The organism is Hymenobacter glacialis (assembly GCF_001816165.1).
GTDB lineage: Bacteria > Bacteroidota > Bacteroidia > Cytophagales > Hymenobacteraceae > Hymenobacter > Hymenobacter glacialis.
Window position 1 is genome coordinate 1 of sequence record NZ_MDZC01000023.1, and the last position, 56,843, is coordinate 56,843.

The window sequence follows — 56,843 nt, forward strand, 5'->3', positions numbered from 1 at the left end:
TGCCGCGCCACCGGCTAGCCGGTGCGCCGTTGGGTGCTGGCCGGCCTGGCGCTGCTGGGCTGGCAGCCCCTCACGTCCTGCGCTCCCAAGCCGCCGCAGCAGCTGCCGGCCCAGGCCCAGGCGCAGGCCACCGCCGCCGACTCTGCCGCCGCCCAGCCGCAGCAGCTCATCATTCGCGGCCAGGTGTTCGATGGCGCGAGCAAAACCGCCGCGCAAGTCAATATTTTCATCAATGGCACCCCGTACGGCACCGTGACGGACGAGCAGGGCCGGTTTGAGCTGCGCATGGCGCCCGACTGGGCGCCCCTGGCCGGGGGCACGCTGGAGCTGCGCTTTGTGGGCAACCCCTTTGATTTTAAAGAGCAAACGCTGAGCTTGAACACGCGCACCACGCCGCCGCCGGTCCCCCTGGTGGTGCGCATGAAGTCAGTGCCCCGGCGCGGACAGGTTGTGGGCAAAGTCCAGATGACTGCCCCCCCGGTGATGCCGCCGCGGAAGTAAGCAGTCCGCCGCAAGCTTGGGGCTGCTTGTTCTTCTCCGCGCAGGGCTGGCGCCAAACTCCTCCTTGTGCCAAACTTTTAGCCCCGAAAAAGCCTTTTGGGAGGGTATGAAAGTTTTGCGTTTTGCCCTGCTGCTCGTGCTGGCTTCGGCCTGCTCCATTCTCAAGCCCACTACCAAAAACGACGTCTTCCCCGGTCAGGCCCAGCTGCCGCAGGAAGAAGCGCCGCACGTGAACAACTCCCTGGAATGGTGGTATTTCACGGGGCACTTGAAGGACGTGACCACGGGCGAGGAGTTTGGTGTGGAATACGTCTTTTTCCACTTCAGCCCCGATGGCAAGAAGGATTACCAGATGGTAAACTTTGCCCTGACCGACCCGCAAACGCAGCAGTTCAAGTACGACTACAAGCTGGATAAGCTGGCTGCGCCACTCACGGCCGCGCTGCCCATCACCCTGAGCGAAACAAAGGACGCCCAGAACTGGACTCTTACCGGGCAGGAAGGCCGCTACCAGCTGCAGGCCCGCATGGCCGCCCACGCCGGGCAGGCCATCAACCTGAGCACTACGCCCACCAAGGCGGTGCTGCTGCACGGTGGCACGGGCTACGAGCAGTACGGGGCGGTGGCGCAGGCGGGCTACTACAGCTACCCGCGCCTAGCCACTACCGGCACCATTGAAGTAGGCGGCAAAACCCACCAAGTAGCCGGCGAGCTCTGGTACGACCGGCAGTGGAACTGCGGCAGCGTGAACAAGCGCAACGTGGCCTGGGACTGGCTCAGCATCCAGCTCAACGAGCCCCGGGAGGAAGTAATGGTGTACGCCGTGCACGACACCAAAACCGGCCAGAGCATCGGAGGCGGCTCGCACTACGGCGCGCAGGGCGAAAACCTGCACCTGGCCGAAAAGGACTTCAAGCTGGAGCCCGTCACGTACTGGACCAGCCCTACTTCCAAAAAGAAGTACCCCGCCACCTGGCACCTCACCGTGCCCGGCAAAGGCTACGACCTGACCATTACGCCCCTGGTGCCCAATCAGGAATTGAATCTACTCCTTTTCAAAGTCCTGAAATTGAACTACTGGGAGGGCATGTGCCGCGTGACCGGTACCCACAACGGCCAGCCCGTGACCGGCAACGCCTACGTGGAGATTACGAATCGGTAGGGTATTGCTCCCCAAAAAGGCCTGTCATCCTGAGCGGAGCGAAGGACCTTAGCACACCAGACCAAATTGCAGTAATCAATGCATTTACTGCGCAACGTTCTGCGGTGCTAAGGTCCTTCGCTCCGCTCAGGATGACAGGCTTTTAAATTAGCTAAAAAACAGCCTTACTGGTTGAGCACGATGCGGAACGTGGTGCCGCGGCCTATTTCGCTCCATTTTACAAAGAGGCGGCCTTCGTGGTAGTTCTCGATGATGCGCTTGGCCAGGGCCAGACCCAGGCCCCAGCCGCGCTTTTTGGTGGTGAAGCCGGGCATGAACACACTTTCCAGCTTGTGGCTGGGGATGCCCTTGCCGGTGTCGGTGATGTCGACGGCTACCTGGCGGGGCGGGGCGCTGCGGCGGTACCAGCTGCGGCGGGTGCGCACGCGGCGCAGGTGCAGCGTGATGGAGCCGCGCCCGTCCATGGCGTCCACGGCGTTTTTGCAGATGTTTTCAATCACCCAGTCGAACAGCGGCACGTTGATGCGGGCGGGCGTATCGAGCGGCAGGTCGGATTCTATCTTGAAAATCACCTTTTTGGAAACCCGGCTGGAGAGGTACTCAATGGCGTTGCGGGTGGTATGGAACAGGTTTTCGTCCTTGAGCACCGGCACCGAGCCGATGTTGGAGAACCGCTCGGTGATGATTTCCAGGCGCCGGATGTCCTTTCCCAGCTCCTCCACAATGGGCTCATCTTTGAACCGGTCGGAGTCGCGGAGGTAGTTCTGCCAGCCCACCAGGCTGCTGAGTGGGGTGCCCAGCTGGTGGGCGGTTTCCTTGGCCAGGCCCACCCACACGCGGTTTTGCTCGGCCCGGCGCGAAGAGCTAAACGCGAAGTAGGCAATGATGCCCAGGCAGCCGATAACCACCAACTGCACCAGCGGGTAGGTGCGCAGCTGCTGCAGCAGCTGCGAGTCGCGGTAGTAGATGTAGTTCACCTGCCCGGCCCCAAACTTCACCACAATGGGCGGGTGTTGCTGCTTCATGAGCAGCAGCTCGCTCTGCAGCAGCCGCACCGAATCGGCCTCCGACACGCGGGCCGGCATCACAATGTTCTTGGCCGCAATGGTGTTCACGCCATCGCTGAGAATCACCGGGATGGTGGCGTTGGCGTTTACTATCTCGCTGAAAACGAATAGGGTATTGGAGTCCTGCTCGGAATTGATGATGAATTCCTGGGCCTTGGCATAGAGCCGGATTTGCTGCTGTTCGCGTGCCGATACCCGTTGCACCAGCAAATTGGTGTAGACCACCGTAGCCGCCCCAATGAGCAAGGCGATGACGGCAACCAGAATTTTGAGGCGGGACTTTTGGTCGTAAATCGGAATCATCGACAGGGAGTACGGGGCTGGCAGAGGAACGGCAACAAATCGGCTGTCATCCTGAGCGCAGCGAAGACCTTATTACCGAAGAACAGTTTGCAGCAAATAATTTGTTAACTGCGAATCGTTTAGCGGTGACAAGGTCCTTCGCTGCGCTCAGGATGACAGGGAGAACTACCCCACCAGCACTGCTTCGCTGGCCGCAATTTCCTGCAGGATGCCGTACACCACGTCGGGCGTTTCGGCATTTACCAGGCTGGTGCGCCAGGACTTGGCACCTTCCAGGCCGCGGAAGTAGTGCGCGTAGTGGCGGCGCATCTCAAAGATGCCCACTTTCGGGCCTTTCCACTCCACGCTTTTGTCGAAGTGCATCTGGCACATGGCCACCCGCTCTTCCAGCGTGGGCGGGGCCAGCAGCTCGCCGGTGGCCACGTAGTGCTTGATTTCGCGGAAAATCCAGGGGTAGCCAATGCTAGCGCGGCCCACCATCACGCCGTCCACGCCGTAGCGGTTTTTGTATTCGAGGGCTTTCTCGGGCGAGGTAATGTCGCCGTTGCCGAAGATGGGGATGTGGATGCGGGGATTGTCCTTGATTTTGGCAATGAGGCGCCAGTCGGCGTCGCCCTTGTAGAGCTGGGCGCGGGTGCGGCCGTGCACGGTGAGGGCCGCAATGCCAATGTCCTGCAGGCGCTCGGCTACTTCTTCCACGTTTTTGGTGCCCTCGTCCCAGCCCAGGCGGGTTTTCACGGTCACGGGCAAGTGGGTGTTGCGGATGACGGCGGCCGTCATCTCCACCATCTTCGGAATGTCCTGGAGCAGGGCCGCGCCGGCGCCGCGGCAGGCCACCTGCTTCACCGGGCAGCCGTAGTTGATGTCAATCAAATCGGGCCCCACTTCGGTGCTGATGGCCGCGCACTCGCCCATGGTCTCCACATCGGACCCAAACAGCTGAATGCCAATAGGCCGTTCGTAGTCGAAGATATCGAGCTTTTTCCGGCTCTTGGCCGCCGCCCGAATCAGGCCTTCCGACGAAATAAACTCGGTGTACATCAAGTCGGCCCCGTTGGCCTTGCACACCGCGCGGAAGGGCGGGTCGCTCACGTCCTCCATGGGCGCGAGCAGGAGCGGGAAGTCGGGAAGGGTGATGTTGGGGCCTATGTTAACCACGTTTATGTAAATGCTAAATGAACGTCATCCTGAGCTTAGCGAAGCATCTCTACTGCATCGTTGCAACGATTGGGTTACTATTGCATGCGAGATGCTTCGGCTGCGCTCAGCATGACGTTCCATGTAGTGAGCTATGCAAGCCTAAGTTAAAAACTGCGGTAAATTTACGCCCTTCCCAACCAGTCGCCCTCTATGAAAGGTTTCCTGCCGCGCACATTGCACCCCGGCCTCCAGATATTGATGCTTTTGGTGCTGATGGTGGCCGGCGCTTGCCTGGGCTACGCCATTATCTTCGGAGTGGCGCTTAAAGGCTACGGCCTTTCCGTGATGGAAGTGCAACAGGTGATGACCGCTCCCGCCACCCACCCGCAAGGCTGGAGCCTGCTGATGATGGCGCAAGGCGTGCTGCTGTTTTCGGCTTTTGCGGGCGGCTCGCTGCTGCTGGCTTCGGCCATGGGCTACAGCTGGGCCGAGTATTTCAATCCGCGCCGGCTGGGCGCGGCGTGGTGGTTGCTGGCGGTGGGTGTGCTCATCGTGGTTATTCTGCCCTTTATGTCCAGCCTGGTGGCGTGGAACGCCGATGCGCGTTTTCCGGCTTTTCTGCGCGATTTTGAGGTATGGGCGCGGGCCAGCGAGGACCGGGCCCAGGGCCTCACCAAGTTCCTCACCCGCTTCAATACCACTACCCGGTTTCTGGTGGGCGTGGTAGTGGTGGCCGTGGTGCCGGCCGTTGCCGAGGAGCTGGCGTTTCGGGGCGTGGTGCAGAAAAACCTGGTGCGCTGGTTTTCGCCGCACGTGGGCGTGTGGTTGGGAGCGGCCATTTTTTCGGCCATTCACATGCAGTTCTTTGGGTTCGTGCCGCGGTTTGTGCTGGGGCTGGTGCTGGGCTACCTCTACCTCTGGAGCGGCAATATCTGGGTTTCCATAGCCGCCCACTTTACTCAGAACGCCTTTCAGCTTCTTATTGTGTACCTCACGCAGCGCGGCCAGTTCGGCTGGGGCTTCGACCCCGACTCCACCGAAGCACTGCCCTGGTGGCTGGTGGTTCCGTCGGCGCTGCTCTCGGCTGGCCTGCTGTACTTCCTATACCAGCGCATGACGGCCCCGGCCCCGCCCACCCAAATGCTCACCCTCAGCCACGACGGCGTGGCGGTGCGCGAGCTAGATGCCTAATGGTATTTCGTAGTTGAACGGCAAACTGAACCGACCCCAACCACGCAACTTCAACTCTATCCCCAACGACGAGACGCTAGCAAGCGCCTCTACACTCCTTCCGATTTGCCCGACGCTACGCCTCCGATTACCCCCACCTCACCCGAAGCTCCCGGCAAAAAGGCTGCTCCCAGCGACCTGCGCCAGCGTGTGATTTACGCCTCCATTGGGGCGGTTCTGCTGCTGGGCAGCGTGTGGTACAGCGCCTGGAGCTTTGCGCTATTTTTCGCGGCGGTGCAGGTGAAAATGCTGCTGGAATTCTACCGGATGATGCGGGCGGGTGGCTACGCGCCGGCGAAGTGGATAGGCGTGGGGGCAAGCTTGGCTACCATTGCAGGTCTGGTTTTTATGGTGGCGGCCAACGAAGAGGGTACGCTGGGCCACGCTCCAGTGGTGGCCATTGCCTTGTTTCTATGCTTGCCCGTTGTGCTCCTGTTGCGAGCGATAGTTCTGTGGCCCAAACACAGTAAGCCGTTCTCCGATGTAGCTGTTACCCTCGCCGGCCTGTTCTACGTGGGCTTCCCGATGACTTTGTTGGGCGTCATCGCAAATTTTCACACCACCTACGACTACCGCCGCATTTTCGGCCTGCTCTTCCTCGTTTGGGCCTCCGATATCGGCGCTTATGCCGCTGGCAAAACCTTTGGCAAGCACAAGCTGGCCCCCAGCATCTCGCCCGGCAAAACCTGGGAAGGCTGGGCCGGCGGCTTCCTGCTCACCCTGGCCGTGGGCTGGGCCCTCACGTTCATGCTGCCCGACGTGCCCCTGGCGCACCTGCTTGTGGCGGCCGGCGTGGTGGCCGTGTTCGGCCCCCTCGGCGACCTAGCCGAGTCCATGCTCAAGCGTAGTGTGGGCGTGAAGGATTCGGGCACGTTTATGCCCGGCCACGGTGGCCTGCTCGACCGCTTCGACGCCTTCCTGCTGGTGCTGCCGGTGCTGGCGTTGCTGCAGTTGCTTGCTAATTAACCAGTAGCTTTTGGCTGATAGCTGTTGGCTTTTTTTTGGTATAAGTACTAACAGCTAATGGCTGAAAGCTAGCAGCTAATCAACGTACCTTTGCGGCCCTAAACCCCAGGCTCACTCCCACCCAACACTTTTCCATACAAATCAGAATGGCAGCTCACCACACCGTGTACAAAGAACCAGCCCCGTTGCTGGACCGTGAAAACCCGCTGGAATCCATGATGTCGCGCTTTAACATCGCGGCCGACATTCTGGGGCTCGACGAGGCCACGTACAACGTTCTCAAGGCCCCCGACAAGCAGGTTATCGTGAACATTCCCGTGACGATGGACGATGGCCAGATTCACGTGTTTGAGGGCTACCGCGTTATCCACAACACCATTCTGGGCCCGAGCAAAGGCGGCATTCGCTACGATAAAAACGTGCACCTCGACGAGGTGAAGGCCCTGGCGGCCTGGATGACCTGGAAGTGCGCCGTGGTAGACATTCCCTACGGCGGTGCCAAGGGCGGCATCATCTGCGACCCTACCACCATGAGCGCCGGCGAGATTGAGCGCATGACCCGCGGCTACACCCTGGCCCTAAAAGACGTGTTCGGCCCCGACCGCGACATCCCGGCCCCCGACATGGGCACCGGCCCCCGCGAAATGGCGTGGCTGATGGACGAATTCTCCAAAACCAACGGCATGACCTCGCCCGCCGTGGTCACCGGCAAGCCTCTGGTAATGGGCGGCTCGCTGGGCCGCACCGAGGCCACCGGCCGCGGCGTGATGGTGTCGGCCCTGGCCGCTCTCAAAAAGCTCAACATGAACCCCAACGAAGTTTCTGCCGCCATTCAGGGTTTTGGCAACGTGGGCTCGTGGGCTGCCATCCTGCTGCACGCCGAAGGGGTTAAAATCAAGGGCGTATCCGACATCTCGGGTGCTTATTGGAACGAAAACGGCATCAACATCGACGAAGCCGTGGCGTACAAAAACGCGCACAAAGGCCGCTTGGAAGGCTTTACCGGCGCCACGCCGATGGACCCCAACGACCTGCTGATTTCCGACGTGGACATGATTGTGCCCGCTGCCGTGGAGGACGTGATTACCGAGCACAACGCGCACAAAATCAAAGCCAAGCTCATTGTGGAGGGTGCCAACGGCCCCACTTCGCTCGGCCGACTCCATTATCAACGAGAAGGGCATTATGGTGGTGCCAGATATCCTGGCCAACTCCGGTGGTGTCACGGTGTCGTACTTCGAGTGGGTGCAGAACAAGCAGGGCTTTAAGTGGAGCCTCGACATGGTGACCGAGCGCGCCGACCGCATCATGAACGACGCGTTTGAGAAAGTGTACAGCACCAGCCAGAAATACAACGTTCCGATGCGCATCGCCGCCTACGTGGTGGCCATCGACAAAGTAGCCCAGACCTACAAGTTCCGCGGCGGTTTCTAAGCCCCGGCGCAATCCATAAACGCTGGCCCTGGCGTTTATGGGTACGAAAGCAGCGCTCAACTAACGTTTTGCGCGCTAAGAGAACATCCGGCCCACTTTACCCGTTGCGGTAAGGTGGGCCGTTGTTTAAGCAGAGGGCTTTAACTTGCACCCCAGGCGGCCTGTTTCGCTATTCGCATGAAGATTCACAAAGAAGGAAGACGCATTCTGTTCGTCACGCTGCTGGTTTTGCTGGCGCTCAACTTACTGGTATTTAATTTCAACAAGGGCGCTGACTTGGTCAACCGGCTGTTTGCCGGGGCTACGGTTATCGTTTTTCTGTTGATTTTACAGTTCTTCCGGAGCCCGTTCCGGCACCTGTTTACCCACGAAGACTTGCTGCTGGCCCCCGCCGACGGTAAGGTGGTGGTGATTGAGAATGTGTTCGAGCCCGAATACTTCAACGACGAGCGCAAGCAAATCAGCATTTTCATGTCGCCCATTAACGTGCACGTCACGCGCAACCCTATTTCGGGCATGGTGAAGTACTTCAAATACCACCCCGGCAACTACCTGGTGGCCTGGCACCCCAAAAGCAGCACCCAGAACGAGCGCACCACCGTGGTGGTGGAGAGCGACGCCGGCCCGCTGGTGCTGTTCCGGCAGATTGCCGGCGCCATGGCCCGCCGCATTGTGTGGTACGTGAACGAGGGCGACGAAGTAACTCAGGGCGAAGAGTTCGGCTTCATCAAGTTCGGCTCCCGCGTCGACGTTTTCGTGCCCATGGACACCGAAATCAAAGTAGAATTGGGCCAGAAAGTGAAGGGCGGCGCCACGGTTATTTGCCAGTTGAAGGTAAAGTAGCGCACTTGCGATTATTGTATAAAAAGGCCCGGCTGCAGCGATGCGGCCGGGCCTTTTTGCTGTTTGACGTGCTTGGGCTGCCAGCTTACATGCTGCACAAATAATCAGGAGCTCGTGTTTTCAGCCAATACGTGCGGTACAAACTCCGATAGATTGGTAATGAGCCCGGCTTCGCGTCGAAAGCCAATGGCGCAGGCTTCGCCGGCCCAGAACACCCCGGCCTGGTAAAGCCGGCCCTGGGTGTCGGTGGGCAGCTCGGCCCAGCGCTGGTAGAGCTGGGGCTGCTGGGCAAAGTCGCCGGGCACTTCGGTGCCGGTGCGGCCATCGGGCCGGATTTCGGCCACGTTCTGGCCCTCGCGGCCGAAGAGCGGCTTGCGCACGTGGTGGCCGGGCAGGGGCGCCAGGCTGGCTTCGAGCAGCAGCGGGTGGTGCGGGAATACCTCCCACAGGTGGGCCAGCAGGGCTTTGCTCTGGAATAGCAGGGTGTAGGCGGGGTTAGCAGTCACCACGTCGCGGGTGAGCTGCAGCTGGGTGAGGTCGGCGGTGAGTTCGGGTTCTTCCTCCGCCAGTATTTCCCAGGGCACGAGCTTGAAGAGGAAATCGAATTTCTGCCATTGTCCGGGCACGGTTTCGGCCCACACGCCACGGTCTTCGCCCTGCACCGACACGCGCATGTCGTCGGCAGGGCAGATGTGGAGGTCGGCAAAGCCGGCGGTGCGGGCGGCTTCGGCCAGTACGGTGCAGTTGGCCTCGTCCTCGGCGCTGCCGGGCAGGTACACGAGCAGCAGGGTAGCCTGCTTGTCGATGTTGAGCGTGCGCCAGTGGCGGAACTGGTCTTCGAGGCACTCAAACAGCCCGTTGGCCTGGCTGGCTTCGTCGGCTTGGCCGGCCGCCACGAGGCTGGCCCATTGCACGACCACGGTTTCGGGCAGGCTGGTAGCGGTGTCGGCGTTGAATTCCAGCAACTTGGGGCCGTCGGGCGTCATGGCCAGGTCAAAGCGGCCGTAGAGGTGCCAGTGCCGCTCGTCGTTCCAGGAGTGCCGCACGGCCTCCCACAGGTTGGCCGGAATGGCCAGCCGCTGCAGAAACTCGTCGGGAATGGGGTCGGGTATGGCCTCTACCAGCATTTCGTAGAGCGTGTCGGCGGCCTGCAGTAGCGTTTCGGCTTCGGTTTCGGGCAGCTGCACGGCTTCGCGGGCCACGTAGTTCTGGCAGGCTTCCTCAATGGCCCATTCCCAGCCCAGCGTGCGCACGGCGGGGGATACATCGCCGGGTAGCGGCAGGAGGTTAATCATAAGTCGGAAAATGAGTTATCAGGAAACTCGGAGTGAAACAGAACGTGGTGCTGAGCCGAAAAGAACGTCATGCGGGGGCACAGCAAAACGTCATGCTGAGCGCAGTCGAAGCATCTCTGCCGCTTCGCCTAACGGGGGACCTCACCCCTGCCGGGCACGGCCCCGGCCCCTCTCCAAAAGAGAGGGGAGCCTAACGAAGCGGTAGAGATGCTTGACTGCGCTCAGCATGACGTTCTCTTTGTAAAGTGCTTCAGCATTCAGGCGCAACTAGCCGCCAAACCCGCGGAAGCCGCCGCGATTGCCGAAACCACTGCTGCGGCCGGCCGGCGCACTGCTCCGGGTGCTGGGCCGGGGCGCGGTGCGCACGGTAGAGCGGCTTTCCGAGATGCCGGCGTTGGCAGAGGTGCCGGCGCCGGCAAAGCCCCGGCCGAAAAAGCCCCGGCCGGCCTGGCGCTCGCTGGCCACGTTGGCGCGCCAGCCCTGGTTGCGTTGCAGAATGCCGGAGTTGCGGTAGGCGCCCGTGTTAGGCGTGAGGAAGCGGCCCGCCATGTAGCCGATGCTGCTCCACATTAGGATGTCCATCATGCCGGTGCCGGCCATGCGGTTTTCGGGGTTGGCGCGGCTGTACTCCTGCATTTTGTTTTGCAGGGCCTGGCCTTGTAGGGTATCCACTTTGCCGTCGAAATGGCGCAGTATGGCAGCCACTTCTTCTTTGCCAGCTGGCTGTTCGGCCGTGATTTTCCACTCACCGGGCTTTACTTCGGTCATTTCTGTGATGACGCCCTGGCTGTAGGTTTCGCCGCCCCAGCCGGCTTCGGCGCCGTTGGTTTGGCTCTCGCCATTGTCGCTGGAGCAGGCGGGCAGCAGCAGGCCAAAGCTGCTGGCTGCGGTGAGGAGCAGCACGTTGCGGCGCCAATCGCCGAGGGGATGAAAATGCTTCTTCATAATAAATAACAGGAAAGGAAGGGAGTGCCTAAAGTACTACCGAAGCGTTAGAACCACTGGGCGGCCAGCTGCATGAGCTGCTCGAGGGCGGCCTGGTCGTCGTGGTCGAAGTCGTTGAGCTGGTCGCTGTCCACGTCCAGCACGGCCACTACCTGGCCGTTTTTAATAATGGGCACCACTATTTCTGACTTCGAGTCCGAGCTGCACGCAATGTGGCCGGGAAACTCTTCCACATCGGGCACCAGCAGCGTTTGGGCCTGGGCCCAGCTGGCGCCGCACACGCCTTTGCCGTGCCGAATGCGCGTGCAGGCAATGGGCCCCTGAAACGGACCCAGCACCAGCTCATCGGCTTTCACCAGATAAAAACCCACCCAAAAAAAACCGAAGGCCTGCCGAAGCGCGGCCGCCGTGTTGGCAAGGTTGGCGGTGAGGTCTGATTCGCCGGTGGTCAGGGCTGCTATCTGGGGCAGTAGCTGCTGGTATTGCTCGGCTTTGGTGAGCGTGGTATCGAGGGTGAGGTTTTCGGCCATGGAGTATAAAAGCGCAGCGGATTGGGCGCGCAGTGGAAATATCAAGTGGTTATTCGCTGAGCTGCAACGGGCATTACGGCAATCGAGCGTTAATGCGCGGGGTGTTTGCGGTCGTTCACGTACCAGAACAATTCATCGGGCCCAACGTTCCGGCGCTCGCGCAAACCGCTTAGCCCAAGGCGGGGGGCGGCAATGCCCTGGCCCAGCTTCAGGGGCGACCGGAACACCCGGATTTCGTCCCAGAGCCCAGCGTTAAGCAGCGCGTTGAGCACGGTGGGGCCGCCTTCTACCAACACGGATTGCACCTGGCGCTCATACAAATCGGCGAGGACCTGGGGGAGCAGGTCGTTGGCTTCCGACAGGGTGACGAGGGTGAGGTTGGTGGCGGGTCGGGGCTGCCGGTAGGTGTAGATGAGGGTAGCCTGGGAGCCATCGAGCAGGTGGTGGGTAGGCGGCAAGCTCAGGTTTTTGTCAATGACGAGGCGCGTGGGCTGGGGGCCGGGCCAGTTGCGCACGCTCAGGCGGGGGTTGTCGTGCAGGGCCGTACGCGTGCCCACCAGGATGGCCTGCTCCTCGGCCCGCCACTGGTGGGTGAGCAAGCTGGCCTGCGGCCCGCTGATTTGCACCTGCTGGAAGTAGCGCCCCGCCAGGAACCCATCGGCGGTTTCGGCCCATTTAAGCACCAGATAAGGCCGTTTTTTTTCGTGGTAATGAAAAAACCGCCGGTTCAGCCACCGCCCTTCTTCGGCCAGCAGACCGGTTTCTACGGCGATGCCGGCGGCACGCAGCTTGGCAATGCCCCGCCCGGCCACCAGCGGAAACGGGTCGTCGTTGCAGATAACAACATCGCGCACGCCTTGGGCAATGAGCAGGTCGGCGCAGGGGGGCGTTTTGCCGTGGTGGGCGCAGGGCTCCAGGGTCACGTACACGCGGCTTTCCGGCAGCAAAGCCGGGTCGGCCACGGCCGCCAGTGCGTTCACTTCGGCGTGGGGGCCACCGTACCGCTCGTGCCAGCCCTCGCCAATGATGCGGCCCTGGTGCACCACCACGCACCCCACCAACGGATTGGGCCGGGCGTAGCCGGTGCCCAGGTGCGCCAAATCCAGGGCGCGGCGCATGAAAATTGCATCATCAGGTTTCATGGGGGCGAAGGTAGGCAGGGCCCCGTGGCTGCGCCTTGCGCCTACATTTGCCCCACAATGACAACCCGCGACTTCACTACCTCCCTTTCGGCCTCCCTTCACCCCCTATACCCGGAGCGCGAAGCCCAGGCCATTGCCGCGCTGGTAGTAGAGCACCTGCTGGGCCTGAACGCCCTGCAGCGCATGATGGCCGCGCAGGACCACGTGCCGCCTGCCACCGAAGCAGCGCTGACACCACTGCTGGCCCGACTGCAGGCCCACGAGCCCGTGCAGTACGTGCTGGGCACGGCGCACTTTGCCGGCCTGGAGCTGGAAGTAACGCCCGCCACCCTCATCCCGCGTCCCGAAACCGAAGAGCTGGTGCAGGTGATAGCGCAGGAGCAGCGCGGTCGCACCGGCTTGCGGGTGCTCGACGTGGGCACCGGCTCGGGCTGCCTGGCCATTGCGCTGGCCCAGGCACTGCCAAAATCCCACGTGCTGGCCGTGGATATTTCAACCGAAGCCCTGGCCGTGGCCCGCCGCAATGCGGCCCGCCACGCCCCAGCGGTAATTTTTGAGCAGCTTGATATTTTGAGTGGTTTACCTGCCGGCATCGCCCCCGGTACGCTAGACGTGCTGGTGAGCAACCCTCCCTACGTGCGCGAAAGCGAGCGGCCCCAGATGCGCAACAACGTGCTGGCCTGGGAGCCCGCCACCGCCCTCTTTGTGCCCGACGAGGACCCGCTGCTGTTCTACCGCCGCCTGACGGAGGTAGGACGCGAACTGCTGAAACTTGGCGGCAGCATCTATTTTGAAATTAATGAGGCGCTGGGCCCCGAAACAGCCGCCTTGCTCCTGGAGCACAGCTATGAAGACGTGCGCGTGCTGCCCGATATGTTCGGCAAGGCCCGAATGGTGCGGGCCACCCGCACGTAGCGGGGGGGGGGGATAAACAGCTAAAAGCCCGTCATGCTGAGCTTGCCGAAGCATCTCTACTGCGCAGCTAATCAATTTTAGTATTGCGGTAGAGATGCTTCGGCTGCGCTCAGCATGACGGGCTGCTTTAACCTCGTCCTATCTGCCTACAAATTCTGCTTCACAAAATTCGTCATCTGGCGGTAGAGGTGCAGGCGCGTATTGCCGCCCGAGATGCCGTGGTTACGGTTCGGGTAGTACAGCGTCTGGTAGTCTTTGTTGGCCTTGATGAGGGCATCGACGAAGGCGATGGAGTTTTGGAAGTGCACGTTGTCGTCGCCGGTGCCGTGCACCAGCAGGAACTTGCCTTTCAGGTTCTGAGCGAACTGCACGGGCGAGTTCTCGTCGTAGCCGGCGGGGTTTTCCTGGGGCGTTTTGAGGTAGCGTTCGGTGTACACGGTGTCGTAATAGCGCCAGTTCGTGACCGGGGCCACGGCGATGCCCATCTTGAAGAGGTCGGCGTTTTTGGTCATGGCCAGCGAGCTCATGTAGCCGCCGTAGCTCCAGCCCCAGATGCCGATGCGGGACTTGTCCACGAAGGGCAGCGTGGCGAGGTACTTGGCCCCCTCGGCCTGGTCGATGGTTTCGAGCTTGCCTAGGTTGGCATAAGTAGCCTTGCGGAAGGCCGAGCCGCGGCCCGAAGTGCCCCGGTTTTCTACCGACACCACCAGGTAGCCCTGCTGGGCCAGCATCTGGTGCCAGAGGTAGTTGCCACCGCCGTAATTGTCAAGCACGGTCTGGCTGCTGCTGCTGCCGAAGCTGGGGCCACCGTACACGTGCATCAGCACGGGGTATTTCTTGGCGGGGTCGAAGTTGGCGGGCTTTATCATGTAGGCGTTCAGGTCCACGCCCTCGGAGGTTTTAATGGTCATAAACTCCAGCTTGCCGAGGTCGTACTGCGCCAGGATCTGCTTGAGGCGGGCGTTGTCTTCCAGCGTTTTCACGAGTTTGCCAGTGGCACCTTCGCGGAGGCTGGTCACGGCCGGCACACCGGCCGAGGAGTGCACGTTGAGGAAATACTTGGTGTCGGGGCTCATGTTCACCACGTCGATGCCGCTGCCGACTTCGCTGATGCGCTGCTTGCCACCGCCTTTCAAGTTCACGCGGTACAGGTGGCGCTGCAGGGCCGAGCCTTCGGTGCTGGTGAAATACACGAAGCCGGTTTTGGGGTCGAAGCCGTTTATCTGGCTGATTTCCCAGTTGCCCTTGGTGAGCTGGCGCACCTGCTTGCCGTTCATATCGTGCAGGTAGAGGTGCTGGTAGCCGTCTTTTTCGCTGGTAAATACAAACTGCTTGCCGCCCGCCAGGTAGTTCAAATCATCGTTTATTTCCACGTAGGCCGCGTTGGTATCGGTTAGTACCACTTTGGTTTTGCCGGTGTTGGCATCGGCGTGCAGGATTTCCAGCTTGTTTTGCAAGCGGTTCAGGCGCTGAATGCTGAGCAGGTTCGGGGCCGTGGTCCACATCACGCGCGGGATGTACTGGTCGGGCTCGGGGCCTACGTCCATTTTGGTGGTGCGGCCGCTGGCCATGTCGTAGGTGCTCACGCTCACCACCGAGTTCTTTTCGCCGGCTTTCGGGTATTTAAAGCGGTTTTCTTTGGGGTAGAGTCCGACCCATTCCTGCATGTCATACTCGGGTACCTGGCTTTCATCAAAGGTGTAGTAAGCCAGCTGCTTGCTGTCTGGCGACCAGAAAAAGCCCTGGGCGAAGCCGAATTCTTCCTCGTACACCCAGTCGGCCGAGCCGTTGATGAGGTTGTTTTTTACGCCGTTGGTGGTCACGGCGGTTTCCTTCATGGTGGCCAGGTCGGTCACATACACGTTGTTGTCGCGGGTGAAGGCCACGCGCTGGCCATCGGGCGAGAACGTAGCGTAGCCCTGTTTGCCGCCGGCGCTCAGCGGCGTCAGCTTCTTGCTGGCCCGGTCAAACACGTAATATCTGGACTTGGCGCTGCGCCGATAAATGGGCTCAGTTTCGGTGGTGAACAGAATTTTCTGCTCGTCGGAGTTGAAGGTATAACCGTCCACATCCAGCGGGGCGTTGGCGCCGGCCGGCTGCAGGTCGGCCGCGGCCACCAGCGTTTGCAGGGCCTTGCCGGTGGTCACTTGGTGCTGCACCAGACTGCCTCCCTCAAGCGCCGAGTAGTAGCGGCCGTCTTTCATCCAGTTGAAGCCCGGCACGCTGGCCGAGCGAAAAGTGGGCTTGGCCCAAATGTCCTCCAGGGTGAGGGGGAGCTTCTGCTGGGCTTGAGCGGCGGTAGTGGTAACACCCGGCACCAGAGCCGGGCCGTGAGCGGCCAGTAGCGCGGCCAGCGCAAAAAAGCGAAAACGCATAAACACGAAAAGAGAGAGCGAAATAAGGGAGGGAACCGAACGTTAAAGGTAACAACCACCGGCAGCACCGTTGCACGCCGTGGCTCCGGCTACCTTTGCATTATGCGCTTTCGCTTCCTGCTGCTCCTTCTGCCCGTGCTCCTGGGGGCCTGTTCTAAAAAGGACCGGCCCGTTCAGCTCGATTTCATCGGCAGCACCACGCTCACTTCCGGCAACGCCGTGGTGAACCCCAACGACACCCTGCGCACCCGCGCCTTTGCCGTGGGCAACGACAACTTGCTCCAGCGCCTGCGCATCACGGTCAGCTACTCGGCCGGGCTTTTCCCCTTCCTCTACCCGGTGCCGCTGTCCGGCTTCGACCCCAAAAACTTGCCCGGCGCCCGGGATATAGTGTACCTGGATTCGCTGATAAGCCCCATTCTGAGCACGCCCACCTACACCTCGCCCTACCGGGGCGGCGAGTTTCTGTTTGAAAACCGTTTTGCCGCCCGCTCCACGTCCGGTACCGAGCTATGGCAGTACACCGCCACCGACGCCGCGCGCGAAAGCGCGCGCGGGCCTACCGCCTCACCGTGCGCAAGCCGGACTCGGCCGCCGTGTTCCATAACTACACCACCCTCATTCGGCCCGTACCCGGCTCGCCGGTGGCGGTGTCGGCGTTGCCAGCCGCCGACCGGCCCCTGCGCAACCGCGCCCGCGTGTTTCTCAACCTGCGCTCGGGCCTGCTGCTGCCCAAGTATTCGCTGCTCAATAAAGAAGCCTCACTGCAAAGCAACCAGCTGCTGGTGGACGTGGTGTGCGTGTCCAACGCCGCCAACTCCATCATCCGGTTCGATAGCCCGGCGGCCGACAGCCTGAAGAAAAAGCTGTCATCAGTCAGCTGGCCGGTGGCCAACCGCCGCCGCACGCGCCTGCTGCGCACTTCCCTCACCGAAACCACGTTTGCAGCGGCCAGTACCACCGCCGCATTCGCTGCCGCTTTCGCCAGCGGCCAGCCCTTCACCACCGACAGCCTTTCCACCGGCCCGCTGGCCACCGGCAGCGTGGTGGCTTTCCGCACCGGCGAAGGATACTTTGGACTGCTGCTCGTTGCGAACCTGCTACCCGGCACCTCGCCGCTGCTCAACTGCAGAGTGCGCGTGCAGAAATAGCCATCATGCCAATACAAACTGCCCAAAAAAGGCCGCTCCAGTCCGGAGCGGCCTTTTTTTGTAGGAAGGTGATGAGTAGCTGCTCTGCGGGCTAAAAAGTAATGCCCGCCGTGAGGCTGGTGGTGAAGCGGGAATTATTCACCTTGATTACGGGCTGCTGCTCATTGGCCAGCGTGTAAGGCGTGTACACCTGGTTGAGGGTAGAATACACGGCGGCGGCATCAATGAAGAAGTTGCCCTGCCGAATGCCCAGGCCCCCGGTGTAGAAGTTCTGGCCGCGCTCGTTTGAGTTGTCCTCCACGTAGGGGGTGCCGTAGCGGGCGTAGCCCACGCGCACCCGAAACACGTCGAAACGGCCCTCGGCGCCCACGCGCAGGTTTACCGTGTTTTTGTAGCGGGACCTGATGTCCTCGTTCTCGGTGCTAAACGAGTAGTTGTCGCCGTTGGCATCCTGGTCGTCATTGTTGAAGCGCGCCTGACCGTAACCTACGTACTCCACATCGCCCGATATAAAGCCGAGCTTGCCGATGGTGTACGCCACCCCGCCATTGGCCCGAAATGGCGTGGTGAGCCGGTAGGCATAGTCATTGGGCAGGGCTTCGACGGAGGTAATGCCCACGGGCCCGGTTGGGAGCGAAACCGAAACAATGTCGGTGCCCTGAGCGCTGAAGTCGGTGGTGATGGAGGACGTGTACCGCTCCGAGAATTTCATAAACGTGGGCGACTGCACGGATGCGCCCACGCGCAGGGCGTCGGTGGCGCGGTATATCAGGCCCAGCCGCGCATTGAAGCCATTGCCGGTGGTAAAGTTTTCGTCGCGCAGCGTGTAGCTGGTAAGGTGCGTAGTAGGGTCGTTCTCGGTTTCGGTAAATTCCCGAACCGAACGGTAATTGGAGCTGACAATGCCCAACCCAACGCCCACGTAAAGCCGGTCGCGGTAGCTGGCACCGTAGCCCAAGTCAAACTGCGACATGGAGCCCCGGGTCGCAACGGATTCCGACTGCCCAATGGGCCCGCGGCGCACCCGCGAGACAATGGCAGAGTCGGCGCCGGAGCGGCTGCGCACAATGCTGGTGAGGTAAGCCCCGTAGGCCAGGCCATCGGCCGACGTGTAGTTGCCGGAGTTGCCCTGCTCGCGCAAGTCATCGAAATATCCCTGGCCGGCCGTGCCGCGCAACGAAGCCAGGTAGGATTGGTTATCGCCCGACACCGTGCGGCCGTTCACGCTGCGGTCGGTGAGCTGCCCACTGTAACGGGAAGCGGCATTAAAATCGGCCAGGCGGGTGAAGCCGAGCGCAAAAGCGCCGCCGCGCCAGTTGGTGCTTTGGTCGCCATCGGGACGCCGGGTGGTGAACACCAAGCCGCCGCTGCCCACGTGGAAGCTGTTCTTGGTGGCGTTCTGGGCTCCCGATGCGTTGCCTTCAATGCCGGCGTCGCTCTGGCCCAGGCCAAATCCCGGTGTGAAGTGCAGCTCCGATTTCTGGTACATGCCCAGGCCGGCGGGGTTGCTGGTCAGGTTGCCAAAGTCAGCGCCTACGGCTACGTTGGCTCCTCCTATGCCCAGGGAGCGGGCGGGGCCGCCTATTTGCAGGCGGGAGTAGCGCAGGGCATCACTGGCGCCCTGGGCAAAGGCGTGGCCTGCCTGCCCTGCTACGAGGGCCAGGCCAAGCCAGATTATCCGTTTTTTCATGGGGGTTGGAAGAAAAGGAGCCAGCCGTTGGGCCAGCTCACTTGAAGCAAGTTTTGCAGAAAGTATCAACTCAGGAGTTATTCGCCCCGACCACGGCTCCGGCCGCCGCCGCGATTGCCGCCGTCGTTACTGCCGCCGCCGTTGTTGGAGGGCGACGAGTAAGAAGGCTCGCTCCGCTGCTGAGGCCGCTCGTAAGACTGCTGGCGGGGTTGCTCATACGTTTGCTGGCGCTGCTGCTGGCGGGGCTGGTCGTAGCTGCGCTGCTGGCGGGGTTGTTCCGTGGCTTGCGTGTTGGTGTTGGTAGGCTGCATGGGCGGGCTTTGGAAAAAGCCCCCGCGGCGGCGCTGGCCCTCGGGCTGCGTATCGGTGCGCTCGGGTTGGGTGGGTTCGCCCTGGGTGGTGCCCACATCCATGCTCTGCCGGCGGCCGGCGTTGTAGCCATCGCGGGTGGGGCGGGTGCCATCTGCGGGCTGGTCCATGTTGCGGTACACGGGCTGCTCCGATACCCGCGACTGGCGTCGGGGCTGGTTGTAGCCTTCGGCGCGCTGGCTGCCACTCACGCTTTCGCTGCGCTGGCGGGTGTTGCCGGGAGCCGGTGCGGCCAGCTGCTCGTTGGAGTTGGTGGGAGCCATGCCTTCGGTCCGCACGCGGCTGTTGCCGTTTACCACGCTGGGGCTGTTACCCGAGCCAGTAGCGTTGCCCGACGAATACCGGCCATCCGATACCCGGTTGTTGCGATGGCCCGAAGTCCGGCCCCGTACGTTGTCGTTGCCGTTGCCATAGTAGCGGTTATTGTTATTGCCATAGCCGTAGTTGTTGCCATAACCGAAGTTGTTGCCGTAGTAGGCGCCGCGACCATAGTAGCCGCCGTAGAAGGGGCTGCTGTAGTAATAAGGGTCATAGAAACCACCGCCGTAGCCACCAAAGCCAGGTCGGCCAAACCCGTACCCACCGTAGCCGCCATACCCCCACGGCCGGCCAAAGCCCAGGCTGATGCTCAGCCCCGGGCCATAGCCAAAGGGACTACCAAACGGGCTGTAGAAGGAGCTATAAAACGGGTCGCAGATGCCGTAGGGCGAAAAGCCACAAGCACCACCACCCCAGGCATAGGCGTTGTAGTTGATGCTGGTGTAGGGGCTATACGGCATGTAATCGGTCACGCCGTAGCTCGGCACGCCGCGCATGTAAGTGTAGGTATTGTCGTAGTACTCGTCGGAGCCGCGGCTGCTTTGACGGGCGGGGGCGCTGGCGGTGTTGCCGTTGTAGTCCGGGTTGGCGGCCTCGTTGGCACTTGGGCTGGGCTCCTGGGCCGGGGCTTCCCGCATCACGGCCGTGGTGCGGTCTTTGGAGGAATAGTACACGCCATCGTCTTCCGACGTCGCGAGACCAGCGGTACCGGCACAGCCACCCAACGCGAGCAAGGCCAAAGCGGGCAAAAATGCGGTGAGCAGGTTTTTCATAGCTAAAGAATGAAGGGTGGGCGGGCTGGGGGTAAAGTAACGATGCAAACGGCGGAGCAAGTGGTTGAACGCTGCTACCCAGCTATGGTTTAACACGCTGAGTAAAAAAAGGAAACGTGCAGCGGTCCGGACGGCGCCGGTAATCGGCATGCCATCCCTCGCGTGCGGTCCGCGCATTAGTAACGTAATTTGACCCCGAAACGGTGCCCTTTTAACAACTCAAATCTTGTACCAGAGTTGGGAACTTTTTCAATTAATTATAAGATGCATCCCATGAGCAAAAAGTTGCCTACCCGCCAGGAAGATTATTCCCTTTGGTACAATGAGTTAGTGAAGCGCGCGGGCCTCGCCGAAAACTCCGCCGTGCGCGGCTGCATGGTTATAAAACCCTACGGCTACGCCATTTGGGAAAAAATGCAGCGCCAGCTGGACGACATGTTCAAGCGCACCGGCCACGAAAATGCCTACTTCCCCATCTTCATCCCCAAAAGCCTGTTCGAGGCCGAGGAGAAAAACGCCGAAGGCTTCGCCAAAGAGTGCGCCGTGGTCACCCACTACCGCCTCCAGACCGACCCCGACAACCCCGGCAAGCTGCGCGTAGACCCCTCTGCCAAGCTGGAGGAAGAGCTGGTGGTACGCCCCACCTCGGAAGCCATTATCTGGAGCACCTACAAAAACTGGGTGCAAAGCTACCGCGACCTGCCCCTGCTCATCAACCAGTGGGCCAACGTGGTGCGCTGGGAAATGAAGACCCGGATGTTTCTGCGCACCGCCGAATTCCTGTGGCAGGAAGGCCACACCGCTCACGCCACTGCCGAGGAGGCCGTGGCCGAAACCCGCCAGATGCTGGACGTGTACGCCGAGTTTGCCGAAGAGCACATGGCCCTGCCGGTAGTGAAGGGCGTGAAAACCCCCAACGAGCGGTTTGCCGGTGCCGAGGACACGTATTGCATTGAGGCCCTCATGCAGGACGGCAAAGCCCTGCAGGCTGGCACCAGCCATTTCCTGGGCCAGAATTTCGCCAAGGCCTTTGACGTGACCTATGCCACCAAAGAAGGGGGCCTGGAGCACGTGTGGGGCACCAGCTGGGGCGTGAGCACCCGCCTGATGGGTGCCCTCGTGATGGCGCATTCCGACGACGAAGGCCTGGTGCTGCCGCCCAAGTTGGCCCCCATTCAGGTGGTCATCGTGCCCATCTACAAGTCCGGCGAGCTCGACGCTTTGCTGGACCGCATTAAACCCATTCAAATGGGCCTCATTGCCCGCGGCATCTCGGTGAAGCTGGACGCCCGCGACACTGAGCGCCCCGGCTTCAAGTTTGCCGAGTGGGAGCTGAAGGGCGTGCCCGTGCGCCTGGCCATTGGCGCGCGCGACCTTGACGGTGGCACCGTGGAGGTGGTGCGCCGCGACACCAAGGAAAAATTGAGCCTGCCGCTGGCCGATATCGTGGAGAGCGTGGACCAATTGCTCACCGATATTCAGAGCAACATCTACGCCAAGGCCAAGAAATTCCGTGAAACCCACACCACCCGCGTCGACAGCTACGACGAATTCAAGCGCGTGCTCGATAACGAAGCCGGCTTTGTGCTGGCCCACTACGACGGCACTTCCGAAACCGAGGAACGCATCAAGGAGGAAACCAAAGCCACCGTGCGCTGCCTGGCCCTCAACGAGCCCGACGAAGACGGCGTGTGCATGGTGACCGGCAAGCCCAGCGTGCGCCGCGCCTACTTCGCTCGCGCCTACTAACCAACTCTCTCCGGAGGTCGGAAACAAAAAGCTCCATCGGTTCGCCGATGGGGCTTTTTGCATTTTTATTAGCTTGTCCTTGAATAAAATAACATATTAATTATGAGAGTAATAACAAGTGATTAAGCTGAAAGAAGGTGTATCAAAATAATACGATACCAATTATTTATTTGATAATACCTCATCAGTGCGGGTTTCGTCCATTATATTTAACCAGCAAAAATTTGCACTTCTTTCCAATCACCCATTTCACCTCATTTGTTATGCGTCTACTCCTACTGAGCTTCTTTACCTTGTGTGCCCTTGCTGGCCAGGCACAAACCGCTCCCTTCGCAGTTCCCGAAAAAGCCGCTGCCAAGCTGGAAAAGCTACTGAAGCAGACCCAGACCGAAGTAGAAGTTGGCAAACGCGCCAGCAAGCTACCCGCCGAAACCCGGCCGATGCTCAACAAGATTCTGGTGCAATCGACCAGGGAGTTCCTGGCCATCACGGCCGCCAAGCCCACCAAAGACGCGTACCTGCAAGGCCTGGACGCCGGGCTGGCCCGCCTCGCTCCCTTGGTGCCCAACACCGATGACCGGGCCCAGGTAGCCGAACACTTCCAGGACCTGCTCGACATCGTGGGGCTGAAAAGCTCCGAGGGCCGGTTGACTGCCTTCATGGAAGGCAGCACCATGGCCGCGCGTTAATCCCCCGTTGAACCTCTACGGCAATGCCAGGCAGATATTCTGCCTGGCCTTGCTGCGATGTATCTTTAGGGGTCACTAACTCCTCCTGCCCCATGCCCTGGCTCACCATTGGATTGCTCTTGCTGTTCGGCCTGCTTTTTATCGCGGTCGAAGTCATTTTTATTCCCGGCACCACCATCGTGGGCTTCGTGGGCTTCGCGCTGCTGGCGGTGGGCGTGTGGATGGGCTACCGCGACTTTGGGAACGAGGTGGGGCACTACGCCCTGCTAACCGTGGCCGTGCTGGCCAGCCTGATTGTGTACGTAGGACTTCGACCGAAAAACCTGGATAAAGTGGCCCTGAACACCGTGAACAACGCCACCGTGCGCGACGTGCGCCGGGCCGATGTGGCTCCGGGCACGGTGGGCCGCACATTGTCGGCGCTGCGGCCGGCGGGCACGGCGCTGTTTGGCGACGAGCGCCGGGAAGTGGTGACGCGGGGCGAGTTTGTGGCCTCGGGCAGTGATGTGCGCGTGCTCAGCATTGAGCAAAACCGCATTGTGGTAGCGACTGCGTAGGGCGGCGTTAATTTACCTGTTACTTTACGCCATGAATTTCCCCTTTGCTCCCTTAGTAATAGCAGCCGTTGTGCTGTTGGTTTTACTCTATTTCTTCCCGATTAGCCTGTGGGTCACGGCTATCTTTTCGGGGGTGCGCGTCAGCCTGTTTCAACTGGCTTTCATGCGGGTTCGGAAGGTGCCGCCGTCCCTCATCGTCAACTCGATGATTACGTCGACCAAAGCCGGGCTGCAGCTTACGGCCAACGATTTGGAAACCCACTTTCTGGCCGGGGGCAACGTGCCCAACGTCATCAAAGCTTTGATTTCGGCTGATAAGGCCAATATTCCGCTCACCTTCAAGCAGGCTACGGCCATCGACCTGGCCGGCCGGAACGTGTTTGAAGCCGTGACCACCAGCGTAAACCCCAAGGTGATAAACACGCCCAACGTGGCTGCTGTGTCGCAGGACGGCATTCAGCTCATCGTTATTGCCCGCGTCACGGTGCGGGCCAACATTGCTCAGCTGGTGGGCGGCGCCGGCGAAGAAACCATTCTGGCGCGGGTAGGCGAGGGCATCGTGAGCACCATCGGCTCGTCGAAATCGCACAAGGAAGTGCTGGAGAATCCCGACAAGATTTCCAAGCTGGTGCTCTCGAAAGGACTGGACGCCGGCACGGCCTTCGAAATTCTGTCCATTGACATTGCCGATGTGGACATCGGAGAAAACATCGGTGCTAAGCTGCAAATCGACCAGGCCGCTGCCGACCTGCGCGTGGCCGAGGCCCGCGCCGAAGAGCGCCGCGCCATGGCCGTGGCCGTGGAGCAGGAAAACCGCGCCAAAACCCAGGATGCCAAAGCCCGCGTGGTAGAAGCCGAAGCCGAAATCCCCAAAGCCATTGCCGAAGCCTTCCGCAGCGGCAACCTGGGCGTGATGGACTACTACAAAATGCGCAACGTGCAGGCCGATACCGAAATGCGCGACTCTATTGCCAATCCCGGCGGCGGCGGCAGTGGCAGCACCAAGCCGGGCCGCGAAGAAGGCCGGCAGTCTTAACCCTCGCCGCTTAGCCATCTCTTCGGAAGAGGTAATGATGGAGGCATCGTGTTAGCAGTCATCAACAAAAAGCACTAGGTAGCTAGTGGGGGCTTTTTGGGTCGTTAGGTTTTCCTGTCCTCAGGAAAGGGCTTTAGCTACCGTTTACTTCTTGGTAATGGTGAACTCCACGCGCCGGTTCTTGGAGCGGGTCTCTTCCTGGTCGTTGCTGGCAATGGGCTTGCTGCCGCCAAAGCCCTCGGTGGTGATGCGGCCGCCGTTGACGCCGTGGCTGCTGAGGTATTTCTTCACCTCGTTCACCCGGTCCTGGCTCAGTTTCAGGTTGAGGGCGGGGTCGCCCTGGTTATCGGTGTGGCCCGAAATCTTGATTTCTACCGAAGGGTATTCCTTCATAATGCGGATGAGACGGGCCAGCTCTGGGTAAGAAGTAGTGTTGAGGTAGTACTTGCTCTGCTGAAAGAAGATGTTGTTCAGCTTCACGGTCTGGCCCACGTTGAAGGGCACCAGGAACAGGTCTTCCTTCTGCTCAGAGTACTTGTCCTTTACCGTTACGTCGAGGTTGGTGTTCTCGGCAATGTAGCCTTTGGCTTCGGCGCGCATGCCGTACTGTATGCCGCTGGGCAGCACAATGGTATAGGAGCCGTCCATGGGGTCGGTTTCCGTCACGCCGATTTCCTCGCCCGTCAGCAGGTTTTCGTAGTGAATAATGGCGCGAATGGGCTTCTTGGTGTTCACGTCGAGCACGCGGCCGGTCACCAGCGTCACTACTTCGGGCTGGAACGCGGGCGCCAGCGAGATGCGGAAAATGTCTTTCGACCCGCCTGTGCCGTTGCGCGACGACACAAGGTAGGCATCCTGGCCGGCGGCCGAAATGGTGTAGTAAGCGTCAAAATCGGGCGAGTTTACCACCGGGCCCAGGTTACGGGGCGTACTCCAGTTGGTCCAGGTATCGTCGAGGCGCTTGCTGTAGAAGATGTCTGACTTACCGTAGCCACCGCGGCCTTCGCTGGCAAAGTATAGGGTCTTTTCGTCGGCTGCCAGAAAGGGCGCAAAGTCCGACTTGTCGGTATTGACGTTGCTGCCCAGGTTTTTGGGCTTGGTCCAGTTATTGGGCATATCCGGCACGGGGAAGCTCACAAATATGTCCTGCCCGCCTTTGCCATCCGGGCGTTCCACGGCCATGAGCAGGGCCTTGCCGGAAGTAGAAAGGAAGAAGTCAACGTGCTCCTTGTCCAGGTTTATAAAATCTTTGATAACCTGCGGCACGGGCGTTGTCCAACCCATGCGGGTGCGTTTGGTGAGGCTACAGCCCAGTGGGTCAATGGTGCCGTCGCGGTTGTAGATGTTAATGAGGATGGCGCTCTGGCCATTGGCCGACACGGAAGCAATGCCGTTGGGGTCGTCGGGGGTGTTCACGGGGCCACCCAGGTTTTTGGCAGGCCCCCAGGTCTTGTTTTTGCCGCTGATGAGCGTCGAAACAAATACATCCTGTGGGTCGCGGCTGCCGCCTACGTTGAGCGGGTTGCTTTCGCGGGCAAAGTACAGCGTGCGGCCATCGGGCGAGATAACGGGGTGCGTGTCCACATAGCGGGTGTTCACGTTCGGCCCCAGGTTTACCAGCGTCGAGTCGAACTGCGTGGACAGGACCGCATCGGGGCCTTTGGGAGCGTCAAACTCCTGCTTTACCATGGTAGCGGCCACGTCGGAAATGCCAATGGCATCAATCTGGTTCACCCCTTCTACCTTGGCCGTGTTCATGTACACTTTCACGCCCAGGGTGCGGTACGCCGCCACCGGGAAGCGGATTTCAAGCGTGCGGAAGGCTTCGGGCAGCGGGCCGGGTTTGTTGTTGGTGTACACCTCATGGCGTTCGCCCTTGGTGTCTACAAGCTCCACTTTGGTTACCGAGCCGGGGTTGAAATTCTCGACAATCGTGACCTGTTGCGCGGCAATGGAGCGGGCAAACCGCACTTCAATGAACTCGTTGGGCCCTTCTTTGCGCGGAATCCAGGCATCGTTGCTGATTTGGCCCAGCGGCAGGGCATTGGGCGTGCTCAGCACCTGCGAAGGAGCAAACGGGTCTTTACCGTCGGCTTTTTGCGAGGACACAGCAACCAACCGAGCGGCCCAAAGAACGCGCTGGGCATGAACTGCCGGAGCTGCCAAAAGCAGGAGTATAGCCACCGGCCCAATAGCCAACAGACGGGATGCAAAAGAATTAATCATAGAATGAATAGTAGAAAATGTAAACTATCAAAGGCACGAGCAAGTCGTGTCATAAGCGGGGTAGGGGCCTAAACGGCGTCATACAAAGCTAACCTAATGAAAAAGTAGTTGCCGGCCCACTCCGGGCGGTGCTATGCTTTTTCGATGAGTCCCCGCAAAGTTAAAGTTTTTGAAGCCATTACCCGCGACAAGACAATGGGTCTCGGCCGTTTGCGCAGCAGTAAGGTCAATTGTTCCACTTGGTAGTGGCACGGGATAAGTGCCAAATTTTGCTAGTAAGTAGAAACATGGGTAGGGGCTGGCGGGCAGCAGTACCTCACTCCCGCGGGCAGCAGGGAACTGGTTGACGGAGGACTTTTGCGCAAAAAGCCCCTGCGGGCGCGAACCCACCAAGGTGGCCGCGCCCGCAGGGGCTTTTTGAATACGTGAAAGCCGTTACGCAGCTGAAATTTCCCTTGGCAGCACGGCCAGTAGGTCTTCCAGTCCGCTCAGAAATTCGGAGGTCGCTGCTTTCCGTTCGGGTTCGGTTGAGGTTTGGGATTCCAGCTGCTCCAGGAAAGGCACCAGGCCCGCCACGCCCAGCAGGCGCAACGACGGCCGCAGCTTGTGCGCTACCGAGGCGGCAGCGGTCCAGTCGGCCCCGGCCAGGGCAGCACGCAGGTCGCCGATGCTAGCTGGGGTATTGGTGTGGAAGGAGGCCAGAATCCGGTTTATGAAGGCAGTGTTGCCATGGGCCGTTTCGTATAGCAGGGCCAGGTCGTAGAGCGGCAAAGGTTCCGTTGGGGCGGTTGCAGGCGGTGGGGCTGCTCCGGAAGCAGGGGCGTCGGGCGCAGCAAATGCCGCGCGGGGCACGTCGATGCCAGCTATGAGTGATGCCAGCTTGCTCAGCAGTTCACTTTCGTCGAATGGCTTGGGCAAGGTGTCGTTCATGCCGGCGGCGGCGTATTTCTCCGCATCGGCCCGGAAGGCGTTGGCCGTGAGGGCCAGAATGGGCGTGGCCGCCCGAAGCGGGTCGGCGTGGGCCCGAATGCGCGCGGTGGCTTCCAAGCCGTTCATGCCGGGCATTTGGATGTCCATCAGCACGGCATGGTAGCGGTGCTCTTCAAACAGCTCCAGGGCTTCGAAGCCACTTGCGGCCTCGTCTACTACCACGCCGTGGCTTTCGAGTAGCAGTTGGGCTACTTCGCGGTTCACGGGGTTGTCTTCCACCAGCAGCACCCGGCAGCCGCGCACCGCCGCTTCCTGTACCGGTTTCACGGGCGCCATTGCCTGTTGGCGCGCTTCCTGGCTGGCCTTGGGTAAGGTGGTGACAAAGGAGAACGAGCTGCCCTGGCCGGGCTGGCTTTGCACCGAGAGCCGGCCACCCATCTGGGCCACCAGCGCCTGGCTGATGCTCAGGCCCAGGCCCGTGCCGCCAAACTGCCGGGTGGTATCGGCATAAGCTTGGGTGAATTCCTGAAAAATGCTTTCCAGCTTGTCCGGTGCGATGCCGATGCCTGTATCGGTTACTCGAAATTCTGTGGTCAGGGTGTTTTCGGTTTCGCTCACAAAGTAGCCGCCCACAGCCACCGTGCCGCCCGCGGGCGTAAACTTGATGGCATTGGAGAGCAGATTGAGCAAAATCTGGTTGAGCCGGTAGGAGTCGCCCACTACCCAGGGCAGGGGGCAGGAGTCGCGCAGCAACGTGCCCACCACCCGGATGCCCTTTTCCCGAGCCTGCACTACCAGCGGCTCTGCGGCCTGGCCCATGGAGTCGCAAAGGTTGAAAGTCGACTTGTCCAGCTCCAGGTTGCCGGAAGTGATTTTAGCCATGTCCAGCACGTCGTTCACCACGCTCAGCAAGTGGCGCCCCGAGTGCTGAATGACGGCGGTGTAGTTGCGCTGCTGCTCGTTGAGGCTGGTTTTGGCCAGCAGGTTGGTCATGCCCAGCACGCCGTTGAGAGGCGTGCGGATTTCGTGGCTCATGTTGGCCAGGAAGTTTTCGCGGGCCGTAGCCGCTGCTTCCGCCGCGTGCTGGGCTCGCTTGAGGGCGGTTATGTCGGTGCTCACGCCCAGCACCTGGGCATTGCCGTCGGCCAGCACCAGCGGGCAGCGCACGGTCTGGTACCAGCGCTCCTCGCCATTGGGCAGCATGAAGGAAATTTGCATGGTGAACGGCTCGCCGCTTTCCAGCACTCGCTGGTCGGCCTGGGCCGTGGCTTTCAGCTCTTCCTTGTCAATGGCGGCCTCCATGGTTGCGGTGTTGGCCAGCGTGCTGACGTGGTGCCGCAGGGCTTTCATCCCCGCGTTTTCAAATACGGTGTGCCCTTCGGCATCGCGCACCCAGATAAGGTTGGGGTTGAGGTCGAGCACCAGGTTGGTGAAGACTTGCTGGGCTTTTACTTCCGATTCGCTCTGGCGGGCGCGGTCCTCGGCCTGACGCCGGTTGGTGATGTCGTGGCCGTAGCACATCACCTTGCGCAGCACCCCATCGGCCCCAAATACGGGTTGGTAGTAGCACTGCCAGTAGTTAGAAATTTCACCGTTGGCCCCCGGCCACTGCTCTTCCCAGCTCACTACCGCCCGGGTACTCACCGCGCGGTCAAACAGGCGCCGTCGGCGTACCGCCAGCGCCTGGGGTAGTTTTTTGGCCTCGCAGCGCTCGGCGAAGGTGGTCCCGATGCGGGCCCGGCGTTCCGCGGAGCTGTCGTCGGCGTAAGGGTTGATGTAGAGGTAGCGCTGGTCGGGGTCGAGCACCGTGGCTACGGCTGGCAAGTGGTTCAGAATGGTTTCGTAGAACTCACGCATTTCCTGTGCCTCCTGCTCGGCTTTCCGTAGGGAGGTCACATCGGTGAGGTAGAGCACGGCGTAGTCGTCCTCTACTATCGGCACTGTGCAAAGATGGTAATGGATGCTCCCGGCTACTATTTGGCTATAGTTGACCTCGCCAGACCGCATGGCCTGGGCAACTGCCTTCACCAGCAGGGGCCGCGTGCGCGACGGTCCGGTGGTTTCCAGCTCGTGGGCCAGCACACTGGCTGCCGCGTTGGCAAAAAGCAGCTCTCCTGTCACGCTCACCCGCAGCAGCGGGTTGGGATTGAAGAGCGGGATGCGGCTCAACGCCTGCAAACGCGCTGTTTCGGCTTCGGCCTGTTCGCGGCGGGCGCGTTCAGCCAAAAGGAGTTCACGCAGCTCCGTGGGGTCGGTGGGTAGGGCGTCGGCAGTCATAGCACTACAAAGATGTTCCACAATGCGCAGAGGATGGGGTTTTCCTCCCAAGAAGCAAGCAATACTTCGTTCCACACCGCAAAGACGCTGATTTAGACTGGACTTCCTAGCCCGCCTAGCCCGCCCCGGTTGAAAATCCAAAAGCCCTCCTTCGGCCAGAAAGGAGGGCTTTTTGTTGTTTTAGACACCACGAAATCAGTAGTGTCGATTCGCGGCAGCTCTAAACTGCTTCGGCAGCACCGGCAAAAAAAGCCAATGCCGCCGAGGCACACCGCCTGAACGCGGTTTTACAGCTCCTTGCGCAGCCGGGCCACCGGAATGTTGAGCTGCTCGCGGTATTTGGCCACGGTGCGGCGGGCAATGTTGTAGCCGCGGGCGTTGAGCATTTTCTCCAACTTGTCGTCGCTCAGCGGCCGTTCCTTGCTCTCGTTGCCGATGAGGTCCTTTAGAATGCTTTTTACCTCGCGGCTGCTGGCGTCTTCGCCCGAGTCGGTGGCAATGCCTTCGGAGAAAAAGTACTTGAGCGGATAAATACCGAACTCCGTCTGAATGGATTTCGAGTTTGCCACCCGGCTCACCGTCGAAATGTCCATGCTAATCATCTGGGCGATGTCCTTCAGAATCATGGGCCGGAGCTTGCTCTCGTCGCCTTCCACGAAGAACTCGCGCTGCAGCTCCACAATGGCGTTCATGGTGCGCAACAGCGTGTTCTGGCGCTGCCGGATGGCGTCGATAAACCACTTGGCCGAGTCCAGCTTCTGTTTCACGAAGGTCACGGCCTCCTTCATCTTCTGGTCTTTCTTGGCGGCCTTGTCGTATGTCCGGAACATCTCGGTGTAGGCCGGGCTCACGCGCAGCTCGGGAGCGTTGCGGGCGTTCAGGGTCAGGTTGAAAACGCCGTTGTCGTTCGTCAGAATGAAGTCCGGCATCAGGTACTGCGTCTTGCCCAGGCCGCTGGGGCCGCTGCCGCCGGGCTTGGGGTTCAGCTTCAGAATCACGTTGATGGCCTCTTTCAGCTCGTCATCTTCCAAATCCAGCTTCTGCTGAATGCGCGGGTAGTGCTTCTTGCTGAACTCCTCAAATGTGTCGGTGAGGATGCGCTCGGCGTTCACCGTATTCTCGTCCTGCGGGCGCCGCTCCAGCTGCAGCAGCAGGCATTCGGGCAGGTCGCGCGCGGCAATGCCAGCTGGGTCGAAGCCCTGCACCACGCGCAGCACGGCCTCAATTTCGGCCACGGTTACTTCCAGATTCTGCGAAAAGGCCAGGTCGTTGGCAATGGCCGACAGGTCGCGCCGGATGTAGCCGTCGCCATCAATAGAGCCAATGAGCTGCTGGCCAATAGCCCCCTGGCGCTCGTCGAGGTCGGCGAAGTGCAGCTGGTCCATGAGCGAGTCCATGAGCGAGCCGCTGGTGTCGGCCAGCGGGGTGTCGCGCTCCTCTTCTTCGCCGGGGCCGTCGCCCTGCATCTTGTAGCCGGCTATCTCGTCGTCGTTGAGGTAGTCGCTCAGGTCGAGGTCGGTATTATCGGGGGCGGCTTCGGTGTCTACCGGGCCTTCGTCCTTGGGCATCAGGTCGGGCTCGGGCATTTCTTCGGCCATTTCCTGGTCGCTGCCGCGGTCGTCAAAATCCTCGTCCAGCGTGTTCTCGTCGTTGTCGAGGCCGGCGTCCGGGTCGTCATCGGCGTCGTCGCTGTCCTCGTCGCGCTCCATTTCTTCGGGCTCGTCGGCTTCGTCTTCTTCCAGGGCCGGGTTCACCTCCATCTCCTCTTTGATGCGGGTGTCCAGCTCGGCCGTAGGAATCTGCAGCAGCTTAATAAACTGAATTTGCTGCGGGCTAAGCTTTTGAGAAAGGAGCTGTTTGAGGTCGAGGCGTTGCATAGACACGAAAATACGGAAAGCGCGGGCCGGTGGTCGTTTTTACTAAAATTTGACCTGAAAAGTTAGGGTAGGTTTGCCTGGTGTAAGGTTCGTTTTTACAATCCGACTTCCGGCGTTGACTAACTGGCACCAATGAACCCTGTCGCTGCCACATTTCGGCAATCCTACAACAGCACATCAAACGTCAGCGCTGGCACCAGCAGCAACTTGCGCCGCACGGCCCGCATATTGTCCTCCACGTAGCCGGCCTCAAATCCATTGGCCACCAGCGTATTGATGCCCAACCGAAAATTCGGGCTGAAGCGCAGATTTACGCCCAGGCCACCACCCAGGTTCACATCCTGCAGGTTTCCCTTGTCATACCCCACGTCCCAATGGTAGAGAGAGTACACGGCACCGAGGCCAATACCCGCCTCGATTAGCTTGTTCTTCAGCGGCAGGTAGTAGGTGAGCAGTGCCACGCCACCCCCACCGTACTCGTTTGCGCGCTGGTAATCGAATTGCTGCACGCCAGCCAGTCGGGCGCCAAAGTCCTTCAAAAACCGAGCTTCTGCCTGTACACCAAGGGCTTTGGGGTTGCCCAAAATTCCTAGTGCAATGCGGTAGGGTGGGTAAGACAATCTTTTTACCGGTGCGTCCTGGGCATGCGCCCCGAAGCTGAAAGTCAGCGCCGCTGTCAGCGAGGCGAACAGGATATTTTTCATGGGATGACGAGCGGGGAAGAATTATAGCTCGGATGGTAAATCTACTCGCCGCACTCCTCTTTTTCGTCGTCTCATCCCCTTTCACGGTAATAAATAAGCCAGATGGCTGAGCTGGGAGCGGCGGCTTACTCTTAAAAACTGCTGATGAGCGTGTGAAGGAGACTACGTTCCTACCTTTGCTGATTCACCCGCTTCCCCGCAAGTTATGTCCCTCAAACGGTCCACCGTCAAAGCACTTCTGGCCAGCCAGGAGCTCGACCGCGAAGTCCTCGTCAAAGGTTGGGTTCGCACCCGCCGCGGCAACAAATACGTGCAGTTTATTGCCGTGAACGACGGCTCCATTCTCCACAATATTCAGGTGGTGGCCGATGCCGAAAAATTTCCCGAGGAAGACCTGAAAGATGTCACCACGGGCTGCTGCGTAGCCATTCGGGGCAAGCTGGTGGCCTCGCAGGGCAAGGGCCAGACCGTAGAAATTCAGGCTGCTGAAGTTACCGTGCTGGGCAAGTCGGACCCCGAGGCGTACCCGCTGCAAAAGAAGGCCACCTCGCTGGAGCACCTGCGCGAAATTGCCCACCTGCGTCCCCGCACCAACACGTTTGGGGCGGTGCTGCGCGTGCGCCACGCGCTGGCCTTTGCCATTCACGACTATTTCAACAAAAACGGCTTTTTCTACGTCCACACGCCCATCATCACCGGTTCCGATGCCGAGGGCGCGGGCCAGATGTTCCGCGTGACTACGCTGCCGCCCGAGCACCCGCCCCGCACCGCCGACGGCTCGGTGGACTACTCAGAAGACTTCTTTGGCAAGCAAACCAACCTCACCGTGTCGGGCCAGCTCGAAGGCGAGCTAACCGCCCTGGCGCTGGGCAGCGTCTACACCTTCGGCCCCACATTCCGGGCCGAAAACTCCAACACGGCCCGCCACCTGGCCGAGTTCTGGATGGTTGAGCCCGAAGTGGCCTTTAACGAGCTTGAGGAAAACATGGACCTGGCCGAGGATTTTCTCCAAAGCCTGGTGAAGTACGCCCTGGAGCACTGCGCCGACGACCTGGCCTTTCTCAACGAGCAGTACGACAAGGAGCTGCTGGGCCGCCTGCACTTCGTAGTGGATAACGCTTTCCAACGCCTTACCTACACCGAGGCCGTGGAAATTCTGAAAGCAGCCAAGCAGAAATTTGAATTCCCCGTGGACTGGGGCACCGACCTGCAGAGCGAGCACGAGCGGTACCTGGTGGAGAAACACTTCAAGAAGCCGGTTATCCTTACCAATTACCCCAAGGAAATCAAGGCCTTCTACATGAAGCTGGACGAAGACGGCCGCACCGTGCGCGCCATGGACGTGCTGTTTCCTGGCATCGGCGAAATCATCGGCGGCTCGCAGCGCGAGGAGGACTACACCAAGCTCACCACCCGCATGGCCGAAATGCACGTGCCCACCGACGAGCTGGACTGGTACCTCGACACCCGGCGCTTCGGCACCGCGCCGCACGCCGGTTTTGGCCTGGGCTTCGAGCGCCTGGTGCTGTTCGTGACGGGCATGAGCAACATCCGCGACGTGATTCCCTTCCCGCGCTATCCCAAGAACGCGGCGTTTTAGCCCACAAAAAAAGGCGGCCCCACACGGGGTCGCCTTTTTTTTGCATCTGTTGGGTGCGGGCCGGGCTACTTCTTACCCTTGCCTTTGCCTTTGCCTTTGCCCTTGTCATGGTCTTTGTACTTGCCGTGGTCGTCGTGCTTGTCTCGCTGCTCGTATCGACGGTCATCGTCGCGGCGGTCATTGGGGAGCCGCACACGGGGAGTGCGCACGCCAGGCAGGACATCGCCGTTGCGGTTACGGCCATAATCCCGGTCGCGGTCATAGTCTCGGTTGCGGTCGTCATTACGGCCGCGGTACTGCTTTTTGGCTTGTCCGGGAGGTAATCCGCCGTTGCTGGGGTTGCTGCGGTAGCCCTGCTTTTTGGCTTGGCCAGGCGGCAGGGCACCGTTGCTGGGATTGCCGCCGCGGGGAAAGCGCGTGCGGTACTCATCGTAGCGGGACCAGGGCTGGTCGCCAACGTAGTCTACCACAACAGGGTGAAAGTTGCGGGTATCATAGCCAGAGAGATTGCTGGTACGAATCCAGCGGCCGTCGCGCCGCACTACGTACTGGCGGGCCGGCACGTCGTAGAAGCCGTTGGTTTCGGGAATGTAGTAGTACTGCTGGCCCGAAGCCACGGCCGGGCCCCAACTTGGTGGGGCCACGTTGACGTTGACCTGGGCGTGCGCGGCCGGAGCCACGGCCAGCGCTACTACTGCTATGAAAGCAAAGCGCAGGGCAATGAGGAGGTTTTTCATGAGGGTTTGGGTTAAAAGTCAGAGGTAATGCTGCTCCTCTGGCAAGGACAGTGCCAGTAAGCTGTGGGCTGGTACGCGGGCGTAGGAATCAGGGTTCGGGCGGAGTATCTACTTGCGTGGGCACAAACCGCGGTGCATTCCTGTTGTGCACCAACGGGCCGGCCGCAATTGACCGTTGCAGAGGCGCGGTATTCTTTTCCTATTAGCCTTTGGGCTCCCTTTTTCGTACCTTTGCGCACTTATTCGCTGCGTTTCTGAATGGCCAAAAAATCCACTGCTACCCCGGTTGCCCCAGCCCCCAAAGCCAAAGCAGCGGCCCCCAAAGCACCCGCCAAAAAGGCCGCCACCCAAGCCGCTGAAACCGCTGCCACCGTGCGCGATATGACCGAGCTGCCCGCTGCCGGCCCCACCACGGCCCACACGCACGGCCAGCTCAACGGCCACAGCCCCGCCACCCAGCATCTCGAAGCCCCGTTTATTGAGGTGTACGGCGCCCGCGAGCACAACCTGAAAAACGTGAGCGTGAAGATTCCGCGCAACCGGCTGGTGGTGTTCACGGGCATTTCGGGTTCGGGCAAGAGTAGTCTGGCCTTCGATACCATCTATGCCGAAGGGCAGCGGCGCTACATGGAGACGTTTTCGGCCTACGCCCGCAGCTTCATGGGCGGACTGGAGCGGCCCGACGTGGACAAGATTGAGGGCCTGTCGCCGGTTATCAGTATCGAGCAGAAAACCACCTCGCGCAACCCGCGCTCCACGGTGGGCACCATCACCGAGATTTACGACTTCCTGCGCCTGCTCTACGCCCGCACGGCCGAGGCCTTCAGCTACGCCACGGGCAAGAAGATGATTCGGCAGAGCGACGACCAGATTATCAACTACATCCTGCGCTATTTCGATGGCAAAAAGCTGGTGGTGCTGGCACCCGTGGTGAAGGGCCGCAAGGGCCACTACCGCGAAGATTTCCAGAAAATTGCCAAGCTGGGCTTCACCAAAGTGCGGGTAGATGGCGAAATCCTCGACATCACGCCCAAGATGCAGGTAGACCGCTACAAGATTCACGACATCGAAATCGTGATTGACCGGCTGGTGGTGAAGGAAGAGGACCGGTTCCGCCTCAGCGGCTCGGTGCAGAACGCCCTCACGCACGGCAAGGGCACCATGCTGGTGCTCGACCCCGACGCCAAGGGCGAAAAAGGCAAGCCGCAGTTCTTTTCGCGCTTCCTCATGGACCCCACCACCGGCATTGCCTACGACGACCCGGCGCCCAACACGTTCTCGTTCAACTCGCCCTACGGCGCCTGCCCCACCTGCAACGGCTTGGGCGAGGTGCAGGAGATAACGGAAGAAAGCGTGATGCCCGACCGCAAGCTGAGCATCAGCCGGGGCGGCATCGCACCATTGGGCGAGTACCGCGACATCTGGATTTTCCAGCAGTTGCAGCTCATCCTCAAAAAGCAGAAAGCTACCCTGAACACGCCGCTCGAAAAGCTGCCCGAGGACGTGCTCAAGCGCCTGCTCCACGGCATTACGGAGGACGAGGCTGACGACAGCAAAACCCAGTACACGGAGGCATTCGAGGGCATTATCCCCTTCCTGCGCCGGCAGATGGACTCCGAATCGGACAACATCCGCGAGTGGATTGCGCAGTACGCGCAGGCCCAGACCTGCCCCGAGTGCAGTGGCTACCGCCTCAAAAAGGAGAGCCTGCACTTCAAGATGGACGGCAAGAACATCGGCGAACTCTCGGTAATGGACCTGAACGACCTGGCCGCTTGGTTTGAGGGCCTGGAAAGCCGCCTGACCGACCGCCAGAACGTCATCGCCCGCGAGCTGCTGAAGGAAATCCGCAAGCGCATTGGCTTCCTGCTGGAAGTGGGCCTCGACTACCTGAACCTGCACCGCCCGGTGCGCACCTTGAGCGGCGGCGAAAGCCAGCGCATTCGCCTCGCCACCCAGATTGGCACCCAGCTCGTGGGCGTGCTCTACATCATGGACGAGCCCAGCATTGGCCTGCACCAGCGCGACAACGAGCGGCTGATTAAGGCCCTGCAGCACCTGCGCGACATTGGCAACTCCGTCATTGTGGTGGAGCACGACAAGGACATGATTCTGCACGCCGACCACGTGCTGGACATTGGCCCCGGCGCGGGCATTCACGGCGGCCAGATTGTGGCCTCGGGCACGCCGCAGGAGATTCTGAACTCCGGCTCGCTCACCTCGCAGTACCTCAGCGGGCAGAAGCACATCGAAATGCGCAAGAAGAAGCGCAAGGGCGAAGGCGCGGAGCTGGTGCTGAAGGGCGCCAAAGGCAACAACCTCAAAAACGTGACGCTAAAAGTGCCCTTGGGCAAGCTGGTGGCCGTGACCGGCGTATCGGGCTCGGGCAAAAGCACGCTCATCCACGACACGCTGTACCCCATTCTCAACCACCATTTCTTCAACGCCAAGCGCGAGCCGCTGGCCTATGGCAGCATTGAAGGACTGGATTTGGTAGACAAGGTGATTGAAGTAGACCAGTCGCCAATTGGCCGCACGCCGCGCTCCAACCCGGCCACTTACACGGGCGTGTTCACCGAAATTCGCCAGCTGTTTGGCGAGATGGCGGAAGCTAAGATTCGCGGCTACGGCCCCGGCCGCTTCTCCTTCAACGTGAAGGGCGGGCGCTGCGAAACCTGCGAGGGCGCCGGCATCCGCACCATCGAGATGAACTTCCTGCCCGACGTGCACGTGCCCTGCGAAACCTGCAAAGGCCGCCGTTACAACCGCGAAACGCTGGAAGTACGCTTCAAAGGCAAGTCCATCACCGACATCCTCGACATGACCGTGGAGAAGGCCGTGGAGTTTTTCGAATACCAGCCCCGCATCCTACGCAAAATCAAGACGCTGAACGACGTGGGCCTGGGCTACCTCACCCTCGGCCAGCAGGCCACCACGCTCTCCGGCGGCGAAGCCCAGCGCGTGAAGCTCGCCACCGAGCTCAGCAAAAAGGACACCGGCAAGACCTTCTACATCCTCGACGAGCCCACCACCGGCCTGCACTTCGAGGACATCAACCACCTTGCCGACGTGCTCCAGAAGCTGGCCGACAAGGGCAATACCGTCCTCATCATCGAGCACAACCTCGACCTGATTAAGGTAGCCGACCACGTCATCGACATCGGCCCCGAAGGCGGCGCGGGCGGCGGCATGATAGTGGCCCAGGGCACCCCCGAGCAGGTAGCCAAGTCCGACAAAGGCCACACCGCCCGCTTCCTGGCCGAGGAACTGAAGGTGAGCAAATACGCAGAGGCCAAGTTGGAAAAAGCCTGATAAAATATTGAAATAGCAAATAGCTGATTTTGAATCAATACCGCTGAAGACCCCGCTGTCTGGGAGTCTTCGGCGGTGTTTTTATTGGCAGAGCTGAAGAATAACGGTAGATTAGCCACTCCCCTTTACTTTTTCTGCGAATGATAAAGTCGATTCTCTTCTCTGGTCTGCTCGCGGTGGCCATTGCCACGGCCCCACCCAAAAGCACCCGCTGGACGGGCACCATCAGCAACGGCATGAAGGGCGATAAAATCAGCTTTGTGGTTTCGCCCGATGGCAAAATGCTGTCTGACCTGGCGTTTGACGGCTATTGGCGGTGCAGCGGCCGGCTGGAACGCCAGGTGACGGGCCCCAGGGGCCTATTCCCCATCGTGAACGGCAAAGTGAGCGGCGTGGCCCTTGACCCGCCCACCGGCAGCAACTGGCGCTTCGAACTGCAGGGCGACTTTGCAGGCAAATCTGCCGCCGCAGGCACGTTTCGCATGGACATTGCCGGCCTGAGCTGCGACTCGCGCCAGCTGCACTGGGCTGCGGCTCCGGTTCGCTAGCTTCTGAACCCCGGTAGCTAGATTAAAACGCAAAAAGCCCACCTGCGCAAAGCAAGTGGGCCTGCAGGCGGCAAATGCGGGCGCTGGCCTACATCTTCATGTTGGAGTCCATTTTGGCCATGTTCAGGTGCTGCTCCACCACTGGTACCGTTTTGGCAATGAAAGCCTTGAGGTCGGCATCCTGCGTCATTTTCTCGTGAGCACGCATGGTATTGGCTGTTTTTTGGTGGTCCGTCACCATTTGGGCCATGTACCTCTGTTCAAAAGCTTTGCCCGAGAGCTTCTCCATGCTGGGGACCATGGCCTTGTGCTCGGCATCCATGTCGGTGGGTAGAGTCACGCCTTTCTTAGCCGCGATGGCCTTCAGGTCGGCCGTCGATTTGGTATGGTCGGCAATCATTTTGTCGGCCATTTCTTTGGCTGGTCCGGTTACACCCTTGGCCAGCGCCATTTTGCTCTGCTGAATTTCGTTCTGGTCGCTGTGGGCGGCCGTCATCATAAATTCATTATCGTTTTTGTGAGGACCAGTGGGGCCATTGGGGTCGCCCATGCCCATGGCGTCACCCGCGCCCTCGGGCATGGCCGTCGTCATGGAGTCGCTGCCCATTTCCGAGCCGGTCATGGTGTTGTCGCCTTCAACAGCGGCAGATTTATTGGCGTCGCCGCAGGAGGACAAGGCAAGCAGGCCCGTAACCAGCAAAGGAAGAAAAACGCGTTTCATATTTGAAAGGGGTTTGTGAATAGGATTGCAGGGTAAATGCTACTGCCACAGCCCGGACGGACAGGCTCCAAGGCTGCGGAAATGATGCGTTGTACGGAAAAATCAGGCAGTTGTGTTGCGTAAAAACAGGTGCTTTAATGAAGAAATTTAGATAAGGTGAACCGTGCGAATGAGCAAAGCAGAGCCGTAGGCACACAAAAAAAACCTGCGCTGTAGCAGCAACAGGTTTTGGTATGCGAAATTCAGGAGCAGGCTGATTCTTAACTGAGGCGCCTAATTCGACCAGCTTCAACAAGCAGGTAAAATGCAATAATAGCGCAGCGCCAGCGGGCTCTTTCTACGGCAGGTCTTCGATGGTGTCGGCTACTTCCTCGGCGCCGGCCAGCTCTTGCTGCACAGGCGTGTGGAACTTGGCCGCAAAGCCGCGAATGTCGCCATCGTAGGCATCCTCTTTCATGTCGTCCAAGGCATCTTCGTCCTGCTTCTGCGCTTTTAGGAGCAAGTCTATCACGTCCTTGTCAAGCTGGCTGCCGGCTTTGGTGCTCACTTCGTGGTAAGCCGCCTGCTCATCGCCGCCCAGCGCCGAAGGAACCACCAGGTTTTTGGCTGCTGCCAGCGCCCGTACGGCGCTCAGCAGTTCCAGGCGCTGCTGCACGAGCCGGGTGCCGTAGGCGCGCACCACGGGCGTAGTGGCCCGCGCTTGTGCCAGCTTGCCCAGTTCCACCTCCAGCAGGGCGTTGCTGGTGATTTTCACCAGGAATTCGGCGTCAGCCTCCTGCTTGGCCGTTACGTCCTCCGCGCCGATTTTCTGCTCGTTTTCGGCCGTGGCCGAATCCCCAGCGTCGGTGCTGCCGCCCGATGAGCATGCGGCCAGCCCCGGCAGCCCAGCCGCCACGAACACTAGTAAGCGCCACGTAGGCCAGGAGAACGACGAAAATAAACGCATAGGGCGAAGGAAAAATGAGCGGGTCAGGATGGATTTGGTTTCATACGCCTGCTTCGCGGTCAGGTTATTTCGGCAGCAGCCGAACTTTTTTAACCCAGGTGTTAAACCTGACCGGGGCCGCGCATTCCAACCGCCGCCAACGCAGTTCACCTGCCCAGTTCTCACACCTCAACCTAACTCATTTACTCCTCCATCATGCGCACCACGTCCCTCCGTTCCTTGGCTTTTGCCTGCCTTGCCAGCGGCCTGTTGCTTGCCACCGGTTGCAAGCGCGACTTCGATGCCATGCCCGATGAGGACATCACTTCGGCCGAAGACCGCAGCGAAGCCAACATCGAAACGGCTGTCAGCTCGGATGCCGCGGAGGCCTCTGCCCCGGTAAACGTGGACAACGCCGCGGCCGGGTTCAACTCTACCGATGCCGAGTTTCGTGCCAAATTTGCCCCTGCGCCACCCGTACCTACACGGCCAGCACCCGCACGCTGGTTATTGATTTCGGCACGGGCTGCGCCTGCCCCGACGGCCGTTTCCGCAGCGGCCAGGTTATCGTGCGCTTCACCACGGACGTGAACCGCCGCATCGCCGGGTCGGTTGTTCGCCGCAAAAACTACTTCGTGAACCACAACCAGCACAAGGCCACGCGCACCTTCACCGACCTCGGTTTGGGCTCGTTCAACGTTGTGGTGGATAGCGCCAGCATCATCCGGGCCAACAACGGCGGCACCCATTCCTGGACGGCCAACTGGACGTTCACCCGCACCGCCGGCTTCAACACGCCTCTTGTGCATTCTGATGATGTGTATACCGTGACCGGCGGCGCCAACGGCACCAACCGCCGCGGGATGACCTACACCACCACCATCCAATCGCCCCTTATCAAGCGCGGCGACTGCTTCAAGTACTTAGTGCAGGGCACCCTCACCATCAGCAACACCAATGGCAAAACCCTGCTGCTGAATTACGACCCCAGCGGCACCCACGACTGCGACCGCATTGCCAGCGTAACCGTGAACGGCCGCACGCGCACGATTACGCTGCGGTAATTTCCGAGGCTCCTAAGTTTACAAAAAAGCGCCTGCTGATTTCAGCAGGCGCTTTTTATGGTGTATGCAGAGGGTCTATTTCGTTGTGTGTGCATCCACACCTGTTGGCTATTAGGGGTGCCATGGCTACCTGCCTAACACGGTGCTCGCACCTTAGCTGTGGCGGTGTTTTGCGACAGTTCTGCTTGCTCATGACGCAGCCGGGGTGCGTTGGTGCATGACAAAAATGCAAGAGATTACCTTGCTGCCAGTCAGAACCTCGGTGGCGTGCGCAGAGCAGGCGCCGGCCGGGCGCGGCGACTGTTTCAAGTATTTTGTAGAAACTATGGTAAGAATTGTCAACACCAATGGCAAAAACCTGCTGCTTAACTACCACCCCAGCAGCGCCTATAACTGCACGTGGATTAGCAAAGTGACAGTGATGGTAAACAGCCGCACGATTATTATGCAGTAATAAGCATACAAGAATAACCACCCGAAATGCTTAGCTTTTTGAATAAAAAATGGCTTATATGCTAAGTCGTTTAAATAATAAAAATGGTAATTTATAAATTAGCATATAATTTGGTGAAATATCCTAGCGGCTTGTTACAAGACCTTACTAGACAATACAAGCAGTTATAGAATACATGCTTGCACCAAAAGCGTTAGTACGCAAAAAAGCCCTGAACTACGAGTTCAGGGCTTTTTTTAATCTCCTTATAAAGAGATAAGCATATTAGCAAGGGTTAGCACCAATCCATGCTCCGATGCGGCCCGCTGCTGCTTGTAGAGCCAACTGGTCAATTAGTGGGAGGGCAGTTATCGCAGTCGTTGATTTTAGGTTGATTGATGATAAAAGTTCATTGATAAGTGCGACATCAGCACTAACTGACCCCTTAGTTGCATCATTCGGGTCGTACTGGCCTGGGCCAGTATAGTTATTAGAAGCAAAACTCAATTGAATGCTAGCAGCTTGGAAAAAAGCCCTTGCGTAGACATTACCTGCTTTGCCTTTGTACCTATCCCACAGAAGAGCCCCTTCAGATTGAGTTACTGTAGTACCACCTACAGTAACGCTTGTCATCGGCCATTCCACTTTCCCGTTATTATCAAGCGGTTTTGCAAAATAGAAGCCCTGTGAAAAAGAGCACGAAGAGGTGATTTCCACAATTTCACACCCTGGTACTGTTACGCTTACAGGTTGGCATATAGTAGAATACTTTACCCATGCTGTTCCAGTGCTTGTACCAACATGGCCAGGTAATGAGAAGCTAATTGTGTAAGAGTCAGTGCTGTTACGAGCACCTGAGAAGTTGTCAATCTTGAAAAAATTGGGAACTCCTGATAGGTCACAAGTGCCGTTTCCACCACCCTCGGTGTTTGTAACAGTCAAACCAGTAAAAGTATTGCCTCCAGATACGACGGTCACGTTGAATACGTCAGATGCTGTGTACTTATAGGTGCCATCTGCATTCAGACAAGGTAGCGTCATATTGAAGTGGCTGATATCAAATGTTGCGCCGTTAGCAGGTGCTACTACGTAAGTGAAAGTAGTCGACTGACTTGAAATTGAGTAGGTTGTCCCTGTAAAAGTCACACTGTAAGATCCTGCTGGCTGGGCGTCTTGGCTTAGCATCGCGATTGATGGTTCAACTTCCATTTTCTGCTTATCGCAGCCGGTGATGAACAGTGCCGTAGCCAAAGCGCCGGCTGAGATGAGTTTATGAAACTGGTTCATGGTATGGTGGGCTTAAAATGTGAATGTTATTCGTTTGAGTTGTATAAATTTGCAAACTATATTTTATTCATACAATATATAATTAGAAAGTTTATATAAAAATTGACAAATTTAAGTACAATATAATCTTTATATTATTAATAGTCAGCCAATTAAATGTTTTAAAGCCGCAAAATAATGTTTTATTAAATGAAAATATTAATAAAACATTTATAATTATAAATTTATTTTACTTAGTAAAGCCATAAAAAGTGTCAAAATGCATATTCAATTACCTAAAAAGGTAAGTAGCCTACCGGCGGCAGCCCTATGCAACAGGGGTGCTACCGGTAGGCTACTGCCTATACATCAAAACAATAGAAGAAAAGAAGGCCTAAACGCCTTTGAACATCGGCTTGCGCTTCTCGCTAAACGCCTTCACCCCTTCAAAATAGTCCTCTGATTCGCCAGCAATCTGTTGGCAATGCGCTTCATAGTCCAGCATCTCGTCGAGGGTGGCGGCGCCGGCCTTGTTCAGCATCTGCTTGATGAGGCCGATGGATTTGGTAGGCGCGGAGGCGTAGCGCGTGGCCAGGGCGTAGGTGGCCTCGTCCAGTTGGTCGGGGGCCACCACCTGGTTCACCAGGCCCAGGCGCAGCGCCTCTTCGGCCGGTACTTTGGTGCCCAGGCTGCACAACTCAAAAGCCTTGAGGGTGCCCACCAGCCGCGGCAAAAACCACGACGAGCCCGAGTCCGGCACCAGTCCGATGTTGATGAACACCTCAATCAGCGAGGCATCGGTGCTGGCTACCAGCGCATCGCAGGCTAGCGCCAGGGAACAGCCCGCCCCCGCCGCTACCCCGTTAATCCGGCCAATAATGGGCTTGGGCAACGCCCGCATGGCCCGGATAATGGGGTTGTAGCGCTTGTGCAGCGAGTCGTAGAACGAGCGTTTTTCGGCGCCCTGAGCGGCTTTCAGGTCCTGGCCCGAGCAGAAGGCCCGGCCCGCTCCGGTGAGCACCACGGCCCGTACGGCCGCGTCGCGCGCTACCTGCTTCAGCGCATCCTGCAGCTCATAGCTTAGCGGGTCGTTGAAGGCGTTGAATACGTCGGGACGGTTCAGGGTAATGGTGGCCACGCCGTCGGGGCGCACGTCGTAGAGCAGGCTGGTGTATTCCATTGGGTAAATGAGCGAATGGGTGAATGACCGCAAAGAACGTCATGCCGAGCCTGTCGTTCTTTACATCCATATCATGTACTACAGGCCCAGCAGCGCTTCTGCCACCACCAAATCCTCGGGAGTAGTGATTTTCAGGTTGCGGTAGTCGCCCTCCACCAGCTGCACGCGGCACAGGTCTTCCACTACTGTCGCGTCGTCGGTGAAAGACGCGAGCTCGGGCATGGCATAGGCCCGGCGCAGCAGGTCGATTTCAAAGGTTTGCGGGGTTTGCATCAGGCGCAGGCGGCTGCGGTTCTGGGCCGCCGAGCCGTGTTGCGACAGCAGCCGCACCGAGTCCTTCGGCATTACGGCAGCGGCGGCGGCGGCGTGGGTAGCGGCGGCCGCGTAGGTGCGCTCCACCACCAGGCGCGACACCAGCGGCCGCACGCCATCGTGCACGGCCACCAGGCCTTCGGGGTGCTCTTTTAAGGCAGCCAGGCCGGCTTTTACCGAGGCCCAGCGTGTAGCTCCGCCGGCCACCAGCGTGTGCGCAATGCTCACCTGGTACTGCTGGCACAGCTGCTCCCAGGTATTGAGCTGGTTGGCGGGTAGCACCACCACTATTTTCTCAACCGCGAGCGCCGCCTCCGCAAAGCGGCGCAGCGTGTGCAGCAGTACCGGCTCGCCGCGCAGCAGCAGGAACTGCTTGGGCCGGTCGGCGGCCATGCGGCTGCCGCTGCCGCCCGCCACCAGAATGGCGTAGCGGGGAGCTTGGGGACTTGGGAGCCTGGGGGCCTGGTTTGAAGGAACGGGATTTTTCATCGGCGCGAAGTTCAGCTTAAAGCAGTTCTATCAAAAAAGAACGCCGGAATTCCTGGGGAGGAATTCCGGCGTAAAAATCAACAGTGAAGGAAACGCGGCGGATAAGAGAACCAAGTTCCCAGTCCCCCGAGTCCCCAAGTTCCTGCTTACAGAATCAGCATGGCATCGCCGTAGCTGAAGAAGCGGTACTTCTCCTTGATGGCTTCTTTGTAGGCCTCCATCAACAGGGGGTAGCCGGCAAAGGCAGCGGCCAGCATGATGAGCGTGCTCTCCGGCATGTGAAAGTTGGTGAGCAGCGCGTTGGCGATTTTGAAGTCGTGGGGCGGGAAGATGAACCGGTCAATCCAGCCCTGGGTGGGCTTCATGCGGGCATTGGCCGACACCGATGCCTCCATGGCGCGCACGGTGGTGGTGCCTACGGCGCACACCCGGCGCTTGGTGTCCAGGGCCTTGTTCACCACATCGCAGGCCGGAGCCGTCACCACGAAGTTCTCGGAGTCCATCTTGTGCTTGGTCAGGTCTTCCACATCCACCGTGCGGAACGTGCCCAGGCCCACGTGCAACGTCACGAACGCCGGCTCGATGCCTTTGATTTCCATGCGCTTCATCACCTCGCGGGTGAAGTGCAGGCCAGCCGAAGGAGCGGCCACTGCGCCAATGTTCTCGGCGTAGATGGTCTGGTACCGCTCTTTGTCGGCGGGCTCGGTTTCGCGGTTGATAACTTCCTTGGGAATGGGGGTTTCGCCCAGCTCGTAGAGGGCCTTGCGGAACTCCTCGTCGGTGCCATCAAACAGGAACTTGATGGTCCGGCCACGCGAGGTGGTGTTGTCGATTACCTCGGCCACCATGTCGGACTCGCCGAAATACAGCTTGTTGCCCACCCGGATTTTGCGGGCCGGGTCCACGAGCACGTCCCAAAGGCGCAGCTCCTTGTTCAGTTCGCGCAACAGGAACACTTCAATCTTGGCGCCGGTCTTTTCCTTGTTGCCGTAGAGACGGGCCGGAAAAACCTTGGTGTCGTTGAACGCAAACACGTCGCCCTCAACGAAGTAATCCAGAATGTCTTTGAAAGCGCGGTGCTCAATCTGGCCAGTGGCGCGGTGCACCACCATCAGGCGACTTTCGTCGCGGTTGCGGGCCGGATGCAGCGCCACCAATTCTTCGGGGAGTTCGAACTTGAACTCGTGCAATTTCATCGCCATAGGGCAGTATTGGGGGGAAGATACGGAAATTTGGGGAGGCAAAAGTACGGCTTTTATTTGATATCCTCATTTTGAATACCGCACGGCATCGGGCTGGCCACGTAGCGAAATGCCTGTAAGCCAACCAGCCCACGGGCAAGCTCACCACGCCTGCGTCACCTTTAGCCGCAACTTTGCTGGCAGTTTCCGTCTTTTGACCTCGGATACCACTCCTTACGGGTATTCACGCCTTTATGCTGACTCTTCGTCTCACTTTTGAAAGCTTTCGTTTCGCCTGGGACGCACTCAAGTCCAACTTATTGCGCACCATACTGTCGCTGTTGGGGGTCACGGTGGGCATTTTTTCTATTATCTCCGTCTTCACCATCGTCGACTCGCTGGAGTCCAACATCCGGAGCAGTATGAATTTTGTGGGCGACAAGGTCATTTACATTGAGAAGTGGCCCTGGACGTTCGGGGCCGATTACCCCTGGTGGAAGTATTTCAACCGACCCGTGCCCACGGTGCGGGAATACCAGGCGCTGCGCAAGCAGCTCAGCGCCAATAACAAAGGCATTGCCATCTTCGCCGCCAAAAGCGGCAACACGCTCAAAGCCGGTACCAACTCGGTGTCGGACTGTGCGGTGCAGGGCGTGAGCTACGACTACCGGGTGGTGAGCAGCGTGCCGCTGGAAGACGGCCGCTACTTCACCAACCAGGAAATGGTGTCATCCCGGCCGTGGCCATTATTGGGGCCACCATTGCCGAAAACCTGTACCCGCAGGGTGGCGCGCTGGGCCGCGAGTTCAAGCTGCGCGGCCTCTCCTTCGTTATCATCGGCGTGATGGAAAAGGAGGGCAAAAAGCTGCTCGACACCCCCAGCAACGACTCCAACGTGCTGGTGCCCTTCGACACGTTTGTTAAGATATTCGGGTTGAGCACCTCCGGCATGGGGGGGCCTTCGCCCCGCATTGGCGTGAAAGGCCGCGATGAAGACGCGGGGCTGCTCGACCTGGAGTACGAAATGCGGGGCGTGATGCGCAACCTGCGCGGCCTAAAGCCCCGGGAGGACGATAATTTTGCGCTGAACCGCCCCGAAATGATTGCCGGCCAAATCACCCAGCTATTTAGCGTGATTGGCGTGGTGGGGGGCGTCATTGGCTCCTTCGCCATTCTGGTGGGCGGTTTCGGCATTGCCAACATCATGTTCGTGTCGGTGCGCGAGCGCACCAATATCATTGGCATCCAGAAGTCGCTGGGGGCGAAGAACTTTTTTATTCTGTTTCAGTTTTTGTTTGAAGCCGTGTGCCTTTGCCTGATTGGGGGCCTGGCGGGCTTGCTGTTGGTGTGGCTGGTCACGCTGGTGCCGCAGGATGCCCTGCCGCTCGGTATGTCGGCCGGGCGCATTATTCTGGGCCTGCTGGTATCCGTAGGCATCGGCGTCATTGCCGGCATCGTGCCGGCCATCATGGCCGCCAACCTCGACCCGGTTATTGCCATCAGGGCCAAGTAAGCCACCACGCGCACCAGCCGTAGGGCGTTGGCCGAGGAGGCCGCTGTCCCAGGCCCGTATTCACCCACTCTACACTTTCCAGCCCCCTCCCGGCGGCCTGACTGCATGATACTTCCCGCGTTTTTAAAATATGAATTTTTGGGCAACACCATCGGCCAGTATCTGGTGGCGGTGCTCATCCTGCTGGTTGGCAGCGCGTTTCGCCGGCTCTTTTCGCGGCTGCTCAGCAAGCTGCTGTTTGCCCTCACCAAGCGCTACACCGGCGGTGTGAGCGAGGATGAGCTCCACAGTCTGCTCATTCAGCCGCTTTCGGTGCTGCTGCTGGTGGTTACCCTGCAGCTGGCTGGCGCCACGCTCACGTATCCGCACGGACCCACGGCGGTGGCGGCGGGCGGCCAGCTGCCGTGGCATGAGGTGCTGCTGCTGCGCCTGCTGGCCCTGGCCTTTATTGTGGCGGCGGCGCGGGTGGCCCTGCGCCTCGTCGATTTTGCACTGCTCGTGACTTCGCGCCGCGCTACCCTGCGCGCCGCGCCGGGCCCCACCCGGCTGGACAACCAGTTCCTGCCCTTCGCTAAGGATTTGCTGAAAGTGTTTTTAATCATTGTGGCCACCCTGATAGCCTTGGGGCAGGTCTTCAACGTGAACGTGACGGCCCTGATTGGGGGCCTGGGCATAGGCGGGCTGGCGGTGGCGTTTGCGGCCAAAGAGAGCCTCGAAAACCTCATAGCCTCCTTCACCATTTTTCTGGACCAGCCTTTTGGGGTGGGCGACCTCGTGACGGCGGGCCCGGTGAGCGGCACCGTGGAAAAGATTGGCTTCCGCAGCACCCGCCTGCGCACCGCCGAGAAAAGCTACCTCACCGTGCCCAATAAAAGCATGATTGATAAGCCCCTCGATAACCTTTCGCTGCGCACGTCCCGCCGCGTGGGATTTTCGCTCACCTTCGACCATTGCACCACCAGCGCCCAGCTGCACGCCATCATCGCGGACGCCGTGGAAATAATGAAGGCACATTCGCTAGTGACCCAGGACGTGCAAATGAAATTCAGTGCCCTGACGCCCATTGGCAAGGAAGTAAGCGTGCAGTACTTTGTAGAAACCACCAGCTACGACAAGTACCTGGATGTGAAAGAAGACCTCAACTACCGGCTCGTGGAGGTGGTAGAGCACCACGGCGGGCTGTTTTCCTCCGCGGCGGTGGCTGCAGCAAATAGCGGGAAAAGCTAGACGCAGAAAATACGGCCAGAGATGGTCAACCACCCACTCAGGTGCCTGCCCAAATCAATAGGCACCGTGTCGCAGCTGCAAAATTGAATGTGAACAGAAAGGCTAAAAGCTAATGGCTGGAAGCCATTAGCTGCTTAAGCACATAGAAAAGGCCATTCAAACGAATGGCCTTTTCTATTCATAGCGCAGAAAGAAATCGGGGTTGCCTGATACTGGCTTGAGTGGCGTTTAAGAAACCCACTTGGGCCAGAGCAAGTAGGCTAGCGGCCGCCGAGCAGGCCACCCAGCAGGCCGCCCATGCTGCCGCCACCGCCCAGCAGGCTGCCCAGGCCGCCGCCGCCGGCTTGCCGGGGCTGGGTGTTGGGCCTGCCACCCAGACCGCCCAGAATGGACATCATGGAGCCCAGGCCGCCGCTGCCAATGCCCGAGCCTTGCCGGGGTACATTGGCCGAGGAGTTGCCGCCGCCGCCCAGCATGCCGCCGCCCAGCAGGCTGCCCAGCATACCACCCAGGCCGCTATTGGCCGCGCCACCGAGCAGGCCACCAAGGCCACCGCCCATCATGCCGCCGCCCATGCCCTGGCTTTGGCTCCGGCCGCCGCCCATTACACGGGAAATAACCATGGGCGCCACCACGCCCAACAGGCCGCCCAGCAGGGCTCCTTTGGGAATGCCCACGCTGGAAAGCTTGTCGCCGATGCCGCTGAAAAAGCCCTCCTTGGCGGGGTCTTCGGGATTGTGCTGCACCTTGGCTGCCTGGTCGACCACGGTCTCCAGGGTTTGCTGCTGCTGGTGGTTGATGCCCAGGTATTGCGACATTTTGGTAATCATGGCTTCCTCTTCGTTGGCGTAAGAGCCGTCGGCCCGCGCAAAGCTGATGAGGTCGGTGATAAGCGAAAAGCGCAGCTCGCTGCCCTTCAGAGCGTCCAGGTTCTGCTGAATGGTATGGTTGGTGGCGTCCTGTGCGGCGGCCAGCACCTGCTGGGTGGCTCCGCCCGATAGCCCGGCCTGCTGGGCCAGGGCCTGTAGGAACTCCAGCTCTGCCCCGGACGCTTGGCGGTCGGCGGTGGCCAGGCTTGCAATTGCGCTCAGGTAAGCGGTTTTTTCGGTTTCCGAATAGTTCTGAAGGAGTTGGGATTCCATAGCAAATTGTAAGTGAGGGTTGAGCAAAGGGGTTCCCGTGCTTAACGCACCTGTTGAGAATACGTTGCTTTCGGGTGAGAGCGACTGAAATCAAATAATTTTTTTGCCGATGCTGTTGCGTTTTGTGTGCCTGAAAATGAAATTGTTGCTGCTTTTTGGGGCCTCCAACCAGAGTAGAATGCCCATTAAAAACGAAAAATTGTTTGGTGCTTCCAAAAAGACCCCCCATCTTTGCAATCCCAAACGGAAACAACCACGGGGGATTAGCTCAGCTGGTTCAGAGCATCTGCCTTACAAGCAGAGGGTCACTGGTTCGAACCCAGTATCCCCCACACTGATAAACAGTCACTTAGCAGTAATACTAAGTGACTGTTTTGTTTTTGGTTTAAACATTGGTTTAAACAATTATTTCCGGGAGGTTAGCTCAGTTGGTTTAGAGCGCTGCTTTCACACGGCAGAGGTCGAAGGTTCGAATCCTTTACTTCCCACACCATTCAACAGCCACCCAGCTTTCTGCCGGGTGGCTGTTTTGCTTTGCGGTGATAGCCAGTGCATGCTACTGAGGGGCGCATCTTTGCAGGTAGCAGGGCTGCCCGCTGCCGCTGCTGCATTTTTGTGTCTGTGCGCTTTCTTTCTTCCTTTCTTGTTTCGCGCCGGAAGGTGACCAGCCTGTTTTTCGGGCTGCTGGCTTTGTTGGGCGTGGCCCTGCACCGGGACTACGGCATGAGCTGGGACGAGCCCGCCGACCGCCTCAACGCCTTTGTGAGCGCCAAGTACGTGGCCCTGCAGCTGGCGCCCGCCCTGGCCAAACGCCAGCCGCGGCTGGCCGATATTCCGGACCTGAGCCGGCACCGCGATGCCGACCACGGTGTGCTATTTATGCTGCCGCTGGTGGTGCTGGAGGCCGTGTGGCCCGGTTCGGACCCGGCGGAATGGGCCTATCGGCGGCATTTGGTGGGGTTTCTGCTGTTTTTGGCTGGGGGGGGGGGCGGTGTACCGGCTGGGGCGGGAGCGGCAGGCCAGCTGGCGTTGGGGGCTGGTGGGAGCGGGGCTGCTGGTGCTCTCGCCGCGCATTTTTGCGGAGGCATTTTACAACTACAAGGACATGGTGTTTCTCAGCCTGTTTGCGCTGGGCATGCTCACGCTCACGCGGCTGCTGCGGCGGCCCACGCTGGGCCGGGCCCTGTGGCACGCCGCCGCTACCGCCGCCGCCGTTGATGTGCGCACCATGGGCGTGCTGCTGCCACTGCTCACACTGGGTTTTGGGGTGCTGGAAATGGCCTGCCGGCCGGTGCGGCGGCGGCAGCTGGCCCGGGCGCTGGCACTGTATGTGCCGGTATTAATGGCGCTGGTGGTGCTAGGATGGCCGTACTTATGGGAAAGCCCACTGGCGCATTTCCTGGCCGCGTTGCGCAGCTTCAGCCAGTATGCCAAGCCGCTGAAGGTGTTTTACTGGGGCGAGTTTGTGGCCATTCAGGCGCTGCCGTGGCACTATGCGCCCGTGTGGGTGCTCATCACCACACCGGTGCCGTACACGGTGCTTTTTGTGGTGGGCGTGGCGGCGCTGGGCCGGCAGGCGGTGCGGGTGGGGCCGGGAAGGTGGCTGCGGCAGATGAGCGCGCGCCGGGATTTGCTGGTGCTGGCGTGGTTTTTCGGGCCGTTGGTGGGGGTGGTGGTGCTGCACTCGGCTATCTATGACGGGTGGCGGCATCTGTACTTTATTTATCCGGCTTTTGTGCTGCTGGCGGTGCGGGGGCTGCGTGCGCTGGTGGCGATGTGGCGGCGCATTGAGGCGGGGCCGGGCCGGCGTGGCTAGTGCGCGCGGCCGCGGGCGGACTGCTGCTTTTGCTTAGCCTGGGTACCGCGCAGGTAGCGTGGCGCATGGTGGCCGAGCATCCGTTTCAGTATGCGTATTTCAGCTTGCTGCCCGGCCGGGTGGTGGAGCAGCACTTTGAACGGGACTACTGGGGGCTGGCCACGCGGCAGGGCCTGGAATGGGTGCTGGCCCACGACCCGCGCCCGGTGCTGACGGTGGGCATGGACGAGCGCACGGCGCTCACGTTGCTCATCAACTCGAAAATGCTGGCACCGGCGGCGCGTGCCCGGCTGCGCATTGTGGCCCCGGCCGAAGCCGAGTATTACTTCAGCATTCACCGCTGGCACCCCGGCCCGTATCCGGCAGCTATGGGGCGGCGGGTGCATACCGTGGAAGCGGGCGGCGCTACCCTGCTCACGGTGCTGCGCCGGCCGTAAGCGGGCGGTGGAGTGTTTCTTTGTGGCATCATTCACAAATCCCGGCCTAGTGCGGGGATAGTGGTTTTGCCCTGCCTTCTGCGTCCTTTCCATGCCGCTACTTGAAGTTGTTGATGCCCGCCTCGCGCGGCAGTTTCTGGATTTGCCCGCGCAGCTGCACGGCAACCACCCGATGTACATCGGGCCCATGACCGATGAGATAGCTGCGGTGTTTGACCCGGCCAAGAACCTGAACTTTGCCAATGGCGAGGCCATTCGCTGGGTGCTGACGAATGACGCGGGCACGGTAATCGGGCGGGTGGCAGCTTTTCTCAACCGCGGCGCGCCAACCGTAGCCGATGCCGAGCTGCCCACCGGGGGGCTGGGTTTTTTTGAGTGCATCAACGACCAGACAGCGGCCAATGCCCTGTTTGAAGCCGGCCAGCAGTGGCTGGCGGCGCGCGGCATGCAGGCCATGGACGGCCCCATCAACTTCGGGGAGCGCGACGGCTGTGGGGGCTGCTGGTAGATGGATTTGAGCTGGAGCCCACCTACGGCATGTTCTGGCACCCGCCCTACTACCAGCAGCTATTTGAGAGCTACGGCTTTCAGCTGTATTTCAAGCAATACACCTGTGCGCGGGGAGTGGCCACGCCGCTACACCCCAGCTTTGCCCAGCGCGCCGAAGGCTTTGCTGCCGCCCAACCCGCCTACCGCTTTGCGCATGCCCTGAAGCGCGAGCCCGAGCGCATGGCGCAGGATTTCCACCACGTGTACAACCTGGCCTGGGCCAACCACTCGGGCGTGCCGCCCATGAGCCTCGACAAAGCCCGTCAGCTGGTGAAGCAGATGCGCCCCGTACTGGACGAGCGCCTGCTCTGGTTTGCTTACCACGAAAACGAACCGGTGGCCTTTTTCCTGAGCCTGCCCGAGCTGAACCAGATTCTCAAGCACGTGGGGCCGCGGCTGGACCTGCTGGGCAAACTGCGTTTCCTGTGGGAAAAGCGCCGCTACCAGCGCCGCCAGCCCAAGAAAATGTTTGGGGTGATATACGGCGTGGTGCCCGCTCACCAGGGCAAAAACGTGGATGCCGTGATGATGGTGCACGCCCAACAAGCCCTGATAGCAGCGGGCTACACCGACATTGAGATGAACTGGATAGGCGACTTCAACCCCCGCATGCTGGCCACCATCCGCTCCATTGGCGCGAAGATTTGCAAGACGCACGTAACCTACCGCAAGCTGTTCGACGAAAACCGACCCTTTGAGCGCTGCCCGATAATTCGCTAGAACGGGTAGCCGATGGCTAGATTCAACCGGCCGGCCTTATTCTCTGGGGTGCCGGCGGGGGCGCGCAAGGGCAGGGCGTAATCGAAGCGGATGACGAAGAACTGCACATCGATGCGGATACCCGCGCCGGCACCCACGGCCAGCTGGTTGAGGAACGTATTGGCTTTGAAATCGCCGCCGGGGCGGCCGGGGTCGGGGTTGACCAGCCAGATGTTGCCGGCATCTACAAACACGGCCCCTTTCACGTAGGGAAACAGGTCCTGGCGGTATTCCAGGTTGCCTTCGAGGCGAATATCGCCCACCTGGTCGTAGAACTGGTTGGCGGTTTGGTCGGGGGTGTCGGGCACGTAGGTACCGGGCCCGATGCCGCGGGCGGCAAAGGCCCGCACGCTGTTGGGGCCACCAATGCCGTACTGCTTGGGGTAGGGCAGCACCCGCGAGTTGCCGTAGGGGTTGCCGATGCCAGCCAGCAGGCGCGCCACAATGCGGTTGCCGGAGGCCGGGTCGGGGCTGATGCGGTAGTACTCGCGCACTTCCAAATCGAGCTTGAGGTACTGGCTATACTCCTGGCCCAGCAGGGTATTGCCGCCCGAGGAGCCTTTGGGCGTTTTGAGGGACGTGGCCAGGCCCTGAGCCAGGTTGCCGCTGCCTTCAACCTGGCCGCTGAAATAAATCTGCTGGCGGCGCTGCTCCAGCGACTGCTGGTTGTAGGTGTAGCGGTAGGAGCTGGCCAGCACAAACTGCTGCTGAAACGCGCTTTTCAGGAAGCTTTTCTCAGGCGTGTCCAGAATCTTGGTGAATGCTTTAGTTGGGGTAAACTGGACATAGGTGATGTCGATGGGCCGGAGTTCCTGCTCGTTGGTAATCTTGGTTTTCCAGGTGTAGCCGTAGTTTACGTTGAAGAAATTCTGCGAAAAGTAGTTGGCGCGCGTCACGGCCCGCACGCCCACTTCAATCTTGGTGCGGGGCTGAAAGTCAGAATTGGGCAGGTTCACGTCGAGCAGCGGCAGGTTGGGCGTTACCAGGCGCGGAATGAGCAGCTGCGCGTTGACGCCGTACTCAAAGCTGGTGAGGCCCAGGGCGCCGTTGCCCCCGCCGGTCTGGGTTTCGGTAGAGGCAATGCCGTTAATGAGCAGCTGTTCGGCGCCTCGCAGGGCCGAGCGGTTGCGGAACGTAACCTTGAGGGCCGGGCCGGTGAAGCCGTTGGTTTTGGTAGTAAGCTGGACTTCAGCCCGCAGGCTTTTCTTTTTGAGCTGGGTCATCAGCACTTCGGCGTCGAGGCGGTGGCGCAGGCCCACCGAGCGGTTGGTGCCGGGCACGGCATCGGCCGGTACAGTCACGGTGGTGTCGCCGGCCACGGCGGGCTTGAAGCGGATTTCCACGAAGCGGAAGGTGCCCAGGCTCATGAGGCGGCTCAGGGTCTGGTCGCGGCGGCGGCGGCGGTACACGCTGTCAGGGTAGAGGAACGTAGCACGGGTAATGGCTTTGGCCCGGAACATTTCCTCATCGGGGAAATATTGGTAGCCCCGAAACAGTAGCGGGTTGCGCATGGTGGTGTCCGTCAGCACGTAGCTGGTATTCAGCTTCACCTGGTCGAGCCAGTAGGGGCGCAGGGCCTTGGGCGGGGCGCTGTTTTTGAGGCGCACATCCACGGTAGCCTTGTGGTCGAGGGTGCTGTCGACCTTGAAAACGAGGTAGTCGGGTGCGAAGTAGTAGTAGCCCTGCTCTTTCAGCTTGGCGTCGATGCGCACCCGCTCGTTGGTGAGGGTGGCCAGGTTGTAGGCGTCGCCCACTTTCACCAGGCTTTCGCCCTGCGTGTTGCGGATGGCTGCCCGTACCAGCGAGTCGCCCTGCGGGAAGTTTACCTGCGTGTAGCGGTACACCTGGCCCGGCAAGGCAGTGTAGTCGATGGAAGCCGTTTTTTCCTCTTTTTTTACTTCAAAAGAAGCCCGACCATTAAAAAAACCGTTGTTGTGCTGGCGGTTCACCAGCAGGTCGCGCACGGCGGCGGGCTTGGCCTGCGACAGGTAGATGGGCGGCTCTCCGAACTTATCGGCGAAGAATTTGCCCAGGCCTTTTTTCTTGCCCACGCCCATGTGCCAGAAGTACAGCTTGGGCCGCATGCCCAGCAGCGACGTATTGGGCTTGGGGCCCACCACCGACTCCAGCTCCGTTTGCAGGGCGCTCTGGTTGTTTACCGTCTTTTCGTCGGCTGGCGGCTTAATAGTCACTTTGCTGCCGGTATAGAGCCGCTCGCCCTCGGGCACAAATTTTAGGCCCGAGCAGGACGCCAGCAGCAGGAGCACTGGCACCAGCAGGAGAGTGCGGCGGGCGGACGCAGCGGTAAGCAAAAGCTTTGTTAAAGGGCTGACTGGACTCAAAACAACAAAATTAAGCGGGTGGCCAGCCGGGGATTGGCGGCGATGGAATGGGGGACGGGCGGAGCGGAGCAGCTTTCTCATTTCAGTCGGCTGCTGGTTTTGCTGCTGTCTACTCGGGCCGTGGGCGGCGCTTGCAGCGAATCCTGTAAGGCTTTCCTCTCTATTTTCTCTTCTTTGCGCCGCTCTTTGCGCTGCTCTTTTATTTCAGGCGGCAGCTTGGCAAACAGCTCCTTCAGGTTATCGTACTCGCGCTGAAACACCAAGGCCGCGCCGGTTTTAATGAGCTGGCCGTCGATGTCCTCGTAGGCGTTCTGGCGGAAGGCGCGCAAGCGCAGGCGGCCATCGCGCAGAATGCTGTACTCGATGCTGATGTCGCCGGCAAAGTTGCTGGCCGAGCTGCTGCCCTGGGTGGCTTGCGAGCCCGCGCCGCCCAGCGGAATGTCGGTGCCGAGGCGCACGGACAGGCGGTTATTTAAGAATTGGCGCTTCACGGCCACGTTCAGGTCGGTGCGGCTTTTGGCGGTGCCACTGCTGTAGTCGGCTTGGTTAGTCACGCCCAAGTCGAGACCTAAGCCAGAGAGGTACTTGCCAGTCAGGTTATTGAGTTGGTCGGTGAGCACGGCGCTGGCCGAGCCACGCAGCTGCGAGGCCACAAAGCTTTCGCTGGCGCTGCTCTCAAACGGGTTTTGCTGCAGGAAGCGGCCCAATATCAGCAGCGAAAAGACCTGCTTGCTCTGCTCCGAGGTTTGGTTGGGCTGGCGCAACTGGGCCAGCTTGGCTTCCACCTGGCCGCTGAGCGCGCCGCGCTGGTTGTCGGGCAGGGTAATATCGAAACCGATGAGCGGCTCGCTGAGTTGCTCGGTCACCTTTAGCTCTACATCGAAGGGCAGGGTATTGCGGGCGGTGGTGTTGGCAATGGCATTGTCCAGGCCCTGGCCGGCCAGCAAGTCGGCGGGCGCGGCGTTCACCTTGTACACGGCCGTCACGTTGAGGTCGGCGTTGTAGGGGTCGCCGCTCCACGTCAGGCTCGAGCCGGGCCGGATGCTAAAATCGCGCGAGGCCAGGTCGTAGAGCGAAAGGTGGTAGGCGCCGCTGG

48 protein-coding genes, 2 tRNA genes and 2 pseudogenes (1 of these 52 running past the window's edge) are annotated in these 56,843 nt (G+C 60.0%); 28 read left to right on the forward strand and 24 right to left on the reverse strand.

The genetic code is table 11. The annotated features are described in order from the left end of the window. The first annotated feature begins 21 nt into the window (after positions 1 to 21). Entirely contained in the window at positions 22 to 501 is a 480-nt protein-coding gene (locus BEN48_RS02735) for a carboxypeptidase-like regulatory domain-containing protein (RefSeq protein ID WP_070732719.1), read from the forward strand. 106 nt (positions 502 to 607) lie between these two features. Continuing rightward, complete coding sequence (locus BEN48_RS02740; RefSeq protein ID WP_070732721.1) at positions 608 to 1,663, forward strand: lipocalin-like domain-containing protein; 1,056 nt, start codon at positions 608 to 610, stop codon at positions 1,661 to 1,663. Between the two features lie 164 nt (positions 1,664 to 1,827). On the opposite strand, the gene BEN48_RS02745 is transcribed toward BEN48_RS02740, so the two are convergent. After that, positions 1,828 to 3,033: an ATP-binding protein gene (locus tag BEN48_RS02745; RefSeq protein ID WP_070732723.1), complete on the reverse strand. Its 1,206-nt coding sequence runs from the start codon at positions 3,031 to 3,033 to the stop codon at positions 1,828 to 1,830. Between the two features lie 165 nt (positions 3,034 to 3,198). Further along, the gene (gene dusB / locus BEN48_RS02750) at positions 3,199 to 4,191 is read right to left on the reverse strand and encodes a tRNA dihydrouridine synthase DusB (protein WP_070732725.1); all 993 of its coding nucleotides are present in this window, start codon (positions 4,189 to 4,191) and stop codon (positions 3,199 to 3,201) included. A gap of 192 nt (positions 4,192 to 4,383) precedes the next feature. On the opposite strand from dusB, the gene BEN48_RS02755 reads away from it, so the two are divergent. The 4 genes and pseudogenes from BEN48_RS02755 (at position 4,384) to BEN48_RS02770 (ending at position 8,646) form a co-directional block, all read left to right on the forward strand. Beyond that, a complete protein-coding gene (locus BEN48_RS02755; RefSeq protein ID WP_070732727.1) occupies positions 4,384 to 5,364 on the forward strand; it encodes a CPBP family intramembrane glutamic endopeptidase in 981 nt (326 codons plus the stop codon). A 105-nt stretch (positions 5,365 to 5,469) separates the two neighbouring features. Further along, a complete protein-coding gene (locus tag BEN48_RS02760) occupies positions 5,470 to 6,369 on the forward strand; it encodes a phosphatidate cytidylyltransferase (RefSeq protein ID WP_083320697.1) in 900 nt (299 codons plus the stop codon). 146 nt (positions 6,370 to 6,515) lie between these two features. Then, positions 6,516 to 7,803 (forward strand): annotated as a pseudogene (locus BEN48_RS02765) (Glu/Leu/Phe/Val family dehydrogenase). A gap of 177 nt (positions 7,804 to 7,980) precedes the next feature. Next, on the forward strand, positions 7,981 to 8,646 hold the full coding sequence (locus BEN48_RS02770; protein WP_070732729.1) for a phosphatidylserine decarboxylase family protein: 666 nt from the start codon (positions 7,981 to 7,983) through the stop codon (positions 8,644 to 8,646). Between the two features lie 104 nt (positions 8,647 to 8,750). Here the strand turns inward: BEN48_RS02770 and BEN48_RS02775 are convergent, their stop codons facing one another. From BEN48_RS02775 to ribD, 4 genes are all read right to left on the reverse strand, one after another. Then, the gene (locus BEN48_RS02775) at positions 8,751 to 9,941 is read right to left on the reverse strand and encodes a glutathionylspermidine synthase family protein (protein ID WP_070732731.1); all 1,191 of its coding nucleotides are present in this window, start codon (positions 9,939 to 9,941) and stop codon (positions 8,751 to 8,753) included. A gap of 267 nt (positions 9,942 to 10,208) precedes the next feature. Beyond that, the gene (locus BEN48_RS02780) at positions 10,209 to 10,886 is read right to left on the reverse strand and encodes a hypothetical protein (protein WP_070732733.1); all 678 of its coding nucleotides are present in this window, start codon (positions 10,884 to 10,886) and stop codon (positions 10,209 to 10,211) included. A 47-nt stretch (positions 10,887 to 10,933) separates the two neighbouring features. Continuing rightward, entirely contained in the window at positions 10,934 to 11,416 is a 483-nt protein-coding gene (locus tag BEN48_RS02785) for a GAF domain-containing protein (protein WP_070732735.1), read from the reverse strand. A gap of 89 nt (positions 11,417 to 11,505) precedes the next feature. Beyond that, the gene (ribD, locus tag BEN48_RS02790) at positions 11,506 to 12,558 is read right to left on the reverse strand and encodes a bifunctional diaminohydroxyphosphoribosylaminopyrimidine deaminase/5-amino-6-(5-phosphoribosylamino)uracil reductase RibD (protein ID WP_070732737.1); all 1,053 of its coding nucleotides are present in this window, start codon (positions 12,556 to 12,558) and stop codon (positions 11,506 to 11,508) included. A 57-nt stretch (positions 12,559 to 12,615) separates the two neighbouring features. Between ribD and prmC the strand changes: the two genes are divergently transcribed. Continuing rightward, positions 12,616 to 13,473 (forward strand): peptide chain release factor N(5)-glutamine methyltransferase, encoded by an 858-nt coding sequence (gene prmC / locus BEN48_RS02795; protein ID WP_070732739.1) that lies wholly within the window; start codon positions 12,616 to 12,618, stop codon positions 13,471 to 13,473. Between the two features lie 146 nt (positions 13,474 to 13,619). On the opposite strand, the gene BEN48_RS02800 is transcribed toward prmC, so the two are convergent. Both BEN48_RS02800 and BEN48_RS19915 read right to left on the reverse strand, forming a co-directional pair. After that, positions 13,620 to 15,848 carry a S9 family peptidase gene (locus BEN48_RS02800; protein ID WP_070732741.1) on the reverse strand — a complete coding sequence of 743 codons (2,229 nt, stop codon included), beginning with the start codon at positions 15,846 to 15,848 and terminating at the stop codon, positions 13,620 to 13,622. Between the two features lie 173 nt (positions 15,849 to 16,021). Next, complete coding sequence (locus BEN48_RS19915; RefSeq protein ID WP_262490071.1) at positions 16,022 to 16,144, reverse strand: hypothetical protein; 123 nt, start codon at positions 16,142 to 16,144, stop codon at positions 16,022 to 16,024. A 216-nt stretch (positions 16,145 to 16,360) separates the two neighbouring features. Here BEN48_RS19915 and BEN48_RS02805 point away from each other — a divergent pair, with 216 nt between their 5' ends. After that, positions 16,361 to 16,999, forward strand: a complete 639-nt coding sequence (locus BEN48_RS02805; RefSeq protein WP_070732743.1) for a hypothetical protein — start codon at positions 16,361 to 16,363, stop codon at positions 16,997 to 16,999. A 91-nt stretch (positions 17,000 to 17,090) separates the two neighbouring features. On the opposite strand, the gene BEN48_RS02810 is transcribed toward BEN48_RS02805, so the two are convergent. Both BEN48_RS02810 and BEN48_RS02815 read right to left on the reverse strand, forming a co-directional pair. Beyond that, the gene (locus BEN48_RS02810; RefSeq protein WP_070732745.1) at positions 17,091 to 18,689 is read right to left on the reverse strand and encodes an OmpP1/FadL family transporter; all 1,599 of its coding nucleotides are present in this window, start codon (positions 18,687 to 18,689) and stop codon (positions 17,091 to 17,093) included. A 77-nt stretch (positions 18,690 to 18,766) separates the two neighbouring features. Next, complete coding sequence (locus BEN48_RS02815) at positions 18,767 to 20,149, reverse strand: hypothetical protein (protein WP_070732747.1); 1,383 nt, start codon at positions 20,147 to 20,149, stop codon at positions 18,767 to 18,769. Positions 20,150 to 20,422: 273 nt separating this feature from the next. Here BEN48_RS02815 and proS point away from each other — a divergent pair, with 273 nt between their 5' ends. From proS to floA, 4 genes are all read left to right on the forward strand, one after another. Next, on the forward strand, positions 20,423 to 21,898 hold the full coding sequence (proS, locus tag BEN48_RS02820) for a proline--tRNA ligase (protein WP_070732748.1): 1,476 nt from the start codon (positions 20,423 to 20,425) through the stop codon (positions 21,896 to 21,898). 263 nt (positions 21,899 to 22,161) lie between these two features. Then, a complete protein-coding gene (locus BEN48_RS02825) occupies positions 22,162 to 22,587 on the forward strand; it encodes a DUF4844 domain-containing protein (protein ID WP_070732749.1) in 426 nt (141 codons plus the stop codon). A gap of 92 nt (positions 22,588 to 22,679) precedes the next feature. Further along, the gene (locus BEN48_RS02830) at positions 22,680 to 23,144 is read left to right on the forward strand and encodes an NfeD family protein (protein ID WP_070732751.1); all 465 of its coding nucleotides are present in this window, start codon (positions 22,680 to 22,682) and stop codon (positions 23,142 to 23,144) included. A 31-nt stretch (positions 23,145 to 23,175) separates the two neighbouring features. After that, a complete protein-coding gene (floA, locus tag BEN48_RS02835; RefSeq protein ID WP_070732752.1) occupies positions 23,176 to 24,180 on the forward strand; it encodes a flotillin-like protein FloA in 1,005 nt (334 codons plus the stop codon). Positions 24,181 to 24,324: 144 nt separating this feature from the next. Here floA and BEN48_RS02840 read toward each other — a convergent pair whose 3' ends face one another. The 4 genes from BEN48_RS02840 to BEN48_RS02855 form a co-directional block, all read right to left on the reverse strand. Beyond that, the gene (locus BEN48_RS02840; protein WP_158010083.1) at positions 24,325 to 26,289 is read right to left on the reverse strand and encodes an OmpA family protein; all 1,965 of its coding nucleotides are present in this window, start codon (positions 26,287 to 26,289) and stop codon (positions 24,325 to 24,327) included. Positions 26,290 to 26,841: 552 nt separating this feature from the next. Beyond that, positions 26,842 to 29,613 (reverse strand): response regulator, encoded by a 2,772-nt coding sequence (locus BEN48_RS02845; protein WP_070732756.1) that lies wholly within the window; start codon positions 29,611 to 29,613, stop codon positions 26,842 to 26,844. Positions 29,614 to 29,900: 287 nt separating this feature from the next. Beyond that, a complete protein-coding gene (rpoN, locus tag BEN48_RS02850) occupies positions 29,901 to 31,490 on the reverse strand; it encodes an RNA polymerase factor sigma-54 (protein WP_083320699.1) in 1,590 nt (529 codons plus the stop codon). 164 nt (positions 31,491 to 31,654) lie between these two features. Further along, the gene (locus tag BEN48_RS02855) at positions 31,655 to 32,194 is read right to left on the reverse strand and encodes a hypothetical protein (RefSeq protein WP_070732758.1); all 540 of its coding nucleotides are present in this window, start codon (positions 32,192 to 32,194) and stop codon (positions 31,655 to 31,657) included. A gap of 205 nt (positions 32,195 to 32,399) precedes the next feature. Here BEN48_RS02855 and asnS point away from each other — a divergent pair, with 205 nt between their 5' ends. Beyond that, the gene (gene asnS / locus BEN48_RS02860; RefSeq protein ID WP_070732759.1) at positions 32,400 to 33,794 is read left to right on the forward strand and encodes an asparagine--tRNA ligase; all 1,395 of its coding nucleotides are present in this window, start codon (positions 32,400 to 32,402) and stop codon (positions 33,792 to 33,794) included. A 65-nt stretch (positions 33,795 to 33,859) separates the two neighbouring features. On the opposite strand, the gene BEN48_RS02865 is transcribed toward asnS, so the two are convergent. After that, a complete protein-coding gene (locus tag BEN48_RS02865; RefSeq protein WP_070732762.1) occupies positions 33,860 to 34,531 on the reverse strand; it encodes a hypothetical protein in 672 nt (223 codons plus the stop codon). Positions 34,532 to 34,789: 258 nt separating this feature from the next. Here BEN48_RS02865 and uvrA point away from each other — a divergent pair, with 258 nt between their 5' ends. Together uvrA and BEN48_RS02875 are read left to right on the forward strand one after the other, a co-directional pair. After that, positions 34,790 to 37,843 (forward strand): excinuclease ABC subunit UvrA, encoded by a 3,054-nt coding sequence (uvrA, locus tag BEN48_RS02870; RefSeq protein WP_241502150.1) that lies wholly within the window; start codon positions 34,790 to 34,792, stop codon positions 37,841 to 37,843. 140 nt (positions 37,844 to 37,983) lie between these two features. After that, complete coding sequence (locus BEN48_RS02875; protein WP_070732764.1) at positions 37,984 to 38,391, forward strand: hypothetical protein; 408 nt, start codon at positions 37,984 to 37,986, stop codon at positions 38,389 to 38,391. Between the two features lie 88 nt (positions 38,392 to 38,479). On the opposite strand, the gene BEN48_RS02880 is transcribed toward BEN48_RS02875, so the two are convergent. Beyond that, a complete protein-coding gene (locus tag BEN48_RS02880; RefSeq protein WP_083320700.1) occupies positions 38,480 to 39,112 on the reverse strand; it encodes a DUF4142 domain-containing protein in 633 nt (210 codons plus the stop codon). Positions 39,113 to 39,449: 337 nt separating this feature from the next. Then, the gene (locus BEN48_RS02885) at positions 39,450 to 40,058 is read right to left on the reverse strand and encodes a DUF4142 domain-containing protein (protein ID WP_083320701.1); all 609 of its coding nucleotides are present in this window, start codon (positions 40,056 to 40,058) and stop codon (positions 39,450 to 39,452) included. Between the two features lie 195 nt (positions 40,059 to 40,253). Between BEN48_RS02885 and BEN48_RS18550 the strand changes: the two genes are divergently transcribed. From BEN48_RS18550 to BEN48_RS19920, 3 genes are all read left to right on the forward strand, one after another. Beyond that, on the forward strand, positions 40,254 to 40,628 hold the full coding sequence (locus BEN48_RS18550; RefSeq protein ID WP_125932445.1) for a hypothetical protein: 375 nt from the start codon (positions 40,254 to 40,256) through the stop codon (positions 40,626 to 40,628). Beyond that, the gene (locus BEN48_RS02895; RefSeq protein ID WP_070732769.1) at positions 40,607 to 41,101 is read left to right on the forward strand and encodes a hypothetical protein; all 495 of its coding nucleotides are present in this window, start codon (positions 40,607 to 40,609) and stop codon (positions 41,099 to 41,101) included. The genes BEN48_RS18550 and BEN48_RS02895 overlap by 22 nt, the downstream gene beginning before the upstream one ends. Positions 41,102 to 41,426: 325 nt before the next feature. Next, the gene (locus BEN48_RS19920; protein WP_262490072.1) at positions 41,427 to 41,555 is read left to right on the forward strand and encodes a hypothetical protein; all 129 of its coding nucleotides are present in this window, start codon (positions 41,427 to 41,429) and stop codon (positions 41,553 to 41,555) included. Between the two features lie 264 nt (positions 41,556 to 41,819). Here BEN48_RS19920 and BEN48_RS18555 read toward each other — a convergent pair whose 3' ends face one another. From BEN48_RS18555 to queA, 4 genes are all read right to left on the reverse strand, one after another. Further along, entirely contained in the window at positions 41,820 to 42,821 is a 1,002-nt protein-coding gene (locus tag BEN48_RS18555) for a hypothetical protein (protein WP_125932446.1), read from the reverse strand. A 373-nt stretch (positions 42,822 to 43,194) separates the two neighbouring features. Next, a complete protein-coding gene (locus BEN48_RS02900; protein WP_070732770.1) occupies positions 43,195 to 43,980 on the reverse strand; it encodes an enoyl-CoA hydratase-related protein in 786 nt (261 codons plus the stop codon). A gap of 78 nt (positions 43,981 to 44,058) precedes the next feature. Continuing rightward, positions 44,059 to 44,781, reverse strand: a complete 723-nt coding sequence (locus tag BEN48_RS02905; protein ID WP_070732772.1) for a 2-C-methyl-D-erythritol 4-phosphate cytidylyltransferase — start codon at positions 44,779 to 44,781, stop codon at positions 44,059 to 44,061. A 146-nt stretch (positions 44,782 to 44,927) separates the two neighbouring features. Continuing rightward, positions 44,928 to 45,977: a tRNA preQ1(34) S-adenosylmethionine ribosyltransferase-isomerase QueA gene (gene queA / locus BEN48_RS02910; protein ID WP_070732774.1), complete on the reverse strand. Its 1,050-nt coding sequence runs from the start codon at positions 45,975 to 45,977 to the stop codon at positions 44,928 to 44,930. Between the two features lie 239 nt (positions 45,978 to 46,216). Here queA and BEN48_RS20000 point away from each other — a divergent pair. The 3 genes and pseudogenes from BEN48_RS20000 to BEN48_RS02920 form a co-directional block, all read left to right on the forward strand. After that, positions 46,217 to 46,833 (forward strand): annotated as a pseudogene (locus BEN48_RS20000) (ABC transporter permease); the annotation flags it as partial. 333 nt (positions 46,834 to 47,166) lie between these two features. Beyond that, positions 47,167 to 47,475 carry an ABC transporter permease gene (locus BEN48_RS20140; protein ID WP_394330920.1) on the forward strand — a complete coding sequence of 103 codons (309 nt, stop codon included), beginning with the start codon at positions 47,167 to 47,169 and terminating at the stop codon, positions 47,473 to 47,475. Positions 47,476 to 47,613: 138 nt separating this feature from the next. Beyond that, positions 47,614 to 48,702 (forward strand): mechanosensitive ion channel family protein, encoded by a 1,089-nt coding sequence (locus BEN48_RS02920; protein ID WP_158010084.1) that lies wholly within the window; start codon positions 47,614 to 47,616, stop codon positions 48,700 to 48,702. A 260-nt stretch (positions 48,703 to 48,962) separates the two neighbouring features. On the opposite strand, the gene BEN48_RS02925 is transcribed toward BEN48_RS02920, so the two are convergent. Continuing rightward, the gene (locus tag BEN48_RS02925) at positions 48,963 to 49,844 is read right to left on the reverse strand and encodes a TerB family tellurite resistance protein (RefSeq protein WP_070732779.1); all 882 of its coding nucleotides are present in this window, start codon (positions 49,842 to 49,844) and stop codon (positions 48,963 to 48,965) included. Positions 49,845 to 50,101: 257 nt separating this feature from the next. Here BEN48_RS02925 and BEN48_RS02930 point away from each other — a divergent pair. The 7 genes from BEN48_RS02930 (at position 50,102) to BEN48_RS19555 (ending at position 53,366) form a co-directional block, all read left to right on the forward strand. After that, positions 50,102 to 50,176, forward strand: a tRNA-Val gene (locus BEN48_RS02930). A gap of 81 nt (positions 50,177 to 50,257) precedes the next feature. Next, positions 50,258 to 50,332 (forward strand) — tRNA-Val (locus tag BEN48_RS02935). A 133-nt stretch (positions 50,333 to 50,465) separates the two neighbouring features. Then, the gene (locus tag BEN48_RS18975; RefSeq protein WP_158010085.1) at positions 50,466 to 51,062 is read left to right on the forward strand and encodes a hypothetical protein; all 597 of its coding nucleotides are present in this window, start codon (positions 50,466 to 50,468) and stop codon (positions 51,060 to 51,062) included. Further along, positions 50,950 to 51,660 (forward strand): hypothetical protein, encoded by a 711-nt coding sequence (locus tag BEN48_RS02940; protein WP_125932447.1) that lies wholly within the window; start codon positions 50,950 to 50,952, stop codon positions 51,658 to 51,660. Before BEN48_RS18975 ends, BEN48_RS02940 begins: the two co-directional genes overlap by 113 nt. Positions 51,661 to 51,689: 29 nt before the next feature. Beyond that, positions 51,690 to 52,097, forward strand: coding sequence for a hypothetical protein (locus BEN48_RS02945; RefSeq protein ID WP_125932448.1), 408 nt, complete (start codon positions 51,690 to 51,692; stop codon positions 52,095 to 52,097). A 91-nt stretch (positions 52,098 to 52,188) separates the two neighbouring features. Next, positions 52,189 to 52,605, forward strand: coding sequence for a hypothetical protein (locus BEN48_RS19550; protein ID WP_241502151.1), 417 nt, complete (start codon positions 52,189 to 52,191; stop codon positions 52,603 to 52,605). A 29-nt stretch (positions 52,606 to 52,634) separates the two neighbouring features. Further along, on the forward strand, positions 52,635 to 53,366 hold the full coding sequence (locus BEN48_RS19555) for a hypothetical protein (protein WP_241502152.1): 732 nt from the start codon (positions 52,635 to 52,637) through the stop codon (positions 53,364 to 53,366). On the opposite strand, the gene tamL is transcribed toward BEN48_RS19555, so the two are convergent. Then, entirely contained in the window at positions 53,363 to 55,717 is a 2,355-nt protein-coding gene (tamL, locus tag BEN48_RS02955) for a translocation and assembly module lipoprotein TamL (RefSeq protein WP_070732785.1), read from the reverse strand. The genes BEN48_RS19555 and tamL overlap by 4 nt on opposite strands. Positions 55,718 to 55,824: 107 nt before the next feature. Next, positions 55,825 to 56,843: the final stretch of a translocation/assembly module TamB domain-containing protein gene (locus BEN48_RS02960; protein WP_070732787.1), read on the reverse strand. The gene runs 4,228 nt beyond the window's last position; 1,019 of the gene's 5,247 nt are visible here — the last part of the coding sequence; its start codon lies off the right edge, out of view; the stop codon is at positions 55,825 to 55,827.

Excerpts from the sequence above, each read along its gene's own strand:
- BEN48_RS02740 (WP_070732721.1), top strand. The coding sequence starts at position 608 with ATGAAAGTTTTGCGTTTTGCCCTGCTGCTCGTGCTGGCTTCGGCCTGC.
- BEN48_RS02745 (WP_070732723.1), bottom strand. The coding sequence starts at position 3,033 with ATGATTCCGATTTACGACCAAAAGTCCCGCCTCAAAATTCTGGTTGCC.
- BEN48_RS02755 (WP_070732727.1), top strand. The coding sequence starts at position 4,384 with ATGAAAGGTTTCCTGCCGCGCACATTGCACCCCGGCCTCCAGATATTG.
- BEN48_RS02770 (WP_070732729.1), top strand. The coding sequence starts at position 7,981 with ATGAAGATTCACAAAGAAGGAAGACGCATTCTGTTCGTCACGCTGCTG.
- BEN48_RS02775 (WP_070732731.1), bottom strand. The coding sequence starts at position 9,941 with ATGATTAACCTCCTGCCGCTACCCGGCGATGTATCCCCCGCCGTGCGC.
- BEN48_RS02780 (WP_070732733.1), bottom strand. The coding sequence starts at position 10,886 with ATGAAGAAGCATTTTCATCCCCTCGGCGATTGGCGCCGCAACGTGCTG.
- BEN48_RS02785 (WP_070732735.1), bottom strand. The coding sequence starts at position 11,416 with ATGGCCGAAAACCTCACCCTCGATACCACGCTCACCAAAGCCGAGCAA.
- ribD (WP_070732737.1), bottom strand. The coding sequence starts at position 12,558 with ATGAAACCTGATGATGCAATTTTCATGCGCCGCGCCCTGGATTTGGCG.
- prmC (WP_070732739.1), top strand. The coding sequence starts at position 12,616 with ATGACAACCCGCGACTTCACTACCTCCCTTTCGGCCTCCCTTCACCCC.
- BEN48_RS02800 (WP_070732741.1), bottom strand. The coding sequence starts at position 15,848 with ATGCGTTTTCGCTTTTTTGCGCTGGCCGCGCTACTGGCCGCTCACGGC.
- BEN48_RS19915 (WP_262490071.1), bottom strand. The coding sequence starts at position 16,144 with ATGCGCAGGCGCTGGAGCAAGTTGTCGTTGCCCACGGCAAAGGCGCGG.
- BEN48_RS02805 (WP_070732743.1), top strand. The coding sequence starts at position 16,361 with ATGGCAGTACACCGCCACCGACGCCGCGCGCGAAAGCGCGCGCGGGCC.
- BEN48_RS02810 (WP_070732745.1), bottom strand. The coding sequence starts at position 18,689 with ATGAAAAAACGGATAATCTGGCTTGGCCTGGCCCTCGTAGCAGGGCAG.
- BEN48_RS02815 (WP_070732747.1), bottom strand. The coding sequence starts at position 20,149 with ATGAAAAACCTGCTCACCGCATTTTTGCCCGCTTTGGCCTTGCTCGCG.
- proS (WP_070732748.1), top strand. The coding sequence starts at position 20,423 with ATGAGCAAAAAGTTGCCTACCCGCCAGGAAGATTATTCCCTTTGGTAC.
- BEN48_RS02825 (WP_070732749.1), top strand. The coding sequence starts at position 22,162 with ATGCGTCTACTCCTACTGAGCTTCTTTACCTTGTGTGCCCTTGCTGGC.
- BEN48_RS02830 (WP_070732751.1), top strand. The coding sequence starts at position 22,680 with ATGCCCTGGCTCACCATTGGATTGCTCTTGCTGTTCGGCCTGCTTTTT.
- floA (WP_070732752.1), top strand. The coding sequence starts at position 23,176 with ATGAATTTCCCCTTTGCTCCCTTAGTAATAGCAGCCGTTGTGCTGTTG.
- BEN48_RS02845 (WP_070732756.1), bottom strand. The coding sequence starts at position 29,613 with ATGACTGCCGACGCCCTACCCACCGACCCCACGGAGCTGCGTGAACTC.
- rpoN (WP_083320699.1), bottom strand. The coding sequence starts at position 31,490 with ATGCAACGCCTCGACCTCAAACAGCTCCTTTCTCAAAAGCTTAGCCCG.
- BEN48_RS02855 (WP_070732758.1), bottom strand. The coding sequence starts at position 32,194 with ATGAAAAATATCCTGTTCGCCTCGCTGACAGCGGCGCTGACTTTCAGC.
- asnS (WP_070732759.1), top strand. The coding sequence starts at position 32,400 with ATGTCCCTCAAACGGTCCACCGTCAAAGCACTTCTGGCCAGCCAGGAG.
- BEN48_RS02865 (WP_070732762.1), bottom strand. The coding sequence starts at position 34,531 with ATGAAAAACCTCCTCATTGCCCTGCGCTTTGCTTTCATAGCAGTAGTA.
- uvrA (WP_241502150.1), top strand. The coding sequence starts at position 34,790 with ATGGCCAAAAAATCCACTGCTACCCCGGTTGCCCCAGCCCCCAAAGCC.
- BEN48_RS02875 (WP_070732764.1), top strand. The coding sequence starts at position 37,984 with ATGATAAAGTCGATTCTCTTCTCTGGTCTGCTCGCGGTGGCCATTGCC.
- BEN48_RS02880 (WP_083320700.1), bottom strand. The coding sequence starts at position 39,112 with ATGAAACGCGTTTTTCTTCCTTTGCTGGTTACGGGCCTGCTTGCCTTG.
- BEN48_RS02885 (WP_083320701.1), bottom strand. The coding sequence starts at position 40,058 with ATGCGTTTATTTTCGTCGTTCTCCTGGCCTACGTGGCGCTTACTAGTG.
- BEN48_RS18550 (WP_125932445.1), top strand. The coding sequence starts at position 40,254 with ATGCGCACCACGTCCCTCCGTTCCTTGGCTTTTGCCTGCCTTGCCAGC.
- BEN48_RS19920 (WP_262490072.1), top strand. The coding sequence starts at position 41,427 with ATGGTAAGAATTGTCAACACCAATGGCAAAAACCTGCTGCTTAACTAC.
- BEN48_RS18555 (WP_125932446.1), bottom strand. The coding sequence starts at position 42,821 with ATGAACCAGTTTCATAAACTCATCTCAGCCGGCGCTTTGGCTACGGCA.
- BEN48_RS02900 (WP_070732770.1), bottom strand. The coding sequence starts at position 43,980 with ATGGAATACACCAGCCTGCTCTACGACGTGCGCCCCGACGGCGTGGCC.
- BEN48_RS02905 (WP_070732772.1), bottom strand. The coding sequence starts at position 44,781 with ATGAAAAATCCCGTTCCTTCAAACCAGGCCCCCAGGCTCCCAAGTCCC.
- queA (WP_070732774.1), bottom strand. The coding sequence starts at position 45,977 with ATGAAATTGCACGAGTTCAAGTTCGAACTCCCCGAAGAATTGGTGGCG.
- BEN48_RS20140 (WP_394330920.1), top strand. The coding sequence starts at position 47,167 with ATGTTCGTGTCGGTGCGCGAGCGCACCAATATCATTGGCATCCAGAAG.
- BEN48_RS02925 (WP_070732779.1), bottom strand. The coding sequence starts at position 49,844 with ATGGAATCCCAACTCCTTCAGAACTATTCGGAAACCGAAAAAACCGCT.
- BEN48_RS02940 (WP_125932447.1), top strand. The coding sequence starts at position 50,950 with ATGGTGTTTCTCAGCCTGTTTGCGCTGGGCATGCTCACGCTCACGCGG.
- BEN48_RS19550 (WP_241502151.1), top strand. The coding sequence starts at position 52,189 with ATGCCGCTACTTGAAGTTGTTGATGCCCGCCTCGCGCGGCAGTTTCTG.
- BEN48_RS19555 (WP_241502152.1), top strand. The coding sequence starts at position 52,635 with ATGTTCTGGCACCCGCCCTACTACCAGCAGCTATTTGAGAGCTACGGC.